The organism is Pseudomonas sp. C8002, assembly GCF_013385765.1.
Classification (GTDB): Bacteria; Pseudomonadota; Gammaproteobacteria; order Pseudomonadales; family Pseudomonadaceae; genus Aquipseudomonas.
Genome location: NZ_JACAPJ010000002.1, coordinates 269037 through 310075, shown reverse-complemented (window position 1 = coordinate 310075; position 41039 = coordinate 269037). Strand labels below are relative to the sequence as shown.

Annotated in this window: 36 protein-coding genes and 1 tRNA gene (1 of these 37 only partly in view); 8 read left to right on the top strand and 29 right to left on the bottom strand. The window is 58.7% G+C overall.

Features of this window, described 5'->3' with window-relative positions; genetic code table 11:
* Nucleotides 1-159: 159 nt before the first annotated feature.
* From HX814_RS03280 to HX814_RS03250, 7 genes are read right to left on the bottom strand one after another with little or no spacing between them, the layout of a single operon-like run.
* Nucleotides 160-1560, bottom strand: coding sequence for an LLM class flavin-dependent oxidoreductase (locus HX814_RS03280; RefSeq protein WP_177009399.1), 1401 nt, complete (start codon nucleotides 1558-1560; stop codon nucleotides 160-162).
* 37 nt (nucleotides 1561-1597) lie between these two features.
* Nucleotides 1598-3256, bottom strand: coding sequence for an ABC transporter ATP-binding protein (locus tag HX814_RS03275; RefSeq protein WP_177009398.1), 1659 nt, complete (start codon nucleotides 3254-3256; stop codon nucleotides 1598-1600).
* Nucleotides 3253-4116, bottom strand: coding sequence for an ABC transporter permease (locus HX814_RS03270; RefSeq protein ID WP_003219920.1), 864 nt, complete (start codon nucleotides 4114-4116; stop codon nucleotides 3253-3255). The genes HX814_RS03275 and HX814_RS03270 overlap by 4 nt, the downstream gene beginning before the upstream one ends.
* A 15-nt stretch (nucleotides 4117-4131) precedes the next feature.
* Nucleotides 4132-5184, bottom strand: coding sequence for an NADP(H)-dependent aldo-keto reductase (locus HX814_RS03265; RefSeq protein ID WP_087694258.1), 1053 nt, complete (start codon nucleotides 5182-5184; stop codon nucleotides 4132-4134).
* Nucleotides 5185-5216: 32 nt separating this feature from the next.
* Entirely contained in the window at nucleotides 5217-6470 is a 1254-nt protein-coding gene (locus HX814_RS03260; protein ID WP_177009397.1) for an acyl-CoA dehydrogenase family protein, read from the bottom strand.
* A 23-nt stretch (nucleotides 6471-6493) separates the two neighbouring features.
* A complete protein-coding gene (locus HX814_RS03255) occupies nucleotides 6494-7426 on the bottom strand; it encodes an ABC transporter permease (protein WP_008431773.1) in 933 nt (310 codons plus the stop codon).
* A complete protein-coding gene (locus tag HX814_RS03250) occupies nucleotides 7423-9126 on the bottom strand; it encodes an ABC transporter substrate-binding protein (RefSeq protein ID WP_023659006.1) in 1704 nt (567 codons plus the stop codon). Before HX814_RS03250 ends, HX814_RS03255 begins: the two co-directional genes overlap by 4 nt.
* A gap of 433 nt (nucleotides 9127-9559) precedes the next feature.
* On the opposite strand from HX814_RS03250, the gene HX814_RS03245 reads away from it, so the two are divergent.
* The gene (locus HX814_RS03245; RefSeq protein WP_177009396.1) at nucleotides 9560-11710 is read left to right on the top strand and encodes a TonB-dependent receptor; all 2151 of its coding nucleotides are present in this window, start codon (nucleotides 9560-9562) and stop codon (nucleotides 11708-11710) included.
* Nucleotides 11711-11763: 53 nt separating this feature from the next.
* On the opposite strand, the gene HX814_RS03240 is transcribed toward HX814_RS03245, so the two are convergent.
* From HX814_RS03240 to thrS, 12 genes are all read right to left on the bottom strand, one after another.
* Entirely contained in the window at nucleotides 11764-12384 is a 621-nt protein-coding gene (locus HX814_RS03240) for a hypothetical protein (protein WP_177009395.1), read from the bottom strand.
* Nucleotides 12385-12415: 31 nt separating this feature from the next.
* Nucleotides 12416-13309, bottom strand: coding sequence for a hypothetical protein (locus HX814_RS03235; protein ID WP_256344009.1), 894 nt, complete (start codon nucleotides 13307-13309; stop codon nucleotides 12416-12418).
* Nucleotides 13310-13612: 303 nt separating this feature from the next.
* Nucleotides 13613-20242, bottom strand: coding sequence for a DUF3320 domain-containing protein (locus HX814_RS03230; RefSeq protein ID WP_177009394.1), 6630 nt, complete (start codon nucleotides 20240-20242; stop codon nucleotides 13613-13615).
* A gap of 319 nt (nucleotides 20243-20561) precedes the next feature.
* Nucleotides 20562-20638, bottom strand: a tRNA-Pro gene (locus HX814_RS03225).
* 90 nt (nucleotides 20639-20728) lie between these two features.
* Complete coding sequence (locus HX814_RS03220) at nucleotides 20729-21085, bottom strand: MerR family transcriptional regulator (RefSeq protein WP_003219935.1); 357 nt, start codon at nucleotides 21083-21085, stop codon at nucleotides 20729-20731.
* The gene (gene ihfA, locus HX814_RS03215; RefSeq protein WP_002553164.1) at nucleotides 21066-21368 is read right to left on the bottom strand and encodes an integration host factor subunit alpha; all 303 of its coding nucleotides are present in this window, start codon (nucleotides 21366-21368) and stop codon (nucleotides 21066-21068) included. The genes HX814_RS03220 and ihfA overlap by 20 nt, the downstream gene beginning before the upstream one ends.
* Nucleotides 21369-21371: 3 nt before the next feature.
* On the bottom strand, nucleotides 21372-23750 hold the full coding sequence (gene pheT / locus HX814_RS03210) for a phenylalanine--tRNA ligase subunit beta (RefSeq protein WP_003219937.1): 2379 nt from the start codon (nucleotides 23748-23750) through the stop codon (nucleotides 21372-21374).
* Nucleotides 23751-23776: 26 nt separating this feature from the next.
* Complete coding sequence (gene pheS / locus HX814_RS03205; protein ID WP_003219939.1) at nucleotides 23777-24793, bottom strand: phenylalanine--tRNA ligase subunit alpha; 1017 nt, start codon at nucleotides 24791-24793, stop codon at nucleotides 23777-23779.
* A 109-nt stretch (nucleotides 24794-24902) separates the two neighbouring features.
* Nucleotides 24903-25259 (bottom strand): 50S ribosomal protein L20, encoded by a 357-nt coding sequence (gene rplT / locus HX814_RS03200; protein WP_003219940.1) that lies wholly within the window; start codon nucleotides 25257-25259, stop codon nucleotides 24903-24905.
* Nucleotides 25260-25287: 28 nt separating this feature from the next.
* Entirely contained in the window at nucleotides 25288-25482 is a 195-nt protein-coding gene (gene rpmI, locus HX814_RS03195; protein WP_002553160.1) for a 50S ribosomal protein L35, read from the bottom strand.
* Between the two features lie 59 nt (nucleotides 25483-25541).
* Entirely contained in the window at nucleotides 25542-26093 is a 552-nt protein-coding gene (gene infC, locus HX814_RS03190; protein ID WP_169875357.1) for a translation initiation factor IF-3, read from the bottom strand.
* On the bottom strand, nucleotides 26093-28015 hold the full coding sequence (thrS, locus tag HX814_RS03185) for a threonine--tRNA ligase (RefSeq protein ID WP_003219944.1): 1923 nt from the start codon (nucleotides 28013-28015) through the stop codon (nucleotides 26093-26095). The genes infC and thrS overlap by 1 nt, the downstream gene beginning before the upstream one ends.
* 364 nt (nucleotides 28016-28379) lie before the next feature.
* Between thrS and HX814_RS03180 the strand changes: the two genes are divergently transcribed.
* Nucleotides 28380-28694, top strand: a complete 315-nt coding sequence (locus HX814_RS03180) for a hypothetical protein (RefSeq protein ID WP_080673250.1) — start codon at nucleotides 28380-28382, stop codon at nucleotides 28692-28694.
* A 289-nt stretch (nucleotides 28695-28983) separates the two neighbouring features.
* Nucleotides 28984-29196, top strand: coding sequence for a cold-shock protein (locus HX814_RS03175; protein WP_003179963.1), 213 nt, complete (start codon nucleotides 28984-28986; stop codon nucleotides 29194-29196).
* Nucleotides 29197-29269: 73 nt separating this feature from the next.
* On the opposite strand, the gene HX814_RS03170 is transcribed toward HX814_RS03175, so the two are convergent.
* The gene (locus HX814_RS03170; protein ID WP_008438688.1) at nucleotides 29270-29590 is read right to left on the bottom strand and encodes an I78 family peptidase inhibitor; all 321 of its coding nucleotides are present in this window, start codon (nucleotides 29588-29590) and stop codon (nucleotides 29270-29272) included.
* A gap of 147 nt (nucleotides 29591-29737) precedes the next feature.
* Complete coding sequence (locus HX814_RS03165; RefSeq protein WP_008438689.1) at nucleotides 29738-30043, bottom strand: hypothetical protein; 306 nt, start codon at nucleotides 30041-30043, stop codon at nucleotides 29738-29740.
* Nucleotides 30044-30185: 142 nt separating this feature from the next.
* On the opposite strand from HX814_RS03165, the gene HX814_RS03160 reads away from it, so the two are divergent.
* Nucleotides 30186-30398 (top strand): hypothetical protein, encoded by a 213-nt coding sequence (locus tag HX814_RS03160; RefSeq protein WP_003219951.1) that lies wholly within the window; start codon nucleotides 30186-30188, stop codon nucleotides 30396-30398.
* A gap of 33 nt (nucleotides 30399-30431) precedes the next feature.
* Here HX814_RS03160 and HX814_RS03155 read toward each other — a convergent pair whose 3' ends face one another.
* The 7 genes from HX814_RS03155 to HX814_RS03125 are packed head-to-tail and all read right to left on the bottom strand — an operon-like array spanning nucleotide 30432 to nucleotide 37400.
* Nucleotides 30432-31460 carry a nucleoside hydrolase gene (locus HX814_RS03155; RefSeq protein ID WP_003219953.1) on the bottom strand — a complete coding sequence of 343 codons (1029 nt, stop codon included), beginning with the start codon at nucleotides 31458-31460 and terminating at the stop codon, nucleotides 30432-30434.
* Between the two features lie 26 nt (nucleotides 31461-31486).
* Nucleotides 31487-31891 carry a D-ribose pyranase gene (gene rbsD, locus HX814_RS03150; protein ID WP_008438690.1) on the bottom strand — a complete coding sequence of 135 codons (405 nt, stop codon included), beginning with the start codon at nucleotides 31889-31891 and terminating at the stop codon, nucleotides 31487-31489.
* The gene (gene rbsK / locus HX814_RS03145) at nucleotides 31888-32805 is read right to left on the bottom strand and encodes a ribokinase (protein ID WP_008438691.1); all 918 of its coding nucleotides are present in this window, start codon (nucleotides 32803-32805) and stop codon (nucleotides 31888-31890) included. The genes rbsD and rbsK overlap by 4 nt, the downstream gene beginning before the upstream one ends.
* A 23-nt stretch (nucleotides 32806-32828) precedes the next feature.
* Nucleotides 32829-33851, bottom strand: a complete 1023-nt coding sequence (locus HX814_RS03140) for a LacI family DNA-binding transcriptional regulator (RefSeq protein WP_003219958.1) — start codon at nucleotides 33849-33851, stop codon at nucleotides 32829-32831.
* A 3-nt stretch (nucleotides 33852-33854) separates the two neighbouring features.
* A complete protein-coding gene (locus HX814_RS03135) occupies nucleotides 33855-34832 on the bottom strand; it encodes an ABC transporter permease (RefSeq protein ID WP_003219960.1) in 978 nt (325 codons plus the stop codon).
* Complete coding sequence (locus HX814_RS03130; protein ID WP_008438693.1) at nucleotides 34829-36382, bottom strand: sugar ABC transporter ATP-binding protein; 1554 nt, start codon at nucleotides 36380-36382, stop codon at nucleotides 34829-34831. The genes HX814_RS03135 and HX814_RS03130 overlap by 4 nt, the downstream gene beginning before the upstream one ends.
* A gap of 58 nt (nucleotides 36383-36440) precedes the next feature.
* A complete protein-coding gene (locus HX814_RS03125) occupies nucleotides 36441-37400 on the bottom strand; it encodes a sugar ABC transporter substrate-binding protein (RefSeq protein ID WP_177009393.1) in 960 nt (319 codons plus the stop codon).
* Between the two features lie 566 nt (nucleotides 37401-37966).
* On the opposite strand from HX814_RS03125, the gene HX814_RS03120 reads away from it, so the two are divergent.
* From HX814_RS03120 to HX814_RS03110, 3 genes are all read left to right on the top strand, one after another.
* Nucleotides 37967-39055 (top strand): asparaginase, encoded by a 1089-nt coding sequence (locus HX814_RS03120; RefSeq protein WP_003219965.1) that lies wholly within the window; start codon nucleotides 37967-37969, stop codon nucleotides 39053-39055.
* Nucleotides 39056-39284: 229 nt separating this feature from the next.
* Nucleotides 39285-39536, top strand: a complete 252-nt coding sequence (locus HX814_RS03115) for a DUF1654 domain-containing protein (protein ID WP_023659007.1) — start codon at nucleotides 39285-39287, stop codon at nucleotides 39534-39536.
* Between the two features lie 4 nt (nucleotides 39537-39540).
* Nucleotides 39541-40230 (top strand): endonuclease, encoded by a 690-nt coding sequence (locus HX814_RS03110; RefSeq protein WP_003219970.1) that lies wholly within the window; start codon nucleotides 39541-39543, stop codon nucleotides 40228-40230.
* Between the two features lie 43 nt (nucleotides 40231-40273).
* On the opposite strand, the gene HX814_RS03105 is transcribed toward HX814_RS03110, so the two are convergent.
* Complete coding sequence (locus tag HX814_RS03105) at nucleotides 40274-40651, bottom strand: hypothetical protein (RefSeq protein WP_032899812.1); 378 nt, start codon at nucleotides 40649-40651, stop codon at nucleotides 40274-40276.
* Nucleotides 40652-40914: 263 nt separating this feature from the next.
* Between HX814_RS03105 and csrA the strand changes: the two genes are divergently transcribed.
* Nucleotides 40915-41039: the 5' portion of a carbon storage regulator CsrA gene (gene csrA, locus HX814_RS03100; protein ID WP_003192511.1), read on the top strand. 70 nt of this gene lie beyond the right edge of the window; only the first 125 of its 195 coding nucleotides appear in the window; it begins with the start codon at nucleotides 40915-40917; the stop codon falls past the right edge of the window.

Below are 41039 nucleotides of genomic sequence, written 5' to 3'. Positions count from 1 at the left end.
GGAACCGGGCCGGAGTGCGGGCATGCCGAGCCTAGGCGAGGCACCGAGTGGTGGGGCAAAGACCTTTTGGTTACTTTTGGGGCGTTTGCCAAAAGTGACCCGCTGTAAGAGCGGAACCATAAGCCGCCGTTACCGCAGCAACGGATATGTACACAAACCTCACGCCGGAAACCGCAATGGCAACGCCGGCTTCAGCAACGCCGCCGGATCCCGATAACGCGCCCCAAAGTGGTCCCCCGGCAACCGCGCCCGCCCAGCCCCAAACAACCGCTCCCGCAACGTCTCCCCCTCGTTGTACCGCTCACGAAACCGCCCCCGACGACGCAACTCCGGCACCACCAATTCAATAAAGTCCCGCGCCGTCTCAAACGACAAATACTGCCTCAGGTTAATCCCGTCGATCCCATCCTCATCCAGCCATTTCTCAATCGCGTCCGCCACCACCGTCGGCGTACCCGCGACAAAAAACCGCTCGCGATTAAACCCACCCAACTGCGCCAATACCGCCCCAACAGTGGAGTCCGCCTTGTACCGGCTCAAACTCTCCCACCCCTTGACCTGCCGACTCACCAGATCACTGATCAACGTATCCCGCGGATACGCCGTCAAATCAATCGCCGACTGCCCGTGAGCCAGCGACGCCTCGACACTCACCAACTTGCGATAACTGTCGAGCTTGGCACTCACCTCCTCATCCGTCCGTCCAACGATCACCCCCGCCATCACAATAAACTTCAACCCCGCCGGATCGCGATCATGCTCAACCGCCTTCTGCCGCATCGCCTGGATATTCGCCCGCACCGCCGGCGCATCATTACCACCGGTAAACACCACTTCGGCATGCCGCCCGGCAAACTCGATCCCGGCCGGTGACCCCGTAGCCTGAAACAACACCGGCGTACGCTGCCGCGAAGGCTGGCACAAGTGTGGGCCGGCAACCCTGAAGTGTTCCCCCACGTGGTTGATATAGCGCACCTTGTCCGGATCGGTGTAGATCCGACGCTCACGGTCGACAATCACCGCGTCATCGTCCCAGGAACCTTCCCAAAGCTTGTACAGCACGTCGAGGTATTCATCGGCGATCTCGTAGCGGTGATCGTGAACCACCTCAGTGTCATGCCCGAAGTTGCGCGCCGCATTCGGCAAATACGAGGTGACGATGTTCCAGCCCACCCGCCCCTTGGTCAGGTGATCGAGGGTACTCATGCGCCGCGCAAAGGCGAACGGCGGTTCGTAGGTGGTGGAAAAGGTCGCGCCGAAACCCAGGTTCTTGGTCACCCCGGCCATCGCCGGAATCACCAGCAGCGGGTCGTTGCTGGGAATCTGCATGCCCTCACGCAGCGAGGTCTCGGGGCCGTCGCGAAAGCGGTCATAGGTGCCAATCACATCGGCCAGGAACACGCCGTCAAAGGTGCCGTATTCCAGCAACTGCGCCAGCTCGGTCCAATAGTCCAGGTCATTGAAACGGTGCCGGTTGTTGTCCGGGTGCACCCACAAACCATGGACGATGTGGCTGACGCAGTTCATCTCAAACAAATTCACGTGCAGTTGCTTGGGCACCAGGAGCACTCCTTTCGTAGATACGTTTTCCAATACGTCAGATCGCTACATTCAGGTAGAACGGGATCGGCGTGTAGTCGGTTTCAAGGGTCGGGATCGCATCGATCAGCGCGCGGGTATAGGCATGGGCCGGACGGTCGAACACCGCGCGTACCGAGCCGGACTCCACCACTTCACCGGCCTTCATCACCAGCACGCGCTCACTGACGTGGTTGATCACGCCGAGGTCATGGGAAATGAACAGGCAGGCCAGGCCGAGGCGGCGCTTAAGGTCGTCGAGCAGTTCGAGAATCTGTGCCTGTACCGACACGTCGAGCGCCGACACCGGTTCATCGCAGATCAGGATCTGCGGCTCGGACGCCAACGCTCGGGCAATCGCGATGCGCTGGCGCTGGCCACCGGAAAGTTCGATCGGCCGGCGCGACAAGGCGCTGGCATCAAGGCGTACCAGTTCCAGCAGTTCCAGGGCACGGTCGCGCCGGGCATGACGCGGTACGCCAGCCACCACCAGCGCTTCGAACAGCACACGCTGCACGGTGTAGCGTGGGTCGAAGGAGCTGAGCGGGTCCTGGAACACCACTTGCACCGCACGCCGGGCTTCGCGTTTTTGCCTGGCGTCGAGGTCGGACCAGCGCTGGCCATTGATCCACACCTCGCCGGCATCGGCGGTTTCCAGGCCGAGTATCAGCCGGGTCAAGGTGGTCTTGCCGCAACCCGATTCGCCCACCACCCCCAGCGTCTCGCCGCGACGCAGCTGTAGCGACACCTGGTTCAGCACCGTGCGGGTTTTGCCGTCGGGGCCGACAAAGGTTTTGGACAGATCGCGTGCTTCAAGCAGTATTTCGCCCTGGGGCGCCGGCTCGGGCTCCACCGCCGTGAGCAGTCGGCGTGTGGGCTGGAAGTGCACGGCCTTGGCGGCCCGCAGCAGCAGTTGGGTATACGGATGACGCGGGTCTTGCAGGACCTGTTCGGTGCTGCCCTCCTCCACGATCACCCCGTGGCGCATCACGGCCACGCGATCGGCCAGGCGCGAGACCACCGACAGGTCGTGGCTGACCATCAGCAGTGCATTGTCTTCACCGCGCAGGCTCTCCAGCAGGGCGATGACCTGGGCCTGCACCGTGGCATCCAGTGCCGTGGTGGGTTCATCGGCAATGATCAGCCGCGGATTGCAGGCAATCGCCGAGGCGATCAGCGCCCGCTGGCGCAAGCCGCCGGAAAGTTGCCAGGGGTATTGGCTGGCGCGCAGTTCCGGTTCCGGCACACCGACATCCCGCAGCAGTTCCAGCACCCGCAGGCGGCGCGCTTCCAGGCCCAATGCGGTGTGCAGGTGCAACGGTTCTTCGATCTCGGCACCGACGCGGCGCAGCGGGTCCAGCGCGCCCAACGCGTCCTGCATCACAAAGCCGATGCTCGCGCCGCGCAGTTGCTGCCAGGCCCGCTCGTTGAGCTGGCGCAGGTCGACGCCCTGGAAGGCCAGCTTGGCAGCCTGGACATGGGCGTCCTTGCCGGTGAGGCCAGCCAGGGTGCGGGCGGTGACGCTTTTGCCGGACCCCGACTCCCCCACCAGCGCCAGGCATTCGCCCCGGTTCAACTGCAGACTGACACCGTGCAACACCGGCTCGGCCTGGCCGAAACGTACTGTGAGGTCGCGGATATCGACCAACGGGCCGAGGGTATGAATGTTCATCGTCATAGAGGCTTTCCTTCGCTGCGGCGCAAGAGTTCGCGGCCGATGGCACTGATGGAAACAACGGTCAGGGTGATGATCAGGGCGGGCCAGGCCACCAGCCACGGCGCATTGGCCAGGAAGCTGCGCCCGATGGACATCATCCCGCCCCACTCCGGCGCAGGCGGCGGTGCGCCGAAGCCGAGGAAACTCAAGGCGGCACCGGCAGTGATCGCGCCGCCGATGCCGATGGTGGCGAGGATCAACACGGGCTTGAACGCATTCGGCAGGATGTGCCGCAGCACCACCGCCAGCTGCGATTGGCCGAGGGTGACGGCGGATTCGACGTAGCCGGCATTGCGTACGCTGAGGGTTTGCGCCCGCACCAGGCGCGCATAACGCGGCACACCGGCAATGCCTATCGCGAGAATCAGATTGGCCGTGCCCTGGCCGAAAAACGTGATGATCACCAGCGCCAGCAACAGGTCGGGAAACGACAGCAACACGTCGATCCCGCGCATCAAGGCGCCGTCCAGCCAGCGCGGCCCAAGGCCTGCGATCAAGCCGAGCAAGGTGCCCCAGGCCAGTCCCAGCGCAGTGGCGGCGAGGCCCATGAACAGCGACGAACGCACGCCATAAATCAATCGGCTGAGCACATCGCGCCCGTTCTCATCAGTGCCCAGCCAATGCACATTGCTCGGCGCCTGGAACGCCATGCGCGCCGACGCCTCCAGCGGGTCATACGGGGCCAGCCATTGCGGAACAACGGCGGCCAACAGCAACAGCCCGACAAATACCCCGGCGAGCAACAGACCCGGCCGCAGTTGGGTAAACCCGACAAGACGCAACGGGCGATTGCCGATCAACGTTTCAATGGTTTGCGTCATGCCAGGCTCCTGGTGCTAGGGCGCGGGGTTGGGAATGCGCTGGTGGATGGCCTGGATCTGCGCCTTGATCTCATCGCCAAGAGTCACGTCCAGCGCGCCGAGGTTGTCGCGCAATTGCGCCAGGCTGGTTTGCCCGGTCAGTGCGCTGGTGACGAAGGGTTTGTCGATGATGAAGGCCAGGGCCAGTTGGGCCGGGGTGAGGCCATGTTGCCGGGCAATCTCCACGTAGCCGGTGATGGCCTCCTGGGCCGAGGCACTGTCGTAGCGATTGAAAGTGCGGTACACCGCCGACAGCCGCGAGCCCTCGGGCCGTGCGCCGCCGAGGTACTTGCCGGTGAGTGCACCGAAGGCCAGAGGCGAGTACGCCAGCAGCCCGACGCCTTCGCGATGGGTGAACTCCGAGAGGCCGCCTTCGTACAGGCGGTTAAGCAGGCTGTAGGGGTTTTGCACACTGGCAATGCGCGGCAGGCCGAGGCGTTCGCTTTGCTTGAGAAACTCGGCGACGCCCCACGGGGTTTCATTGGAAACCCCGATGTGGCGCACCTTGCCGGCCTTGACCTGATCGGCCAGCACCGCCAGGGTTTCCTCGATGGCGACGCTCTGGGTGTCTGCCTGATACGGGTATTCGCGCTGGCCGAAGATGTTGGTGGTGCGGTCGGGCCAGTGCAGTTGGTAAAGGTCGAGGTAGTCGGTGTTCAGGCGTTTGAGGCTGCCGTCCAGGGCTTCGACAATGTTGCGCCGGTCGTGGCGGCTGAGGCCGTCGCGGATGTGCTGCTGGCTGCTGGGGTCACGGGCCGGGCCGGCGATTTTGCTCGCCAGGATCACCTCGTCACGTCGACCACTGGCCGCCAGCCAGCTGCCGATGTAGCGCTCGGTGGTGCGCCAGGTTTCAGCCTTGGTCGGCGTGGGGTACATCTCGGCGGTGTCGATGAAATTGATACCTTCGGCCAGTGCCAGGTCGATCTGTTGATGGGCATCGTTTTCGGTGTTCTGGTGGCCCCAGGTCATGGTGCCGAGGCCCAGCACGCTGACTTGGATGTCGCTGTTGCCCAGTTGGCGGTAACGCATGGGTGATCCTTTTTTCTTCAAGGGTTGATGGCTCATACCGCACTCGCTTCGTCGCGAGCGGCTTGCTGCTCGACATCGGCGGCTTGCAGGCTGCGCCAGGCGGCGTTCGGGGTGACGTCATTGAGGTAGTAGTTGCCCAGTGCCCGTTCGCGAAAGATCGCCGGGTTGTGGGAGGCCAGGGTGCGCGCGTTGCGCCAATGCCGGTCGAAGCGACGCGACTCGCTGGTGGCGGAGGCGCCGCCGACTTCGAACAGCAGCGTGGTGGCTTCCAGTACCTGTTCCAGCACGATCTGTTGCGCCTGAAAAGCGCGAATCTCGGCCTCGGTGTAATGCTGTTCGGTTGCGTGCCCGCCCTGCTCCGCTTCGTGCACGTCCTGCAGCACCTCGGCGACGGCCAGCACCTGGGTGCGTGCGGCATAGGCCAGGCTCGACAAGCGGCCAATCACCCGCTGCACCAGCGGGTCATCCTTGGGGCTCGATTGCCCCGGCACACCAAACGCGCGGGTGCGGCCCTTGACGAATTCGGTGGCGTCACGCAGCACGGCGTTGGCGATGCCGGCCAGGGTCGCCAGGTGGAACAACTGGTAGAAAGCGCTCAGGTAGGACTCGGCGCGCAGTTCGTCTTTCTTGAAGCGCCGCACAATGTGCTGCTCCGGTACGTTCACCGCCTTGAAGCGGGTAGTGCCGCTGCCGGTGAGTCGCTGGCCAAAGCCGTCCCAGTCATCTTCGACGGTGACACCCGGCGCGTCGGTGCGTACCGCCAGGCTGACAAAATCTTCGCCATCCAGGGCCACGGCCGCGATCCAGTTGGCGTACAGCGTGCCGGTGCAGTAGTACTTCTCGCCGTCCAGCTGCCAGCCGGAGTCGACTGCGCTGAGGGTCACCGAGTTGCGGGTGGTGTCGGTGCGCTCGGCCATGGCGGCGCCCCACAACTCGCCGTCGACGACTTTGGCGAACCAGTAATTTTGGGACTCGCTGTCACGGCTGGAAAGCCGGCCTTCAACAAACCCGAAATGCGCGCGCACAATCTGCGGCAGGTTTGAATCGGCCTCTCCCAGCTCAATCAACAGGCGAAACAGCTGCGGCAGGCTTGCACCCAGGCCGCCCAAGGCCTGCGGCACACGCAGTGCGCCAAAGCCGGCCTCGCGCAGCCAAGCCACCGCGTCATGGGCCAGCTCGCGTTGCTGCTCGCGGGCGACGGCGGTGTCGGCTATCCGGGCAAATACGTCAGCGAAACGCTGGTGCAAGTCGGCATAACTCACTTCAGCGGGGATCGAAGCACTCATGGTTTTTCCTTCTTCAAAGGCACTCACGCTTGGTTGGCCCGAGGGTCAATCCAGCGGTTGATCAAATCGACGGCCAGGTTCACCAGCACATAGACGGTGGCGGCCAGCAAGGTCACGCCCAGCACCACCGGCACGTCTTTGTTGCTGGTGGCATCGAGCATCAAGCGCCCGATGCCCTGGCGTGCAAACAGCAATTCCACCACCACCGCGCCGCCCAGCAGGCTGGCGAACACGAACCCGGCCAGGGTCACCAACGGCACCAGCGCATGGCGCAAGGCATGACGCAGGCGCACAGCGGTTTCGGACAAGCCACGGGCACGGGCCATGGCAATAAAGGGTTGTTCGAGGGTGTCTTCCAGGGACTGGCGCAGCAGCTGGGTCAGCACTGCCGCCACCGGCAACGCCAGCGCGATCGAGGGCAGGATCAATGAGCGCCAGCCAACGGAACCGGAGGGCGGCAACCAGTGCCAATGAAACGAAAACACCAGCAACAACAGCATCCCGATCACAAACGAAGGTGCTGAAGACAGCACCAGCTCGCTGCCTGAAACGGCTGAACGCACCCAACGCGAACGGTTGGCGGTGAGGATCGCGCACACCAGGGCCAATACCACCGCCAGCAATGCCGCGCTCAGGGACAGTTGAATGGTTGCGCCGATCTGCTCGGCAATCGCTTGCTGCACCGGGATGCGCAAGCGATAGGACTCGCCCAGGTCGCCATGGGCCAGGCGCACCAGGTAATTGCCGTATTGCACGATGAGGGGTTGGTCCAGGCCGTACTCGGCACGCACTCGGGCCAGCAGCTCCGGGGTGGGCATCGAATCCGGCCCGCCGAGGATTGCCAGCGCCGTGTCACCGCCGCTGAAATTGACCGCGAGGAACGTCAGCGTCGCCGCGCCCCACAGCACGCCAATGCCCGCCAGCAGGCGCCAGGCGATGGATTTGAACAGGCTCATGGTTGCCCCCGGTCCAGCCAGATGCTGGTGAAGAACGGTACGTTGTGGGAGGTATCGAAAATCACCCCCTGGACCTGCCGGCCATACGCGGTGAGCACCTGGCTTTCCACCGAAGGCACCGCCGGGACGGTTTCGGTCAGGCGCTTTTGCGCCTCGCCATAGAGCGCCTGCAATTGCACCGGGTCGCGGGATTGGCGGGCGGCGCTGAGCACGCGATCCAGTTCGGCATCACGGAAGCGCCCGACGTTCTGGCCGATGATCTTGTCGGTGCTGATGGCCTGGCTGTGATAGAGCACGAACAGGCCATCGGGTGTGTTGGTGTGCCAGTAACCGCCCGCCAGCGCCTGGAACTTCCCGGCGTAGCGTTTCTCGGTCACGCGGGTCAGCGGCAGCATTTCGATGGGCATCTCGAAGCCGACTTTTTTCAGGTCGGCCTGGATGGCCACCGAAACGCTGGCGGGAAACGCCGGGTTGTCATAGGACAGCATCGTTGCATTCAGGCGCTGCCCGTCCTTGGTTCGATAGCCCTGGGCATCGCGCCCGGTCCAGCCGGCCTCGTCCAGCAGCGCATTGGCGGCTTTCACGTCGTAGGCCAGGGCGTCGTTGTTGGGTTGATAAAACCGGGTGTTGGCCGCCAGGAAATCCGCCTTGGCGATGTATTCGCCGAAGCCGGAAATCCACGCCAACCCTTCGCGGTCAATGGCCTTGGCCACTGCGCGACGCACCCGTACATCGTCGAACGGTGGCTGCTCGACGTTGAAGGTCATGCTGCGGCTCGGGTTGCCCTTGCGAATCCGGCTGCGCATCACCAGGTCGGGGTTGGCGCGGATGGCGGCGGCATTCTGGGCCGGTGCATCAAGCGCGAAATCCGACTGGCCGGACTCTAGCGCCGTGAAGCGGATCATGGCTTCGGGGACGTAGCTCAGTTCGATACGGTCCAGGTAGGCCTCGCCCGCGTGGCGCGTCACCGGTGGCGCCCAGTTATAGCCGGGGCGCTTGATGAACACCGCGCCCTGGTCACGGGTGTAGCTCTGCAACGTAAACGGCCCGCTGCCGATGGGGTGCTCGGCGATGGTCTTCGGCGCCTCGCGAATCTGCCTGGGGGAGATCATGCTCAGCCAGGACTGCGCCAGCACATCCAGGAAAGGCGTATAGGGTTCGCGCAAATGGGCTTCGAAGGTGTAGTCGTCGATGACCTTGCCATCCAGGTACGGCGCGATATAGGCCGCGGCCAGTGGGGACTTGGTCGCCGGGTCGCGCATGTGTTCCAGGTTGGTTTGCAGCGCCTGGGCATTGAATTTCTCGCCATCGCTGAAGGTCACGTCGTCGCGCAGGTGAAAGGTGTAGGTCTTGCCGTCGTCGGAGATGTCCCAGGAGCGGGCCAGCCACGGGCTGATATTGCCCTGCTCGTCCTGGTACACCAGGCAATCGAAGAGAATCCGGCCCATCCACTGGATGTTGCCGTTAGAGAGTGCGTGAACATCGAAACTGCCGGCGTCGGAGGCGGCTGAGACGCGCAAAGTTCCGCCACTGCGCCCCGGTGACGACTCATGAAAGTCCGTCGCCGAATAAGTCACTACACCGTTGGTGACCGTGCCATCAGCCGCAGACGTTTCATGTTTCGGTGCCGCAGCCGGTGAGCAGGCATTGACTGCCAGGCACAGTGAAATAACCGCCGAAAGTTTCAGGATGGTTGTCAATGACACTTCCTTAGAGGAACTCGATGAACACTGAAAGTTTGCAATTACGGGATGTAATGCAGTGAGCATGCCAGTCTTCAAGAAACGCCATATTGACCACGAAACCGGCGCAAAACCCTTGTAAAACGGGGCGAACACTGCCAAACACTTATATGGTTATACCCGTTATACACCCCGGAATTGTTGGTAGCCTTACACACTGCTTATCAACTGTTGCGTTCGCGACAGCTGCAGTAATCCCATCCATTAAAGTTGACTGTTGAGAATCAAACACCGATTCAAAACAAAGTATCCCGCAGAACACTTAACCTGAACTAAGCGCCCGTAATCCTTGGCCAATAGTCTTGGCATAGAAACTGCTCAGAGCGAAACAGGCATGACTATTCGAATAGAAAGCTGGGACTCTTTTATCTATTCACAAGGAACACGCTTAATGGATCCAATCTTTCGGGGAGAGTTGCAAAAGTTGACACTTGCCGTGCGGCAAGCAACTTGGCTGGCGATGGTGGGGCTGGGCTCAGCCCTGGTTTTTTCCGCCAGTGTGCAGGCAGATGATGAGGTCACACCGACGACCGGAACACGGCTAAAGACGGTGACAGTAGAGGCACAAAAAATCACGCCCGTTGAGGCAGCCAAAAGTCAGCTGTCCGAAGTGCCAGGCGGCACCAGCGTGGTCGACAGCGAACAGGTGGCCAAGGGACGCACCGCCACCTTGCAGGACACCCTCGCCTATCAGCCGGGCGTGTTCGTGCAGTCCACCGGCGGCAACGACGCGGCCAAGATCTCCATTCGTGGCTCGGGCGCCAACACCTCGCCGGGGTATTTCCGTGAGGGCATCAAGTTCCTGTTCGACGGCCTGCCGATCACCGGCCCGGGCGGCACACCCTACGAATTCCTCAACGGCTCGGGGGTGAACTACACCGAGATCCTGCGGGGTGCCAACGCCTTCCAGTACGGCGCACTGAGCCTTGGCGGCGCCATCAACTTCGTCAACCAGACCGGTTACACCGCACCCGGGCTGCGGGTGCGGGCGGAAACCGGGAGCTACGGCTACAACAAGCAAAGCCTGAGCGTCGGCGGCGTCGAGGGTGCGTTCGATTACTACCTGAATGCCGACAACTACCGCAGCGACGGCTACCGCGACTACAGCCTGTCGAAGAGCCAGGGCGTGGTGGCCAACTTTGGCTACCGCTTCAGCCCGCAACTCGAAACCCGGGTGATGCTGCGTTACCGCGACGAGTTCCACAACGACCCGAGCGCCACCACCCTGGATGCGGTCAAGCACCACTCCGACCGCGCCAGTGCCACCGCCGAAAGCAGCGGCGCCGGCAGCCGTCGCCCCGGCAGCGTATGGCTGGGCAGCAAGACCACCTACACCTTTGAGGACGACGCCACCCTGTCGGTGGGTTTCGTCTACTACCAGTACGCCCACAACAACAGCCCGAACAGCCCGAGCAACCCCAGCTACTGGGACTGGCATGACCTGAGCGCGGTGATCAACTACGACCGCCGCGACACCCTGTTCGGCCACGAAAGCCGCTCCAGCCTGGCCTTCACCTCCACCGAGCACCTCAAGGGCCAGGTCGACTCCACCTTCGCCAACAAACAGACGCGCAAGTTCGTCGACTACAGCTCCTCGTTCGATCACGTGCTCTCCGTGGGCAACGACCTGGAACTGGTAGACGGCCTGTGGCTGACCAGTGGCGTCTCGGCGATCAACGTGCGCCGCCATGCCGACGTCAAGGAAGCCCTGGTGGCCAACACCACCACCTACCCGAGCGATGTGACCTACGACAACTGGAGCCTGGCACCGCGAGTGGGCGTGCGTTACGAGTTCAACCCACAACTGCAAGTGTTTGCCAACGTCAGCCGCTCCGTCGACCCACCGGCGTCCTGGGAATACTCCGGCTCCGGGCCGACCACGCCGTACGTACGGCCGCTGGTGGAACAGAAAGCCAATACCGTGGAAGTCGGGATCAAGGGTTCGTCGGGCATCTTCGACGGCAGCCTGGCGCTCTACCGCTCGTGGGTGAAAAATGAATTGCTCAACGTACAGATCATCCCGGCCACCTCCACGGCTGCTGCGGTCACCGGTGCATTCAACGCCACGCCGACGATCCACCAAGGGATCGAGGCCGGCTTGAATACACGCCTGTGGGAAAACACCTCGGGTGAAAAAATCACCCTGCGCCAGGTGTACACCTATAACGACTTCTACTACCGGCACGACCCGACCTTCGGCGACAACCAACTGCCGGGGATTCCGAAGCATATCTATCAGGGCGAAGTGCAGTATCAGCACCCGGCGGGCTTCTATACCGGGGTGAATGTGCAATCGGCTTCGCGTACGGCGGTGGACTATGCGAACAGCTTCTATGCGCCCTCCTACACAATCTTCGGGGCGAACGTGGGGTATGAAACGCCGAGCAAGGACTGGAAGGTGTCGCTGGATTTGAAGAACCTGACCAATCAGAAATACGTGACGGCGGTGCAGCCGTTGTATGACGCGAAGGGGCAGGATACGGCGTCGTTGTATCCGGGGGATGGGATTGGGGCTTATGTGGCGGTGGAAATGCGCTATTGAGGCCTCTGCGTCAACCGTCGACAGAACCCGTTAGGCGCTGTCGACGATTTAACTCAAATCTTGCCTAGAAGACGAATGACAAACACAGCCCCTTGCCCGACCGAATGATCTACCGCGTGCATCAACGCTTTCGCAGCATCTGAAGAGAAGCCAGCCGAAATGGTGACCGACGCCAGGATACCTAGAAAATAAATAACCCAATCTTTTCGGCTAAGACGGTTAGCTGCCTGTGCAGCCGTATCCAGTTGGTTTTTCAGTATCGCAAATTGTTGTGCGCTAACATCGGCATTGCTCTTTAACTCATCGAGTACCTGCTTAAACCCCTGCTGAATCCTGGCTATATCTTGGGGTGTAAACGAGGTTTGTTGACTCTCGATTTCGATGCTACCGAACAATTGAGCCTGAATCGACACGCCAGTAAGCAAAACATCTGCTTCGCTGTAACTGCTGCCCATGAGCCTTAGTTGTAAATAACCGTCGCTACCGGCGTCGACTAGAACAGATGTTCCAATAGTCAACGTCTCTTTCCGGTCCGGAAACTTAGCACCTCCGATCACAAAATCGGCACCGTCTGTTGTGCAGTTAATCGCGGTGATAACAACGTCGAAAGGGGTGAATTCTGCAGCTACTTTTTTTCGAAGTACCTTGCGGACAGGTTGAGATGGAGGGGTCATGAGCGTCCTTATGTATGGATTGCCTTAGGCGTTAGATGGTTACGGCGAAGCGCTGAGCATCAAGGGCAGGAACGGCCGAAAATCCGGCGCCCTTCTTGAAACTCATGTTATGGACAAAATTCCTCATAGCATCAGATGGATCAATGGTTTCGAGGTTAAGTCCGTCAACAGTTAACCTAGAGAACGCAACACTCAGAATTGGCTGTTCCTCCATATGACCTGTCGAGCTGTTGAGCACATTGTCAAGAGCGGTGACGATGACCAGGTCATCCGGCAGGATTGCCAACAACTCTCGACCTACTCGCAGCGCGCAGCTGCACACGTAGTCCTGATGGAGTTCGTTGAACCGACCAACTGGCATAGCTTTGGTCGACAACTTGCCGCTTTTGAGTAGAGATTTGATTTCGGCAGGAATCACGTCGGAGCCATGGATAGCGACTTTGGCTTCGAGGACACCACCTTCATGAACAATCATCTGAATAGCTGAGCCGAGGTGTGATATTTCTGCAAACGACTCGAAAGCTTCGATGGCATCTAGCTTGGCCTGACGATCACCATCAAGGATACGGATAGCAATGTCCCTCTCCTCTGCCCACTCGGTATGGGCAGTTTTCCATCCATCAAGCTGAGCCTGATATCGCCTTTCGTCTTCCGCCTTCGCGGCGCCAATCTTGCCTACCAGGGCTATACGCTGACGAGCCTCTAGCTTGAAGAGCCGAGCCCAGAAATTGGGGTGATATGTAGCGGCCGCATGCGTAGCTTCTTGCTCGAGAGTATTGCTTTTGAGTGGCTGTCCAGGTTCAGGGTTGGAGAGAAGTCGCTTCCATTTTACGGGCTCGGCACATTCCTTGTGCATCGAAAGGAGGATGTCTACGTGATTTTCGTAAACCTCACATTCATACGCTGCTTGCTCCAGCGCTTCCATCTTTGCGTACTCTTTCTGTCGCTTTTCAAGTTCGCGCTGACGGCGATGAGCGTTTCGTTCCGATCGCCGCGCAGACGCTTGCAGCGAACGTACAGTCCCTTTCCAACCCATCACGACTCTCCATAACGTTCATATGACGGCACATTAATATAACTCTTAGCGTTGCCTGAATCACCTGCGCATTTCGTAACCGAAACATCAGTTAGCCCATAAAAAACACATTTGTACTCTACGCTTCTCAGAGCAAGGGCACGTTCAGTTTCCCAGAAGTAAGAGGACCTTCACGGCCCCCTTGTCTCTCGTTTACTCCGCCATTAGACGTACGGCCCTCTCAATCCGTTGACGTCCAGCATGAGCAAGCTTGCTTACACCAGCTTCCTTCGCGACCGCATATATTAGGGCCTCTCCTTCGTGCCCCCGCTGCGCCATCTCGTCAACCAAAGCACGTAGTTCTGGCAGGCAGATTTCAGATAGCCCTCTCGCGGTGTCTTCATCGCCGGGCTTACGAAAGACGACACTGGCATCCGACTCGATATGAGTCGGCCAAAAAAAGACTCCTGTCTGTTCCTCTTCATGTGAGCGGAATCGCGCCCGGGCAATTTGGTCAACGCGATCACGTATCCGTGAGCCGGTTCGTACCCAGCCATGAGCGCGGGCAATGCGCCTTGCAAGCGCCGTGTCCAGAACCGGTCCCTCTTCCGCCACGACATGAGCAATCATCTGCTCCAGCGTTTCCGTGTAGCTCGCCTCAAAGAACTGATCTGGATCGACCAACCTTACCGCCTGACGAGGGTCGGATTCTTTGTAAATCAAATATTCAAGGGGACGAGCAAAAGCCAGGACATCCTCATCTGGTTTGACAGATGCCGACTTGGCATACTTCAAATCAGGAAACGCACCTGAGGGGTCATTGGATTCGCCCACACTATCGACTGTGGCGACCACAGTAACCTGACTTACTACCTCAATGACCTCAGCCATAGCTGCGTCGATTTTCAGTCGCTCTGCCTCTTGAGCGGCGTCGATGACAGCCTGCTTGGCTCGGGAATCCGCTAGAATCTCGTTCAGCCGTTGATGTACCTTTTCGGCAGTTCCAATTGCATCAACCCACCAGTCCGTCGACCATATCCTAACGATCTCCCAGCCAAGTCCACGCAGTACAAATTCACGGAGCTTGTCACGATCACGAGCGGTCGCACTGCGGTGATAGGTAGCACCGTCGCATTCAATCCCGGCAAGGTACCGTCCAGGTGCATCAGGGTGAACAACCCCAAGGTCTATTCGAAAGGAGGAAACGCCAATCTGGGTAAATATCTGCCATCCCTTTTTAGCCAAGGCCGCTGCAACCGCCTCTTCGAATGGGCTGTCGAAACTACCCACGCTACCAAAGTCAGCCTCTGCGAGAGCCCGTGGGCCACGCTCTGCAAACTCCAAGAAGTGCTTAAGATCTCGAACCCCGATCGCTTGCGTACGAGCTAGATCAATATGCTCTGGGCGCAAGGTCGAAAACACCACTAGCTCCTGGCGAGCACGGGTTATTGCCACGTTTAGTCGACGCTCACCACCAGGGCGGTTCATCGGACCGAAGTTCATGGACAGCACACCGGCAGCGTCTTTTCCGTAGGTGGTCGAGAAATAGATGATGTCTCGCTCATCGCCTTGAACGCTCTCAAGGTTCTTGACGAACACAGGCTCCAGCTCGGACTCAGCGAAATACGAATCGAGTGATGGGTCTTTCCGGCAAGCCTCATCCAGCATGTCCATGATGAGCTTCTGTTGCTCGCCGTTAAAGGTTACGACCCCCACGGTCCGCCTGCTTTCGCGGAACGCCGGAGACTGTAGGCGAGCAACCAAATCAGCAACTAAATATCTTGCTTCAATTAAGTTTGTTCGCGACCCGCCCTTGTCATATACACCCGGGACTGGGCATAACCGTACTGCTTTGTCGGCCGTAAACGGTGATGGGAAGGTCACCAGCTTCGACTGGTAGTATCGCTGGTTCGAGAAAGCGATCAGACTTTCGTGGCGGCTACGGTAGTGCCAGTTAAGATTACGCATTGGCAGATTGGCACTGATGCACTCGTCCAGAATACTCTCGAGATCAGCCTCTACATCCTCATCTTCAGCGGTCGACTCAGCGCGGTTAAAGAACGAAGTTGGAGGGAGCTGTTTGGGGTCGCCCACCATCACCACTTGCTTCCCTCGGGCCATGGCGCCGATGGCATCCCAGACAGGTATTTGAGATGCCTCATCGAAGATAACGAGATCGAATGGCGTTGAGGCAGGAGGCAGATACTGAGCAATGGATAGAGGACTCATGAGCAAGCATGGAGTCAGCTTGGTTAGCGCTTCTGGCGCACGACTCATCAGCTCCCGCAATGGAATGTGCTTAGTCTTCTTGCCCATCTCATGTCGCAGGACTCCCCACTCTGAAGAGCGACTTACACTGTCTTGGCTTGGTAGGTCGGAACATAGCCGAGCCCGGAGCCAGTCCTTGGTCAACTCGGTGAACTTGTCATCCAAAGCCCGGAAATCACGAATGCGCTGCTCGTGCTCCACGCTGACGAACGTCCGGATCACCTCTTCGTTGTCGACCGTCGTGTTCAGCCACCAGCGAGCATAATTTACTTCTAATACACGACGGACCTTTCCAAAGGCGATGCCTCCTGTTTCCATAGCTTGAACAATCGGCGCCAGGCCGGCAGCGTAAGCTTCATCGCGAACCTTCCGCCAAGCACACCATGCCTTAAGGCGCGATTCAGACGAAACAACAGTTTCGCAGTTTGTCTTGATATCACGTAGCGCCAGGTGAGCGGTTTCGATGACGCCCATTTCGGTGAAATGACCGACAGCCGTCAGGTGCGCCGCTCGTGCCTGTAGCAACTCAAGCTTTTCTCGAAGAGCAACACCGGCATTGGCTATAGCAGCCTCCGGTTCAAGTAGTGCGTTACCATCCCCCAACAGAGTTTGAAGCGGTATTTTGTAGGCCGCGACCTGCTCAGGATTGAGTGCCAGCTTCGCCACCGCGGTAGCTATCTCCCCCTGAAACGCTGACGCACTGCGCACGACGTCAACTTTCGTCTTCAGGTCATTCCAGGCAGGAACGATTTCTCGCAAATCGGCCAGATCTACCAACTCTCGCTCAACTGCTGCTCTGTTCTTAAGCAACTCAAAATCTGCTTTTAACGACGAGCCACAACGCCCCTCCTCTATATAAGGATGGTCGTCGACAAGTCGGCCACATTCTTCTATGTCACGTCGTTCAGCCTGGAAGCGCAGAGCTGCAGTCAGCACGTCAATATCCGTGGTCAACCCGTTCCAAAGAGAGCTAGTTGCTGAGCTGAGATCAACCAGCTCATCTAACCCCGCATCGAGACGAGTCAGCGCACGCAGCCGGTGAAGTTCCTCTCTCAGCTCATCACCTAGCTGGCCCTGCTCAACCATCTGCAAGCCGTCATCGATCCAAGCAGCGTTACTTTTCTGAAGCCGAATAGCCTCTTGCAGCTTGATCGCTGTCGCGAGATGCGTTGCTTCGGATTTGGCACCTTGCCAAACAGCAACACACTCATGACCTGGCTCCAGCTCATCGATTGCTCTGCGCACCGACCGAATCTCTGACCAAGTAGCGAGATCCTTGCCATTGTCGACTTCACCTGTTGACGTCTGCGTCGGCGCCAATAGCCCAGCGATGCGGCGTTTTCCGAACCAGGACTTAGGCCAGAAAGACTCCTCCGCTTCTTTCCATTCGCGCAGTAGGAGTTCGGTATCAAGTACTTCAATCGCATCCCCGTAGGACGCCGTTAGCTGGTGCTTGAGGTCGTCTATCTGACGCAGCAATGTGACAGCTTGCCCGAGAACGTCAGTGACATTTTCTGGCCAGGCCGGGCCTAGATCAACGAATGTAGCGCGGCGTTGCTGCAGCAGATCAATGCCTTGTTTAGCTTCAGCAGTAATACGAGAGGACCAGAAGGATGAGAGTCTGGAGTTAATGTTCCGGTGTTCGTCGACCCAAGTGCAGCCGTCACTCAGGCGTTTAGAAATCGAGCGAGCATCGGGGCGCAGTGCGAAACGCCAATCATGCCCAGCGGCAGCAGGAAGTGCTCGAGAAAGGATCGATAGCCCCTCAAGCGCTGTTGGGGTGTACTCCGTAACAGGAAGCCCAGACAGCTCAACAAAGCGATCGGCAGCTCTCTGGACTTCAAGCACAGCGGGAAGCACGTCACGAGCCGCCTGCACGAATTGTTGCTGCCAATGAGGCGACCACTCTGCTTGGCCTACCCCGGACAAAGCGTTGCCTGCCAGCTGACTGTAACCCACAGCCTGTGCGTTCACTTCAAGGCGGTCGCCCAACTCTCGAAGTTCAAGCATGGCCTTCTGATCATGCGTTTCCGGAGATGGCCAACCAAGTGGAGCTACTGCCTCATCAACACCCGATGTCACCGTCCCGATGGCATCGTAGATGGTGTAGCCGTTGCGGTGCCGGCGATGCAGACGCTCGACATAAATATTGAGGCTGTCACGCAGGGACGCGAGCCGCTGCGCTTCCACCTCCCAAGCGGAAGCATCTACCTCCCCTTTCGCTTCCCAAGCCGACTGCAACTGAGCAAGCACATCCGTTTTTCGAGCCTTACTGGAGTGAAGTTCAAGGCAAAACTCACCCAGACCGATTTCACGCAAGCGGCGGTACACGACATCCAGGGCAGCAATTTTCTCAGATACGAACAGTACCCGGCGCCCTTGAGCGATGGACTGGGCGATCATGTTGGAAATCGTTTGGCTTTTACCCGTGCCCGGTGGACCTATGAGAACGAAATCTTTTCCCTTCGCTGCTGCCATCACAGCAGCAAGCTGAGATGAATCAGATGGCAATGGGCAGAACACATCAGTCGGACCATAATCACGGTCCAGTGACTCCGCCTCCGGAAACGGGGTATCGGAGATGAACGAATCACGTGGCGTATCCAGAAGATGTTGGACTACAGGGCTCTGTCGAAGGTGCTCTGCATTCTCGGCAAGATCCTTCCACATAAGATACTTGGCAAACGAGAACATCGAGAGCACAACGTCCTCGTTCAGCTCCCAGCCAGGGATATCCTTGATAGCATGGCCAACTTTGTTCCAAATGGCTGCGATATCCAGACCGGAGTCGTCCCGAGGCAGCTCCTGCTCCAGTGAACCCAAGCCCAGTTCAAAGTCTTGACGCAGCATCTCGATCAGAGTCGGGTTAAACCGAGGCTCATCATCGTGCAGCACCATGGTGAATCCGGAACGTGCACTCTTACGCTCCAAAGTGACAGGAACCAGGACTAGTGGCGCTTTGTACTTCTGCCCGGCCCTATCCTCACGCGTCCAACTAAGAAAACCGATGGCCAGGAAGAGAGTATTGGAGCCACCCTCCTGCAAAGCAGTACGAGCGCCTCGATATAACTCAGTTAACCGGACCTCCATTTCGGCGGACGTCAGCGCAACGAATACTTCCCTACGCTTGAGAGCATCTTCAGCATGACGGCGGCGAACATCTTCTCGCTCACGCTGCTCATAGAGTGCGCGCTCACGCGGATCTGCACCATCCATCAGGTCAGGCCTCGTAAGCAGCTTCAGAGACTGTCCACTTGCAAGAATGTCCTCGAGAGCACCGGGATCAGGAGATTCAAGCTTCAGCGCTCGCTTACCCATTTTGAAATTGAGCAAGTTATTTCGAAGCGACAGATCCAGGAGCTTTCGCTGCCACCGGCCGAGGCGATCTGCTGGGTCGAGCTTAGACAGATCCTCAGCCTGTACCTTAATATTGTCATCGGCGATGCCGATTCCTTCCTCCACCAGAAGCGGTGGCGCTTCATCAAACTCAGAAACAGCGACACGTGCGATCTGAGCCTCTGAGCTGGCGAGCGGTTTGATACGCTGCAGACGGGCGCGACGGATATCTAGCAGCATCTCGAAAACACTATCAGCGTCTTCGGCTACCTGCTTCGCGCCCATCTCTACCGCATAAGAGAATGGCGGTATGGAGGCGTGGGTTATAAGAGTAGTCTCAAACAGCACAAGCTCCTGAAGTTTCACCCTCTTACGTACTGCGGTGACATCATCCACGACAGCAGTCGTAAACTCTTCTGGCTTAAGCCAAAAACCAGCAAAAGCATGACCATGGGTGAACACGATTACAGGGTTAAGACCTATCTGCTCCAATGCCGCGCAGAAAAGCAGAGTAAGATCGAGACAAGTAGCTAACCCGGAGTCAGCAATCTGACTGGGGCTACGAATCTTCTGCCCAGATCGTTCAAAGCTAGCCGGCGGCAACGCATAGTCGAGCTTCATGCGCGCCACCGCCCCCCACACTGCAGACCCCAACTGCCAAGCTCTTTTGGGGCCTCCCTCATACCCATCAAGTGCAGATGACTTATCGCTAAGACGAAGCAGCTCGGCTGCCTGTTTGAGCAACCTTTCAACCGCCGCATCATTCGGCTGAACAAAAGCTGCCGTCATATCTGGTATATGGCGCAATCCGCCCCACTGATTTCTGGGCAGGAGGTCTACGACCTGTTCAAACAGAGCAACTTCCTTGCGACCGCCTTCCGACTCCTTGTCATCGGCTTCGAGGACAAACGTGAAGGTCGACATCTCTGATTCTGTCAGGCGACTCAGCAACGGGCCGTCCAAAGCAAGATCAAGCCCAGGTATGACCCGGAAGCTACCTGCAGCGATCTCGTCAATCCGCCAGACCTTGGACTTAAAAACCTCGGGTACCGAGCTAAGCGTAAGAGTCGCATTGACGAAACGATCACTCGTTTCGTTCGATATGCGAAGCTCGCGTATCACAGGAATGGCGTTCTGAAAATCCGCAAGGTTCAGCTTTGCCACCAGAGTGGCAAGGATTTTTACGTCTTTAGGCTGGATTTCTTCTTGGAGCGTGAGGGGCTGAACAATGTCGTCCATGCGCAACAATCCTTGTCGTGATGCTCGAGGGAGTGCCGGATTTGTCCGGCCAGGAGGCCCCTCTTGAGCTGATGGCGGGATGATATCTCTTCTAGGGAGAGCCGTAATGTGCCTTTGGTCGTCACTAACTTCTCATTCCGTCATCGGATCCCCATCTATTGATCTCTGATATCAGGCCGAGGCTGATGTTCGCAGAACAGATTCGATGGTAAATCCACATCCGAAAGCTATTCATAGCCGGCTGTTTTATGGGGAGGGGGTAAAAATGCAGGCAAATAAAAAGGCCGCGAGATAAATCTCGCGGCCTTTTTAAATTATATGGTCGGGACGGAGTGATTCGAACACTCGACCCCTAGCACCCCATGCTAGTGCGCTACCGGACTGCGCTACGCCCCGACTAGGCGTGTTACTGGGTTCGCTTCGCAACGAAGCGATCAGGAATATACCGCAAGCTTTTGAAATGTGGAAGTATTTTAAAAGCCGGAATTACTTCTTCAAAACCACCAGCACATCTTCGAGTTCGGAGATCATCTGGCGGATCATTTGCTTGTATTGGGTGGTGTCGTCTTTGGCTTCATCACCGGACATACGCTGGCGCGCGCCGCTGATGGTGAACCCCTGGTCGTACAGCAACGCACGGATCTGTCGGATCATCAGCACATCCTGGCGCTGATAATACCGACGGTTCCCGGTGCGTTTGACGGGGTTGAGTTGAGGAAACTCCTGCTCCCAATAGCGCAGCACGTGCGGCTTTACCGCACAAAGCTCGCTGACTTCACCAATGGTGAAGTAGCGTTTGCCTGGGATGACGGGCAGTTCGTCGTTATGACTTGGTTCCAGCATAAGCCTCAACTCGGGCCTTCAACTTCTGCCCTGGACGAAAGGTGACCACACGGCGAGCCGTGATCGGGATTTCTTCTCCCGTTTTTGGATTGCGGCCAGGCCGCTGGCGTTTGTCCCGCAGGTCAAAATTGCCGAAACCGGACAATTTGACCTGTTCGTTGTCTTCAAGTGCGTGCCTGATTTCTTCAAAGAACAGCTCGACCAATTCCTTGGCCTCGCGCTTGTTCAGGCCCAGCTCTTCATACAGACGTTCCGCCATCTCAGCTTTCGTCAAAGCCCCCATACGTCACTTCCTTAACGTGGCGTTCAACCTTTGTTCGAGCGAGGTGAGGATATTTTGCGTCGTCGTATTCACCTCATCGTCATTAAGAGTGCGCGATGGATGCTGCCAGGTCAAGCCAACTGCAAGGCTTTTTCTATGCGGATCAATGCCTTTACCCTGATAGACGTCAAATAGCCTGAGGTCTGTCAGCCATTCCCCTGCATTTTCACGGATTACGTCCAGAACAGCACTGGCCGCAACACCTTGATCGGCAATCAGCGCCAGATCACGTCGTACTTCAGGGAAACGCGACAACTCGCTGAATTTAGGCATTTTGCCCGAGGCCACTTCAGCCAAGACTAGCTCAAAAACGAAGACTGGACGGTCCAGCCCCAAGGTTTTCGACAGTTCCGGGTGAATCGCGCCAACGAAGCCCACCAGGCGACCTTCACGTTCGATACGGGCAGTCTGGCCCGGGTGCAACGCCGGGTGTTTGCCAGGGGTGAAAGTGAAGGCATCCAGCGCACCGGCAAAGCCCAGCACCGCTTCCACATCGGCCTTGACGTCGAAGAAGTCGACGGTGTCGCGACCTTGTGCCCAACCTTCCGGCAGACGGCTGCCGCAAACCACACCAGCCAGCATCGGCTCTTGCTTCAGGCCATCCAGCTGACCGACAAAACGCAGCCCGCTTTCGAACATGCGCACGCGGTCTTGCTGACGGTTCAGGTTGTGGGACAGCGCCTTAACCAGACCCGGCCACAGCGACGAGCGCATGGCGGCCATGTCGTTGGAGATCGGGTTAGCCAGCAATAGCGGCTCGACACCCGGGTTGAACAGTTCGAATTGCTTTGGATCGATGAAGCTGTAGGTCACCGCTTCCTGATAACCACGGGCAACCAGCAGGCGACGCAGTTCCGGCAGGTGTGCACGGGCTTCGGCTTTCGGCTGCGGCGCCAGGCGCGCTTGCGGGTAACGAACCGGCAGGCGGTTGTAGCCGTACAGGCGGGCCAGTTCTTCGATCAGGTCGACTTCCAGGCTGATATCGAAGCGATGGCTTGGCACTTCTACGTGCCACTGCCCTGCTTCACCGGCCGAGATGCCGAGGCCGAGTGCCGACAGCAGGCGCTCGATTTCAACCGGCTCGATCACCAGGCCGAGCATTTGCTCAACGGCCTTGGCGCGCAGGATGATCGGTGCAACCGACGGCAGGTGCTGTTCGCTGACGGTTTCGATGATCGGGCCGGCTTCGCCGCCAGTGATTTCCAGCAGCAGGCCAGTGGCGCGCTCCATGGCTTCACGGGCCAGCTGCCAGTCCACGCCACGCTCGTAGCGGTGCGAGGCGTCGGTGTGCAGGCCGTAGGAACGGGCCTTGCCAGCGATGGCGATCTGATCGAAGAAAGCGCTTTCGAGAAAGATGTCGCGAGTGGTTGCGGACACGCCACTGTGCTCCCCCCCCATCACGCCGGCAATCGCCAGGGCGCGGGAATGGTCAGCGATCACCAGGGTGTCGGCACGCAGGCTGACTTCCTGGCCGTCGAGCAGTACCAGCTTCTCGCCTTCCTCGGCCATGCGCACGCGGATGCCGCCGTTGATTTCGGCGAGATCGAAGGCGTGCAGCGGTTGGCCCAGTTCCAGCATCACGTAGTTGGTGATGTCGACGGCAGCGTCGATGCTGCGCACTTCGGAACGGCGCAGGCGCTCAACCATCCACAGTGGGGTTGGCTTGGACAGGTCGACGTTACGGATCACGCGACCCAGGTAACGTGGGCAGGCGTTGGGGGCCAGCACTTCGATCGAACGCACTTCGTCGTGCACGGCAGGTACCGCTGCAACCACCGGGCGGGTCACGGTCGCGGCGTACAGTGCGCCGACTTCACGCGCCAGGCCCGCCAGCGACAGGCAGTCGCCACGGTTCGGGGTCAGGTCGACCTCGATGCTGGCGTCTTCCAGTTCCAGGTAGACACGGATGTCCTGGCCCACTGGCGCATCGGCCGGCAGTTCCATCAGGCCATCGTTGCCTTCACCGACCTGCAGTTCCGCCTGGGAGCACAGCATGCCGTTGGACTCGACGCCACGCAGCTTGGCCTTCTTGATCTTGAAGTCGCCTGGCAGCTCGGCACCGATCATGGCGAACGGAATTTTCAGGCCCGGGCGCACGTTTGGCGCTCCGCACACGACCTGGAAGGTTTCCGCGCCGTTGCTGACCTGGCACACACGCAACTTGTCAGCGTCCGGGTGTTGCTCGGTGCTCAGCACCTCACCCACAACCACACCACTGAAAACACCGGCGGCCGGCGTAACGCTATCGACCTCAAGGCCGGCCATCGACAGACGAGCAACCAGCTCGTCGCGACTTACCTGCGGGCTTACCCAGCCACGCAGCCATTGTTCACTGAATTTCATCCTGCTCTCCTAAAGATCCGTTACGACTAGCGAAATTGCGCGAGGAACCGCAAGTCGTTGTCGAAGAACAGACGCAAGTCGTTCACGCCGTAACGCAGCATGGCCAGACGCTCAACGCCCATGCCGAAGGCAAAGCCCGAGAATTCTTCCGGGTCGATCCCGGACATGCGCAGCACGTTGGGGTGAACCATGCCGCAACCCATCACTTCCAGCCAGCCGGTCTGTTTGCAGACGCGGCAGCCTTTACCGCTGCACATCACGCATTCCATATCGACTTCAGCGGATGGCTCGGTGAACGGGAAGAATGAAGGACGGAAACGTACCGCCAGCTCCTTCTCGAAGAACACCCGCAGGAACTCTTCGATGGTGCCTTTGAGGTCGGCGAAGTTGATGTCGCGATCAACCAGCAGGCCTTCGACCTGGTGGAACATCGGCGAGTGGGTGATATCGGAGTCGCTGCGATACACACGGCCTGGGCAGACGATGCGGATCGGCGGCTTCTGCGATTCCATGGTGCGGACCTGTACCGGCGAGGTATGGGTGCGCAGCAGCATGTTCGCGTTGAAATAGAAAGTGTCATGCATCGACCGGGCCGGGTGGTGGCCTGGGATGTTGAGCGCCTCGAAGTTGTGATAGTCGTCTTCGACCTCAGGGCCTTCGGCAATGCCGTAGCCGATGTGGGTGAAGAACTGCTCGATACGTTCCAGAGTCCGGGTAATCGGATGCAGGCCGCCCGAGGTCTGGCCACGGCCAGGCAGGGTCACGTCAATGGATTCGGCGGCGAGCTTGGCCGCAAGATCAGCCTCCTCGAGCGACGCCTTGCGCGCATTGAGAACCTCTGTAACACGCTCCTTGGCCACGTTGATCAGCGCACCGACTTGCGGACGCTCTTCAGCCGGCAAATTCCCCAGGGTCTTCATCACCTGAGTCAATTCACCCTTTTTGCCAAGGTAGTGAACCCGGATTTGCTCCAGGGCATTGATATCTTCTGCGCTTTGCACAGCCTCTAGTGCTTGAGAGACCAGCGCATCCAGGTTTTCCATGTACAGACTCCAGATACAAAATAGGGGAAGAGCTTGAAGGCTCTTCCCCTATTTAAGACGTTTAACACCGTGGGCCGCGGAAGCGACCCAGGGTGACTGTCGGGGGTACTTAAGCCAAGGTGGCTTTAGCTTTCTCGACAATCGCAGCAAACGCCGCTTTTTCGTTCACTGCCAGATCAGCCAGAACCTTACGGTCGATCTCGATGGACGCTTTTTTCAGGCCAGCGATGAAACGGCTGTAGGACAGACCGTTAACACGTGCACCAGCGTTGATACGAGCGATCCACAGAGCGCGGAACTGACGTTTTTTCTGACGACGGTCACGGTAGGCGTATTGGCCAGCCTTGATAACCGCTTGCTTGGCAACACGGAATACGCGTGAACGCGCGCCGTAGTAGCCTTTAGCAAGTTTCAGAATTTTCTTGTGGCGCTTACGCGCCATGACGCCACGCTTTACACGAGCCATGAGTTACTTCCTCTATTCTTGACTAAAATTAACGAAGGCGCAGCATGCGCTCGACTTTTGCCACGTCAGACGGATGCAGCAAGCTGCTACCGCGCAGTTGACGCTTACGCTTGGTCGACATTTTAGTCAGGATGTGGCTCTTGAAAGCGTGCTTGTGCTTGATACCGTTAGCAGTTTTCAGAAACCGCTTAGCAGCACCACTTTTAGTTTTCATCTTTGGCATGTTCGGTACTCCGCATTCAGTTGATAAACATAATCAGAAGGCCTGCCGTGCCCTATTGATTACTTCTTCTTTTTCGGGGCGATGACCATAATAAGCTGGCGTCCTTCCATCTTAGGATGCTGTTCGACCGAACCGTACTCGAGCAGGTCAGCTTCAACCCGCTTGAGGAGTTCCATCCCCAGCTCCTGGTGGGCCATCTCACGGCCGCGGAATCGCAAGGATACCTTGGCCCTGTCCCCATCACTCAGGAAACGTACCAGGTTGCGCAGTTTTACCTGGTAATCCCCTTCCTCCGTCCCTGGACGAAACTTGATTTCTTTTACTTGAATCTGCTTCTGGTTCTTCTTCGCCGCGGCAATCTGCTTCTTCTTCTCGAAGATCGACTTGCCGTAGTCCATCACCCGGCAAACGGGTGGGATTGCGTCGGCGGAGATTTCCACCAGGTCCAATTTGGACTCTTCAGCAATACGAAGCGCTTCATCAATCGAGACGATGCCAATCTGCTCGCCGTCAGCGCCAATTAACCGAACCTCGCGTGCCGAGATATTCTCGTTGATCGGGGCTTTCGGTGCAGCTCGTTTATCTTGTCTCATTTCACGCTTAATAATAATTACTCCGAATCTGGGCGACCACGCCGGGAAACCGCTTGCGCGAGGAACTCAGCGAACTGGGCGACGGGCATCGAGCCCAGGTCAGCACCTTCACGAGTACGCACAGCGACAGTCTGCATCTCGACTTCCCGATCTCCGATAACCAAAAGATAGGGAACCTTGAGCAAAGTATGCTCGCGGATTTTAAAGCCGATCTTTTCATTTCTCAAGTCGGACTTGGCACGAAATCCGCTTTCATTGAGAGTTTTTTCAACTTCAGCGGCAAAATCTGCCTGTTTATCAGTGATATTCATGATCACTGCCTGGGTCGGAGCCAGCCACGCAGGGAATGCACCCTCGTAGTGCTCGATCAGGATCCCGACGAACCGTTCGAACGAGCCGAGGATCGCCCGGTGCAGCATAACCGGGTGCTTACGGCTGTTGTCTTCGGAGACGTATTCGGCTCCCAGACGGATCGGCAGGTTAAAATCGAGCTGCAGGGTACCACACTGCCAGACGCGACCAAGGCAATCTTTCAGCGAGAACTCGATCTTCGGACCGTAGAACGCGCCCTCGCCCGGCTGCAAGTCGTATGCAAGCCCCGCACTGTCCAGCGCTGCGGCCAGTGCAGCTTCGGCGCGATCCCACAGTTCGTCGGAACCGACGCGTTTTTCCGGACGAGTGGACAGCTTCATCTCGACTTCGGTGAAACCGAAATCGCGGTACACGTCCATGGTCAGCTTGATGAATGCAGCGGATTCGGCCTGCATCTGCTCTTCGGTGCAGAAGATGTGGGCGTCATCCTGAGTGAAGCCGCGCACGCGCATGATGCCGTGCAGTGCACCCGATGGCTCGTTACGGTGGCAGGCACCGAACTCGGCCAGGCGCATCGGCAACTCGCGGTAGCTCTTCAGGCCCTGGTTGAACACCTGTACGTGGCACGGGCAGTTCATCGGCTTGATGGCGTAGTCGCGGTTTTCCGACTGGGTGGTGAACATGTTGTCGGCGTAGTTGGCCCAGTGCCCGGATTTCTCCCACAGGCTGCGGTCAACGACTTGCGGCGTCTTGATCTCCAGGTAGCCGTTGTCGCGCTGAACCTTGCGCATGTACTGCTCGAGCACCTGGTACAGGGTCCAGCCGTTCGGGTGCCAGAACACCATGCCCGGCGCTTCTTCCTGGAGGTGGAACAGGTTCAGGCGCTTGCCGATCTTGCGATGGTCGCGTTTTTCGGCTTCTTCGATGCGCTGGATGTAGGCCGCCAGCTGCTTCTTGTCAGCCCAGGCAGTGCCGTAGATCCGCTGCAGTTGTTCGTTCTTCGCGTCGCCGCGCCAGTAGGCACCGGACAACTTGGTCAGCTTGAACGACTTGAGGAAGCGTGTGTTCGGCACATGCGGGCCACGGCACATGTCGACATATTCTTCGTGGTAATACAGGCCCATGGCCTGCTCGTCCGGCATGTCTTCCACCAGGCGCAGCTTGTAGTCTTCGCCGCGGGCGGTGAACACGTCGATCACTTCGGCACGCGGAGTGACTTTCTTGATGACGTCGTAATCTTTTTCGATCAGCGCGTGCATGCGCTGCTCGATAGCCGCCAGATCGTCCGGGGTAAAAGGACGCTCGTAGGCGATGTCGTAATAGAAGCCTTCGTCGATGACCGGGCCGATGACCATTTTCGCGGTTGGGTACAGCTGCTTGACCGCATGGCCAATCAGGTGCGCGCAAGAGTGGCGAATGATCTCCAGCCCCTCTTGATCCTTGGGCGTGATGATTTGCAGGCTGGCATCGCCGGTGATCAGGTCGCTGGCGTCGACCAGCTTGCCGTCGACCTTGCCGGCCACGGTGGCCTTGGCCAGGCCGGCACCAATGGATGCGGCGACCTCGGCTACGGAAACCGAATGATCGAATGAACGTTGACTGCCGTCGGGAAGAGTAATAGTTGGCATGGCGCCTCCTCTCCTAGTGGTGACCCCTACCAAAGGTCACGTGGGTTGGGATGAGCCAGTACAAGATCCAATACCAGGCCGTTCAGTGATGAACGCCTGCCTTACAGCGGCAGGAGCCTTTCGGCCAACCGATAATCGAACCAGAGTGACTGGAGTTAAACAAAAAAGACCTTGGCAAGGCGGCATAGGGCGCGCCGGAAAATAGCCAAGCGAAAGATGCTAGCACAGATGAACGGTCATGGCGCCGAAGCCGCTTCAGGAAACGAAAATTCCCGGCTTTTAAGGGCAAAAGTGAACTTGAACTGTACGGCAACCCTCAAACACACCGAGAATCGCCGTTCGTCCACGACTCCAGGAGCATTTGATTATGCGTTTTACCTCGACTTTCGCCCTTGCTGCATCCCTGACCCTCATGTCCCTGGGTGCGCACGCCGCAGCCCCGTCGAACTGGCCTGCCGGTGCGCGGGACAGCTTCATCAAGGATTGCAGCGCAGCCGCCCAGCAAAGTGTTGATGCCAAAACCGCCAAAGACCACTGTGAATGTGGCGCGGACAAAATCAATGCCGAATTGAGCAGTGCCGAAATCAAGGAACTCATGACCAACCAGAACGCAGATCCTGCGCTCAAGACCAAAGCTGTGACGGCTATTTCGTCCTGCAAAGTCGTGAAGAAAAAGTAATTTTTACACCCTGCCAGACCGGCTGAAGGACCAGAAATCGCCATGAAAACTGCCATTTCTCACAAATTACGCAGCTTTTACGGCTTTTTTTAACAGCTGATATTTCGCCTGAAAGCCCCGTAGATCGGGGCTTTCAGCCAACCAAGGCATGAAACACAACGCGATTGATTAGCAAACAATGCCTTGGGGGGGCTCCCAAGCCGAACATTTCGACTATGATAGCTCGGTGTGCCCAGTTGGCCTGAGCAGCACAGCACTACTGAAAATATATGTTTCTTGGAGATACACCATGTCTAATCGCCAAACCGGCACCGTTAAATGGTTCAACGATGAAAAAGGCTTCGGCTTCATCACTCCTCAAGGTGGCGGTGACGACCTGTTCGTACACTTCAAAGCTATCGAAAGCGACGGTTTCAAAAGCCTGAAAGAAGGCCAAACCGTTTCCTTCGTGGCTGAGAAAGGCCAAAAGGGTATGCAAGCTGCACAGGTTCGCCCAGAGTAATTCTGCGCCGAACTAAAAAAACCCCGTCCATGTGACGGGGTTTTTTATGGCCTGGAGAAAAGCGCTGGAGCAATCAGCCGCAATTGACCCGATTGATCACAAGGTTGTCATCGGTATTGAGGTTCAGGCGATCGGAGCGGTATTCCAGCGTGACCATGTCATCTGGCTTGAGAATGCGTGCGTTCTGCGCTCCGGCGCGGCTACGGGCCTGTTCCAGCAATTGTGGCGAAGCTTTCTGGCCGATTGCGAACTCGGCAGCCTTCGCCTCACAGCGGCTATGACCAGCATCGGTCACGGCAGTGTCTTTGGCTGGCTCAGAGGTACCCGGGGTGCTGCAACCCGACAAGGCGAGCGCAGCCAACAAAGTACCGAATGATGCGAGCTTCCAAGGCATGAAGCCTCCTTTGAGAAAAAATGGACAGAGATCGTGCGACCGTGGTTTGGCCGATTGGTTTCAGAATTGTCACAATTGGCTGTGGGCCAGTCTGCCTGAGTCGACACCGGGCGCTGGCGAATCAATCGTCACCAGATATGAACGCACTCAGTAGATGTCGATGTAATCAAACGGCGGGGTTGGCCAGTTCTGCTTGAGCGCGTTGAAAATCTGCATCACCCACACCTCGTCGCTGGCTGCGACGTTGCCGACATAACCCGAACCCGCCGCCCAGGTCTCCAGGCGGAACAGAAGGCCGTCGATATCGACGCCACCCACCACGCCCGAAGAAATGTAGGCAATGCCGGCCTTCGTAACGCGCAATTGGGTGTGAACGTTGTCACTGGCGGACGCAAGCAGCTGCCGCACAGCATCCAGCGTCAGGTTGTCGGGGTTGTTCAAGTCGATCTGCACGCGGTTTGCCCTGGCAATTAAACAGGCGGACAGTGTCGCACAGCCCTCCCCTCATGCCTAAGTAGCAGTGCCAAACACGGCGCAAAATGGTTAACTCCACACGCAGAACGCACTAACCGCCTTTCAGCCTCGCGAGACACCCATGACCATCGTCACGATCCACGCCGACATCAAAGCCAAGTGGCCCCACGGGCAAAGCTCCTACAGCCCGGGCAGCCCGGAGGAGTTGGCAATCATCGGTATTGACCTGCTGGTCAAGGAACTGGGCACACAGGCCGCGCAGGCATTCATCGGCCAGGTATTCGAGAAGTACCCGGCCGATCACATGGGGGCGCCAGACCCCGAGCGCGAATAAGACCCGGCCGACGAACGTCGACCGGCAGGCTGTTTACTTCAGGCGACCAAGGCGTTCGGTCAGCAGATCGAAGAAGCCCTGGGCATCGCCATTTTCAACCCAGAACGCGTTCTTCGGTTGTTTCAGGCCATCGTACCAGTCGACGATGGTCTGGCCGAAGGTCGGGCCTTCACGGCTGTCCACCACCACGTTGACCTCACGGCCGCTGAACAGCGCAGGCTTGAGCAGGTAGGCAATGACGGTAGCGTCATGCACCGGGCCGCCCGGGATGCCGTAGTGCTCCATGTCGCCCTTGACGTATTCATTGAGAATATCGCCCACCACCTTGCTCGCGTTGTTGTTCAGCGCAGCGATTTGCTTCAGGCGTGCGTCGCTGGTCAGGACCTTGTGGGTCACGTCCAGCGGCAGGTAGGTCAGCTTGACGCCGCTCTTGAGCACGATCTCGGCCGCGATCGGGTCGGCGAACAGGTTGAACTCGGCCACCGGCGTGATATTGCCGCCGTTGAAGTGCGCGCCGCCCATCACCACCACTTCCTTGATGCCTTGAGTGATCTCCGGCGCCTGGGTCAATGCCAGCGCCAGGTTGGTCTGCGGACCGAGCATGGCGATGGTGATGCTGTGGGGCTTGGCGGTGCTGAGGGTCTTGATCAGGTAATCAACGGCATTGCCTTCGGCCAGGCCTTTTTTCGGCTCATGCACGGTGACGCCGGAGATGCCTTCCTTGCCATGGATGTTTTCAGCGTAGATCGGCGTGCGCAGCATCGGTTTCGGTGCACCGGCATATACCGGGATGTCCTCGCGCCCTGCCCATTCGCGGGCCAGGCGTGCGTTGCGGGAGGTCTTGTCGAGGCGCACGTTACCGGCAACGGTGGTCAGCGCGCGGATCTGCAGTTCATCGGGCGAAGCCATGGCGAACAGCAAGGCAACCACGTCGTCGGCACCGGGGTCGGTGTCGATGATCAGGTCGATTTTTTCCGCCGCGTGGGCGCTTGCAGCAGTTAGCACGGACAAAAGCAGCACACTCCGGAACAGGTGTCGCAGGGTTTGGGTACCACGTTGCATGACGCACTCCTTGTCGTTGGGGAATTCTAGAACGTTACGCCGGAAACCAGCGCGATATTGCAGTAGGGCTGGCACTCGCCGGTGCGCACCACCGCCCTCGCCTTGCGGCTGAGCTGCTTGAACTCTTCATGGCTGACCAGGCGGCGCTCGCCGAGGGCGGCCTGTTCGGTCAGGGTATTGAGATCCGCCAGGGCCGGCGGTTGCTTGAGCAGGATTTCTTCCGCGAGCACGTGGCTTTCCACCTGCATCTCGCTGAGGACGATGCGCAAGGTACTGACGAAATCCGGAATGCCTTTGGTCAGCGCCAGGTCGATCAGCTCGACACCCGGCGGCACCGGCAAGCCGGCATCACCGATCACCAGAATGTCGCCATGGCCAAGGGATGCGATCACCCGCGACAGCGCGATATTGAGCAAGGGAGTCTTTTTCATGAGGGCACAAAACCTTGGACGTCATGCAATGTGGGAATAGAGGGTTGCGCACCCGCGCGGGTCACGGACAGCGCGGCGGCTACCTGGCCGAAACGAATGGCCTCAGCCTCGCTCCTGCCGTTGGCCAGCGCGGCTGCGAAACCGCCGACGAAGGTGTCACCGGCAGCCGTGGTATCGACCGCCTTGACCTTGGGCGCGACCAGGTGCTCGAAGCCTTGGCCATCGGCAAACAACGCGCCTTCGGAGCCGAGGGTAATGATCACTTTGCCAGCACCGGCCTTGATCAGGCGTGTGGCGGCGGCCTTGGCGCTGTCCAGCGAGTCGACCACCACGCCGCTCAAGGCCGAGGCTTCGCTTTCATTGGGAATCAGGTAGTCGATGGCGGCGTACCAATCCTCGGGCAGCGGACCACTGGCCGGCGCCGGGTTCAGGATCACCGTCTTGCCCAGCTCGCGACCGCGCTTGAGGGCATGGCCGACAGTCTCCATCGGCGTTTCCAGCTGGCAGACAATCACGTCGGCAGCCTGCAGCACACTGTCAAATGCCTGTAATTTGGCTGGGGTCAGCTCGCCATTGCTACCGGCGACAATAACGATCGCATTCTGGCTGCTGTCATCCACCACGATCAGCGCCACCCCGCTGGAACCGTCAACGGTGCTGACGGCCTGGCAATCAATGCCCTCCACCAGCAACGCGTCGCGCAATTGCGCGCCATAGGCATCGGTGCCCACGCAGCCGACCATGGCGACCTCAGCCCCGAGGCGCGCCGAAGCGACCGCCTGGTTCGCGCCCTTGCCGCCGGGAACGGTGGAAAACGATTGGCCGATCAGGGTTTCACCGGCGCGGGGCAGCCGACTGGCCCGGGTGACCAGGTCCATGTTCAGGCTGCCTATTACCACTACTTTTGCTGGCATACATCAGTACTCATCAATTCGGTTCAGCGGTATTGGGCAAACACACCGGCCAACGGCGCCGTCGACTCGCGCAGGACAATACTCGGCGTCACGATGCGTTGATCGATCGGCAATTGGGGTGTCGCAATTCGTCGCAGTAAAAGCTCGGCCGCCATCTCTCCCAGCTGCAGGATCGACTGGCCCACGGTGGTCAGCGCCGGGTACACGTACTGACTCATCTGGATATCATCAAACCCGATCACCGACAGCTCACCGGGCACCCGGATATTACGTTCCGCAGCGGCGCGCAAGACGCCGAAGCCAATCATGTCGTTGCCGGCAAAAATCGCGCTGGGGGGATTATCCGCCAGCAATTGCGCCGCGGCCGCGTAACCACCGGTACTGGTGAAATCACTTTCCAGCACACGACCAGCCGGCACTTCGAGCCCCGCCTCGGCCAGGGCACGGTAGTAACCCGCCATCCGCATTTGCGCCACGCGGGTATGACTCGGGCCACCAATGCAGGCAATGTCGCGATGCCCCAGATCGAGCAAGTGCCGGGTCGCAAGGTAAGCGCCCTGTTCATGGTCGATGCGCACCAGGTCGACATCGATCCCGTCCAATGCACGGTCGACGATGACCATCGGCGTGCGTACCGCCTTGAGGCCTGTCGCCAGGCCGCTGTCGTCGCCGCCCACCGAGGTCACGATCAAGCCGTCGATGCGTTTTTCCAGCAGCACCCTCAGGTAGCTGCGCTGCTTTTCGGCATTATCGTCGGAGTTGCAGAGGATCACGCAATAGCCGTTACGCTCGCAGTAATCCTCGATGCCCCGGGCCAGTTCCGCAAAATACGGGTTGAGGCTGTTGGGCACCAACAGGCCGATGGTGGCTGTGGTCTTGGCCTTCAGCGAGCGCGCGACCGCACTGGGCACATAGTCGAGCTGCTTGATGGCCGCCTCGACCTTGATCCGTACCGGCTCGCTGACCGGGCGCGTCTTGTTCACCACATGAGACACCGTGGTGTAGGAAATCCCCGCCAGCGCGGCCACATCCTTGATCGTTGCCATGGCTCAGGCTCGCCGACTGGCGCGCTGGCTGCGGTAAGTATCGAGCACCACCGCGATCACGATCACGGCACCGGTGATGATACGTTTGGTAGGCTCGGTGGCGCCAATCTGCGCCAGCCCTGCCGCCAGTACCGAGATGATCAGCACGCCGAAGAAGGTACTGATGACCGAGCCACGCCCGCCCATCAGGCTGGTGCCACCGATCACTACCGCAGCGATCACTTGCAGCTCCAGGCCGGAACCGGCGTTGGGATCGGCCGCTTCCAGGCGCGAAATCTGGAACAGCGCCGCCACACCCGCCAGCAGGCCCATCAGGCTGAACACCAGGATCTTGTAGGGCTTGGGATTGATACCCGCCAGGCGCACGGCCTCTTCGTTGGTGCCAATGCCGATCAGGTAGCGACCGAACACGGTACGGGTCAGCACCAGCTGCGCGGCGATGATCACCAGCAACGCGATGATGAACGAAGGTGAAATGCCGAAGGCCACCGGGTTGGACAGCCAGGCAAACGAATCACCGATGTATGCGGTACGCGAGCCGGTCATCTGGTACGCCACGCCGCGCGCCATTTCCAGCACGCCGAGGGACACGATGAATGACGGGATCCGCCAGGCCACTGTGATCGAACCGGTAATGGTCCCGGCCAACGCGGCGCAGCCCATGCCCAGCACGGCTGCCGGCAACACACTCCAGCCCCAGCCGAGAATCGCCACACTGACGGCCGATGCGGCCAGGGCCAGCACGGAGCCTACCGACAGGTCGATGCCGCCGATGATCAGCACGAAGGTCATGCCGACTGCCAACACCATCAGGTCGGGAATCTGGTTGGCCAGGGTGCTGAAGGTGTCGTACGAGAGGAAGTGGTCGCTCAGGAACGAGAACAGCGCAATCATCGCCAGCAAGGCGCCGGCCAGGCCCAGGTAGGTGCCCAGGCCATAGAAGTTGCCGCCACGTTTTGCGGGGGAGGAAGTGGTTTTCATGGGGTATTCCTAGGCGCTGCGTCGTTGAGCAGCGCATCACGTTTCTGATAGCCGGCAAAAGCAGCGGCAAGCAATTCGTCCTGGGTCCAGCTGTCGCGCTCGAAGGTCTCGATCAGGCGCCCGGCGGAAAGTACCCCGATGCGGTCGCAGATCAGCATCAACTCACGCAGGTCGCTGGACACCACCACCAGCGCCTTGCCCTGGCGGGTCAGGTCGCCGAGCAACGCATAGATATCGAATTTGGCGCCGACGTCGATGCCTCGGGTCGGTTCATCGAACAGCATCACCGCGCAATCGCGCTCCAGCCAGCGGCCAATCACCACCTTCTGCTGGTTGCCACCCGACAGCTCGGACACCAGCTGCGCCGGACTGGAACTGCGGATACGCATGGCGTCGACCTGGCGCTTGGCCAGGGCCGTTTCGTCACGACTGTTCACCAGGCCACCGCTGGACACCTTCGGCATGTTGCCCAAGGCAATGTTGGCGCCGATGGATTGGGTCAGCAGCAGGCCTTCGCCCTTGCGGTCTTCGGTGATCAGGGCGATGCCATGGCCAACCGCGTCGACGGGCGAGCGAATGCTGACGACTTGCGCAGGTGTGCCCAGGGCCACGGTGCCGCTGTCGGCCAGGTCGGCGCCGAAGATCAGGCGCAGCAACTCCGTACGGCCCGCACCGATCAGGCCGGAGATGCCGTAGATTTCGCCGGCACGCACTTCAAACGACACGTCGCGGACCTTGTCCGAGCGGGTCAGGCCTTTTACCGTCAACAGCGGCGCGCCGATGGTGCGCGGGCCCAGGTCGATTTTCTCGCCCAGTTCGCGGCCCACCATCAGCGTGACCAGTTGCTCACTGTTGTAGTTGGCCATCGGCTCGACACACACCAGCTTGCCGTCGCGCAGCACCGCAATGCGCTGGGCAACCCGGGCCAGTTCTTCGAGCCGGTGGGAAATATAGATAATCGCCACGCCCCGGGCCTGCAGGCGGGTGATTTGTTCGAACAGCATCTCGACTTCACGGGCGGTCAGCATCGCCGTGGGTTCATCGAGGATCAGTACGTGGCAGTCGCCAATCAGGTTGCGGGCGATCTCGACCATCTGTTGGTGGCCGATGCCGAGGCTGCCGACCAGGGTGTCCGGGTCGATAGCGTCCAGGCCGACCTGGGCCATGGCTTCAATGGCGGCCTTGCGCAGTTGCTTGCGGCTGATCCAGCCACCGTGGCTGGGCAGGTTATCGAGGAACAGGTTTTCAGCGACCGTCAGGGTTGGCAGCAGGTTAAGCTCCTGCATGACCATGCGGATGCCCTGCTCTTCAGCCTGGGTCCGGCTACCTGGCGTGTAGGCCTGGCCATTGAACTGCATCTGGCCGTCGGTCGGGGTGACCAGCCCGCCGATGATTTTCGACAGGGTGCTTTTCCCCGCGCCATTCTCACCGGTAAGCGCCAACACTTCCCCACGATTGAGCGTCAGGGTGATGTCGGACAGAACCGGTTGGGCATAGGTCTTGCCGATACCGCTGACCGAGAGGACAGCGTTCGGTGCGGAAGATGACATAGGAACGTCTCCAGGCGTCCGCTCGGGTGAGCGGACGCTGTTTTGTGCTGCCGGGGAATTACTTCTTGAGGATGAGTTCGACCGGGGTTTCGATCATGCCATCCACGGCATCGACTTTTTCACCCTTGACCAGCTTCAGAGCGTTCTGGATACCGAAAACGGCTTGCTGGGCAGCAGCCTGGTCGGCGGTGGCCAGGACACGGCCGTCCTGCAGCATCGGCTTGATGGCCTCGATGTTGTCGTAGCCTACGACCAGCACCTTGCCAGCCTTGCCGGCGCCACGTACGGCGGATACTGCGCCCAGTGCCATGTTGTCGTTACCGGCCAGCAGCGCCTTGATGTTCGGGTTTGCCTGGAGCATGGCAGCGGCAATCGCGTTGCCCTTGTCGATTTCCCACTCACCGGATTGGGTGGAGACGATCTTCATGCCGGCGGCATCCATCGCGTCCTTGAAGCCAGCGGTACGCTGCTGGGCGTTGGTGGTGGTGGACACACCTTCGATGATGCCAACCTGGTCACCCTTGGTGAGGTGCTTGGCCAGTTCTTCACCGACCAGGCGCGCGCCCTTGCGGTTGTCTGGACCTACGAACGGGATATCAAGGTTTTTGCTTTTCAGTACATCCACATCAAGACGGTTGTCGATGTTGACGACCTTGATGCCTTTGTCGGAGGCCTTTTTCAGCACGGTGACCAGGGCTTTCGAGTCGGCGGGAGCAATGACGATCGCGTCAACCTTGGACAGGATCATCTGATTGACGATATCGATCTGCGCACTGGTATCGGTTTCGTTCTTGATCCCGTTGGTGATCATGTCGAAGTCGGCGGCGTGGGCTTTCTGGTATTCCTTGGCACCGTCCTGCATGGTGACGAAGAATTCGTTGGCGAGGGATTTCATGACCAGGCCGACCTTGGGTTTGGCGGCGGTCTCGGCAGCAAATGCAGAGGAAAGAGGCAGGGCAGCGGATGCGGCAGCAAGCACAGCGACAGCAAGAAGACGTCCAGCAAATGGCAGCTTCATGGGTTCACTCCGATCTTATGATTATTGTGAGCAACGCTTGCACCGAAGAACGCTTCGGCAGCCAACCCACCCGGGCGGCTGATACGAGCTTTCACGACACTCGAGGAGCACCCCGTGAAACATCTCGCAAACGTTTGCGTTAGGTCAAACTATGAGAAGCTTGTCGAGATTTGTCAACGGGAGAAAACAGCCTTTTGATGAATCCGCTTTACGCCCTGCCCTCGAAGCCATCCGGTACCCCCTTTAAACATCCGCGTTGCTGGATCGTTCTCTGAAACGACAGGTCGCGGCGTGCCTCCTGCGTTTAAACCCAAACTTTTCCGTCATCCTTTTCGGACAACCGAACACCTGCGCACCGCTTTGTTCGGAAAGCCGGACAGAAGACCAAGCCATTTACTTACAAATCAAACAAATATAGATATAAATCAATAGGTTAAATTCTATTGCCCAACAAAATCCCGCTGGTACAAATCCTGCTCTTACTCAGCACCTCGTGGCGTTCAGAACCGCCCGGGTGTTTCTAGATGAACCTGCATCAGCACTCATCAAAACTAGAGAGAAGAATAATGAAATCTGCGTTGAAAACTTTCGTACCGGGCGCGTTAGCCCTCCTGCTGTTGTTCCCCGTTGCCGCTCAGGCAAAAGAAGCTGAAACCCAGCAAAAACTGTCCAACGTGGTGATCCTTGCCACCGGCGGCACCATCGCCGGCGCCGGCGCCAGCGCGGCCAACAGTGCGACCTACCAGGCCGCCAAGGTCGGCATCGAACAATTGATCGCCGGTGTTCCTGAGCTTAGCCAGATCGCCAATGTCCGCGGCGAACAAGTATTGCAAATTGCCTCCGAAAGCATCACCAACGAAAACCTCCTGCAACTGGGTCGTCGTGTCGCCGAACTGGCCGACAGCAAGGACGTCGACGGCATCGTGATCACCCACGGTACCGACACCCTGGAAGAGACTGCCTACTTCCTCAACCTGGTGGAAAAGACCGACAAGCCAATCGTCGTGGTCGGCTCGATGCGCCCAGGCACCGCCATGTCGGCTGATGGCATGCTCAACCTGTACAACGCCGTTGCCGTCGCCGGCAGCAAGGACGCCCGCGGCAAAGGCGTACTGGTGACCATGAACGACGAGATCCAGTCGGGTCGCGACGTCAGCAAGATGATCAACATCAAGACTGAAGCGTTCAAGAGCCCATGGGGCCCGCTGGGCATGGTGGTAGAAGGCAAATCCTACTGGTTCCGCCTGCCAGCCAAGCGTCACACCATGAACTCGGAATTCGACATCAAGACCATCAAAAGCCTGCCGGACGTCGAAATCGCCTATTCCTATGGCAACGTAAGCGACACCGCCTACAAGGCCCTGGCCCAGGCCGGCGCGAAAGCCATCATCCACGCCGGTACCGGCAATGGTTCGGTGTCGTCCAAGGTGGTGCCTGCCCTGCAGGAACTGCGCAAGCAAGGCGTACAGATCATTCGCTCTTCCCACGTGAATGCCGGTGGTTTCGTTCTGCGTAACGCCGAACAACCAGACGACAAATACGACTGGGTAGTTGCCCATGACCTGAACCCGCAGAAAGCCCGCATCCTGGCCATGGTCGCCCTGACCAAGACCCAGGACAGCAAGGAACTGCAACGGATGTTCTGGGAATATTGATCGCTCCCGGGCCCGGCCGGCAACGGTTGGGCCATCCCGCTCGTGGCGTACCGCGAGCGGGTCTGATTTCCCCCGCTTTATCCCCCGCGAAAAAAACCTTTGAAAAACAAAGCGTTCCTACACCAAATCGGCAAAACCACTGTCAGAAGAACTTCTTGAATTTTAAGCAGTTGCGAAATTGCCCACAGTTAAATACTGTATGCACGTACAGCCTAATAAGGAATACTCCGTGGCAAAGCCCTCTTCCGCAGCACCAACACCTCCTGATGCCTACCAACGACTGGCCGTTCGTGTGCAGAAAATCATCAACTCCACCAATGCCCAAAAAAACAAGGCGGCGTTGATTTTTCGTTTGCCGGAGGAACCGGAAGACGAGTGGGCACGACTACTGGAAGAGATAGCAGAAAACGATAACGTCACCCTCGCTTATCGCGATGACGGCGGCGTGCAGATTTTCTGGGTTGTGCCGAAGGAAGATTGAGTCAATGAGTGTCCGTTTTATCAGTGTGTTGTTCGTGTTTTTTGCTGTCACCGCTCACGCCCAAGCCCCCAGGACGTTCAGCGAAGCCAAGAAAATCGCCTGGAAACTGTATGAACCGCAATCCACGGAGTTCTATTGCGGCTGCAAATACAACGGCAACCGGGTAGACCTGAAAGCCTGCGGCTATATCCCGCGCAAAAACGCCAACCGGGCGGCACGTATTGAATGGGAACACATTGTTCCGGCCTGGCAGATCGGCCATCAGCGCCAGTGCTGGCAGGATGGCGGGCGCAAGAACTGCACCCGCAAGGACGCGGTCTACAAGCGGGCCGAAGCCGACCTGCACAACCTGGTGCCGAGCATCGGCGAGGTGAATGGCGACCGAAACAATTTCAGTTTTGGCTGGCTGCCGGTACAAAGCGGCCAATATGGATCATGCCTGACCCAGGTGGACTTCAAGGCCAAGAAGGTCATGCCCCGCCCTTCCATTCGCGGCATGATCGCCCGAACGTATTTCTATATGAGCAAGCAGTATGGCCTGCGCCTGTCGAAACAGGATCGCCAGCTGTATGAAGCCTGGAACAAGACCTACCCGGTACAGCCCTGGGAACGCCAGCGCAATCAAACCGTGGCGTGCGTGATGGGGCGCGGCAATGAATTTGTCGGCCCGGTGAACTTGAAAGCCTGCGGCTGAACGAAAAAAGCGGGAGCGCCATGGCCTCCCGCTTGTCGACTCTTTACTGCGCAACCTTGTGTTCGATGACCTCGGACACCGTGTCATTCTTCTTCGCAGTCGCCAGTTTCTCGGTCAACTGCGCTTGTTTCGCCTCGGCCTCGGCCTTGGTGCTGAATGGGCCCAGCAGCACCTGGTCCTTACCGTCTTCCTTCGCCAGATAGAAACTGAAACCGTGTTCCAGCAACCACGCGGTCAAGTCAGTCATCGCCTGCAGCTTGTGATCCGGCGGCCCCACCCATACATCCCATTCTTGAGAGGCGATCGCGCCGACCGCAGGTTGCGCCTGGGCGGGCGCCTCGGCAACGGCAGGCCTGGCCTTGGGGGCGTCGACACTTTTACCTTCACCGCAACCGGCCAATGCCAACACCGCAATTGCCATCGCTACTTTACGCACTACCCTGCTCCTTAGAGGATCAAAGAGGCGACTTTATCATTCACTGTCTATTCTGGCCGTCATAAACGTTGGCTTAAACAATGCGAATGATGTATCGCAGACCTGTATGATGGCGGCATGGGAATTAATGCCGCCTCTATGCGTCCTAAAAGAGGCAGCCACAGGGAAGCGCTTCGCAGTAAGCTACACACATCCGACATCTGCCCTGTCTGAAACATGTGTCCTTCAAAGCAATCAAGGAGAAGTCCATGCTGATACTCACCCGCAAAGTCGGTGAAAGCATAAACATCGGTGATGACATCACGATCACCATCCTGGGCGTTAGCGGCCAGCAAGTAAGAATCGGCATCAATGCTCCAAAGGACGTTGCCGT

Excerpts from the sequence above, each read along its gene's own strand:
- HX814_RS03275 (WP_177009398.1), bottom strand. The coding sequence starts at position 3,256 with ATGACGATGAACATTCATACCCTCGGCCCGTTGGTCGATATCCGCGAC.
- HX814_RS03270 (WP_003219920.1), bottom strand. The coding sequence starts at position 4,116 with ATGACGCAAACCATTGAAACGTTGATCGGCAATCGCCCGTTGCGTCTT.
- HX814_RS03265 (WP_087694258.1), bottom strand. The coding sequence starts at position 5,184 with ATGCGTTACCGCCAACTGGGCAACAGCGACATCCAAGTCAGCGTGCTG.
- HX814_RS03260 (WP_177009397.1), bottom strand. The coding sequence starts at position 6,470 with ATGAGTGCTTCGATCCCCGCTGAAGTGAGTTATGCCGACTTGCACCAG.
- HX814_RS03255 (WP_008431773.1), bottom strand. The coding sequence starts at position 7,426 with ATGAGCCTGTTCAAATCCATCGCCTGGCGCCTGCTGGCGGGCATTGGC.
- HX814_RS03245 (WP_177009396.1), top strand. The coding sequence starts at position 9,560 with ATGGATCCAATCTTTCGGGGAGAGTTGCAAAAGTTGACACTTGCCGTG.
- HX814_RS03240 (WP_177009395.1), bottom strand. The coding sequence starts at position 12,384 with ATGACCCCTCCATCTCAACCTGTCCGCAAGGTACTTCGAAAAAAAGTA.
- HX814_RS03235 (WP_256344009.1), bottom strand. The coding sequence starts at position 13,309 with ATGGAAGCGCTGGAGCAAGCAGCGTATGAATGTGAGGTTTACGAAAAT.
- HX814_RS03230 (WP_177009394.1), bottom strand. The coding sequence starts at position 20,242 with ATGGACGACATTGTTCAGCCCCTCACGCTCCAAGAAGAAATCCAGCCT.
- HX814_RS03220 (WP_003219935.1), bottom strand. The coding sequence starts at position 21,085 with ATGCTGGAACCAAGTCATAACGACGAACTGCCCGTCATCCCAGGCAAA.
- ihfA (WP_002553164.1), bottom strand. The coding sequence starts at position 21,368 with ATGGGGGCTTTGACGAAAGCTGAGATGGCGGAACGTCTGTATGAAGAG.
- pheT (WP_003219937.1), bottom strand. The coding sequence starts at position 23,750 with ATGAAATTCAGTGAACAATGGCTGCGTGGCTGGGTAAGCCCGCAGGTA.
- pheS (WP_003219939.1), bottom strand. The coding sequence starts at position 24,793 with ATGGAAAACCTGGATGCGCTGGTCTCTCAAGCACTAGAGGCTGTGCAA.
- rplT (WP_003219940.1), bottom strand. The coding sequence starts at position 25,259 with ATGGCTCGTGTAAAGCGTGGCGTCATGGCGCGTAAGCGCCACAAGAAA.
- rpmI (WP_002553160.1), bottom strand. The coding sequence starts at position 25,482 with ATGCCAAAGATGAAAACTAAAAGTGGTGCTGCTAAGCGGTTTCTGAAA.
- thrS (WP_003219944.1), bottom strand. The coding sequence starts at position 28,015 with ATGCCAACTATTACTCTTCCCGACGGCAGTCAACGTTCATTCGATCAT.
- HX814_RS03175 (WP_003179963.1), top strand. The coding sequence starts at position 28,984 with ATGTCTAATCGCCAAACCGGCACCGTTAAATGGTTCAACGATGAAAAA.
- HX814_RS03170 (WP_008438688.1), bottom strand. The coding sequence starts at position 29,590 with ATGCCTTGGAAGCTCGCATCATTCGGTACTTTGTTGGCTGCGCTCGCC.
- HX814_RS03160 (WP_003219951.1), top strand. The coding sequence starts at position 30,186 with ATGACCATCGTCACGATCCACGCCGACATCAAAGCCAAGTGGCCCCAC.
- HX814_RS03155 (WP_003219953.1), bottom strand. The coding sequence starts at position 31,460 with ATGCAACGTGGTACCCAAACCCTGCGACACCTGTTCCGGAGTGTGCTG.
- rbsD (WP_008438690.1), bottom strand. The coding sequence starts at position 31,891 with ATGAAAAAGACTCCCTTGCTCAATATCGCGCTGTCGCGGGTGATCGCA.
- rbsK (WP_008438691.1), bottom strand. The coding sequence starts at position 32,805 with ATGCCAGCAAAAGTAGTGGTAATAGGCAGCCTGAACATGGACCTGGTC.
- HX814_RS03140 (WP_003219958.1), bottom strand. The coding sequence starts at position 33,851 with ATGGCAACGATCAAGGATGTGGCCGCGCTGGCGGGGATTTCCTACACC.
- HX814_RS03135 (WP_003219960.1), bottom strand. The coding sequence starts at position 34,832 with ATGAAAACCACTTCCTCCCCCGCAAAACGTGGCGGCAACTTCTATGGC.
- HX814_RS03130 (WP_008438693.1), bottom strand. The coding sequence starts at position 36,382 with ATGTCATCTTCCGCACCGAACGCTGTCCTCTCGGTCAGCGGTATCGGC.
- HX814_RS03125 (WP_177009393.1), bottom strand. The coding sequence starts at position 37,400 with ATGAAGCTGCCATTTGCTGGACGTCTTCTTGCTGTCGCTGTGCTTGCT.
- HX814_RS03120 (WP_003219965.1), top strand. The coding sequence starts at position 37,967 with ATGAAATCTGCGTTGAAAACTTTCGTACCGGGCGCGTTAGCCCTCCTG.
- HX814_RS03110 (WP_003219970.1), top strand. The coding sequence starts at position 39,541 with ATGAGTGTCCGTTTTATCAGTGTGTTGTTCGTGTTTTTTGCTGTCACC.
- HX814_RS03105 (WP_032899812.1), bottom strand. The coding sequence starts at position 40,651 with ATGGCAATTGCGGTGTTGGCATTGGCCGGTTGCGGTGAAGGTAAAAGT.